At 26.1% G+C, this 57,671-nt stretch carries 49 protein-coding genes, 2 tRNA genes and 1 pseudogene (1 of these 52 running past the window's edge); 18 read left to right on the top strand and 34 right to left on the bottom strand.

Annotation, left to right across the window (positions count from 1 at the left end):
- The 13 genes from GQV94_RS00260 to mapA form a co-directional block, all read right to left on the bottom strand.
- Window positions 1-656 carry the 5' portion of a branched-chain amino acid ABC transporter permease gene (locus GQV94_RS00260; protein WP_200168989.1) on the bottom strand. 241 nt of this gene lie to the left of the window's left edge, so 656 of the gene's 897 nt are visible here — the first part of the coding sequence; the start codon lies at window positions 654-656; its stop codon lies off the left edge, out of view.
- 7 nt (window positions 657-663) lie between these two features.
- Window positions 664-1,773, bottom strand: a complete 1,110-nt coding sequence (locus tag GQV94_RS00255) for an ABC transporter substrate-binding protein (protein WP_200168988.1) — start codon at window positions 1,771-1,773, stop codon at window positions 664-666.
- 18 nt (window positions 1,774-1,791) lie between these two features.
- Window positions 1,792-2,907: an ABC transporter substrate-binding protein gene (locus GQV94_RS00250; protein WP_200168987.1), complete on the bottom strand. Its 1,116-nt coding sequence runs from the start codon at window positions 2,905-2,907 to the stop codon at window positions 1,792-1,794.
- 19 nt (window positions 2,908-2,926) lie between these two features.
- Window positions 2,927-3,355: a c-type cytochrome gene (locus GQV94_RS00245; RefSeq protein ID WP_373563787.1), complete on the bottom strand. Its 429-nt coding sequence runs from the start codon at window positions 3,353-3,355 to the stop codon at window positions 2,927-2,929.
- A 10-nt stretch (window positions 3,356-3,365) separates the two neighbouring features.
- Entirely contained in the window at window positions 3,366-3,554 is a 189-nt protein-coding gene (locus tag GQV94_RS00240) for a mini-MOMP protein (protein ID WP_200168985.1), read from the bottom strand.
- A gap of 53 nt (window positions 3,555-3,607) precedes the next feature.
- The gene (locus tag GQV94_RS00235) at window positions 3,608-4,114 is read right to left on the bottom strand and encodes a YqhA family protein (RefSeq protein ID WP_200168984.1); all 507 of its coding nucleotides are present in this window, start codon (window positions 4,112-4,114) and stop codon (window positions 3,608-3,610) included.
- An 18-nt stretch (window positions 4,115-4,132) separates the two neighbouring features.
- Window positions 4,133-5,161, bottom strand: coding sequence for an aspartate-semialdehyde dehydrogenase (locus GQV94_RS00230; RefSeq protein WP_200168983.1), 1,029 nt, complete (start codon window positions 5,159-5,161; stop codon window positions 4,133-4,135).
- 3 nt (window positions 5,162-5,164) lie between these two features.
- Window positions 5,165-6,463 (bottom strand): sigma-54-dependent transcriptional regulator, encoded by a 1,299-nt coding sequence (locus GQV94_RS00225; RefSeq protein WP_200168982.1) that lies wholly within the window; start codon window positions 6,461-6,463, stop codon window positions 5,165-5,167.
- 158 nt (window positions 6,464-6,621) lie between these two features.
- Window positions 6,622-7,071 carry a hypothetical protein gene (locus GQV94_RS00220; RefSeq protein WP_200168981.1) on the bottom strand — a complete coding sequence of 150 codons (450 nt, stop codon included), beginning with the start codon at window positions 7,069-7,071 and terminating at the stop codon, window positions 6,622-6,624.
- A complete protein-coding gene (gene flgP, locus GQV94_RS00215) occupies window positions 7,047-7,565 on the bottom strand; it encodes a flagellar assembly lipoprotein FlgP (protein ID WP_200168980.1) in 519 nt (172 codons plus the stop codon). Before flgP ends, GQV94_RS00220 begins: the two co-directional genes overlap by 25 nt.
- A 45-nt stretch (window positions 7,566-7,610) precedes the next feature.
- Window positions 7,611-10,181 carry a DNA gyrase subunit A gene (gene gyrA / locus GQV94_RS00210; protein ID WP_200168979.1) on the bottom strand — a complete coding sequence of 857 codons (2,571 nt, stop codon included), beginning with the start codon at window positions 10,179-10,181 and terminating at the stop codon, window positions 7,611-7,613.
- A 39-nt stretch (window positions 10,182-10,220) separates the two neighbouring features.
- Complete coding sequence (locus tag GQV94_RS00205; RefSeq protein WP_200168978.1) at window positions 10,221-10,796, bottom strand: phosphoribosyltransferase family protein; 576 nt, start codon at window positions 10,794-10,796, stop codon at window positions 10,221-10,223.
- Window positions 10,793-11,437, bottom strand: a complete 645-nt coding sequence (gene mapA, locus GQV94_RS00200) for an outer membrane lipoprotein MapA (RefSeq protein ID WP_200168977.1) — start codon at window positions 11,435-11,437, stop codon at window positions 10,793-10,795. The genes GQV94_RS00205 and mapA overlap by 4 nt, the downstream gene beginning before the upstream one ends.
- A 158-nt stretch (window positions 11,438-11,595) precedes the next feature.
- Between mapA and GQV94_RS00195 the strand changes: the two genes are divergently transcribed.
- On the top strand, window positions 11,596-12,063 hold the full coding sequence (locus GQV94_RS00195; RefSeq protein ID WP_200168976.1) for a hypothetical protein: 468 nt from the start codon (window positions 11,596-11,598) through the stop codon (window positions 12,061-12,063).
- 555 nt (window positions 12,064-12,618) lie between these two features.
- Window positions 12,619-14,022, top strand: coding sequence for a hypothetical protein (locus GQV94_RS00190; RefSeq protein WP_200168975.1), 1,404 nt, complete (start codon window positions 12,619-12,621; stop codon window positions 14,020-14,022).
- 38 nt (window positions 14,023-14,060) lie between these two features.
- Here the strand turns inward: GQV94_RS00190 and lepA are convergent, their stop codons facing one another.
- From lepA to GQV94_RS00165, 5 genes are all read right to left on the bottom strand, one after another.
- The gene (gene lepA / locus GQV94_RS00185) at window positions 14,061-15,851 is read right to left on the bottom strand and encodes a translation elongation factor 4 (RefSeq protein ID WP_200168974.1); all 1,791 of its coding nucleotides are present in this window, start codon (window positions 15,849-15,851) and stop codon (window positions 14,061-14,063) included.
- 71 nt (window positions 15,852-15,922) lie between these two features.
- Window positions 15,923-17,497 (bottom strand): ATP-binding cassette domain-containing protein, encoded by a 1,575-nt coding sequence (locus tag GQV94_RS07890; protein ID WP_200168973.1) that lies wholly within the window; start codon window positions 17,495-17,497, stop codon window positions 15,923-15,925.
- A 56-nt stretch (window positions 17,498-17,553) separates the two neighbouring features.
- A complete protein-coding gene (locus GQV94_RS00175) occupies window positions 17,554-19,467 on the bottom strand; it encodes an iron ABC transporter permease (RefSeq protein WP_200168972.1) in 1,914 nt (637 codons plus the stop codon).
- Complete coding sequence (locus tag GQV94_RS00170) at window positions 19,464-20,291, bottom strand: ABC transporter substrate-binding protein (protein WP_200168971.1); 828 nt, start codon at window positions 20,289-20,291, stop codon at window positions 19,464-19,466. The genes GQV94_RS00175 and GQV94_RS00170 overlap by 4 nt, the downstream gene beginning before the upstream one ends.
- Window positions 20,291-21,055, bottom strand: coding sequence for an ABC transporter ATP-binding protein (locus tag GQV94_RS00165; protein ID WP_200168970.1), 765 nt, complete (start codon window positions 21,053-21,055; stop codon window positions 20,291-20,293). Before GQV94_RS00165 ends, GQV94_RS00170 begins: the two co-directional genes overlap by 1 nt.
- A 135-nt stretch (window positions 21,056-21,190) precedes the next feature.
- On the opposite strand from GQV94_RS00165, the gene GQV94_RS00160 reads away from it, so the two are divergent.
- The 4 genes from GQV94_RS00160 to GQV94_RS00145 are packed head-to-tail and all read left to right on the top strand — an operon-like array spanning window position 21,191 to window position 28,255.
- Entirely contained in the window at window positions 21,191-23,212 is a 2,022-nt protein-coding gene (locus tag GQV94_RS00160; protein ID WP_200168969.1) for a TonB-dependent siderophore receptor, read from the top strand.
- Between the two features lie 31 nt (window positions 23,213-23,243).
- A complete protein-coding gene (locus GQV94_RS00155) occupies window positions 23,244-24,500 on the top strand; it encodes a TolC family protein (protein WP_200168968.1) in 1,257 nt (418 codons plus the stop codon).
- On the top strand, window positions 24,501-25,241 hold the full coding sequence (locus GQV94_RS00150; RefSeq protein WP_200168967.1) for an efflux RND transporter periplasmic adaptor subunit: 741 nt from the start codon (window positions 24,501-24,503) through the stop codon (window positions 25,239-25,241).
- Window positions 25,242-25,243: 2 nt separating this feature from the next.
- A complete protein-coding gene (locus GQV94_RS00145) occupies window positions 25,244-28,255 on the top strand; it encodes an efflux RND transporter permease subunit (RefSeq protein ID WP_200168966.1) in 3,012 nt (1,003 codons plus the stop codon).
- Between the two features lie 10 nt (window positions 28,256-28,265).
- On the opposite strand, the gene lpxD is transcribed toward GQV94_RS00145, so the two are convergent.
- Entirely contained in the window at window positions 28,266-29,222 is a 957-nt protein-coding gene (lpxD, locus tag GQV94_RS00140; protein ID WP_200168965.1) for a UDP-3-O-(3-hydroxymyristoyl)glucosamine N-acyltransferase, read from the bottom strand.
- A gap of 18 nt (window positions 29,223-29,240) precedes the next feature.
- Window positions 29,241-30,620 (bottom strand): replicative DNA helicase, encoded by a 1,380-nt coding sequence (locus GQV94_RS00135; RefSeq protein WP_200168964.1) that lies wholly within the window; start codon window positions 30,618-30,620, stop codon window positions 29,241-29,243.
- Between the two features lie 128 nt (window positions 30,621-30,748).
- Here GQV94_RS00135 and GQV94_RS00130 point away from each other — a divergent pair, with 128 nt between their 5' ends.
- On the top strand, window positions 30,749-31,678 hold the full coding sequence (locus tag GQV94_RS00130) for a DUF2860 family protein (protein WP_200168963.1): 930 nt from the start codon (window positions 30,749-30,751) through the stop codon (window positions 31,676-31,678).
- Window positions 31,679-31,705: 27 nt separating this feature from the next.
- Here the strand turns inward: GQV94_RS00130 and purU are convergent, their stop codons facing one another.
- From purU to tgt, 7 genes are all read right to left on the bottom strand, one after another.
- Complete coding sequence (purU, locus tag GQV94_RS00125) at window positions 31,706-32,530, bottom strand: formyltetrahydrofolate deformylase (protein WP_200168962.1); 825 nt, start codon at window positions 32,528-32,530, stop codon at window positions 31,706-31,708.
- Between the two features lie 3 nt (window positions 32,531-32,533).
- The gene (locus GQV94_RS00120; protein ID WP_200168961.1) at window positions 32,534-33,640 is read right to left on the bottom strand and encodes a CCA tRNA nucleotidyltransferase; all 1,107 of its coding nucleotides are present in this window, start codon (window positions 33,638-33,640) and stop codon (window positions 32,534-32,536) included.
- Window positions 33,609-34,142, bottom strand: a complete 534-nt coding sequence (locus GQV94_RS00115; protein ID WP_200168960.1) for a CiaD-like domain-containing protein — start codon at window positions 34,140-34,142, stop codon at window positions 33,609-33,611. Before GQV94_RS00115 ends, GQV94_RS00120 begins: the two co-directional genes overlap by 32 nt.
- Window positions 34,139-34,387 (bottom strand): hypothetical protein, encoded by a 249-nt coding sequence (locus GQV94_RS00110; RefSeq protein WP_200168959.1) that lies wholly within the window; start codon window positions 34,385-34,387, stop codon window positions 34,139-34,141. Before GQV94_RS00110 ends, GQV94_RS00115 begins: the two co-directional genes overlap by 4 nt.
- 83 nt (window positions 34,388-34,470) lie before the next feature.
- Window positions 34,471-34,547: transfer RNA gene (locus GQV94_RS00105), tRNA-Arg, on the bottom strand.
- Window positions 34,548-34,596: 49 nt separating this feature from the next.
- Window positions 34,597-35,355, bottom strand: a complete 759-nt coding sequence (locus GQV94_RS00100) for a magnesium transporter CorA family protein (RefSeq protein ID WP_200168958.1) — start codon at window positions 35,353-35,355, stop codon at window positions 34,597-34,599.
- Window positions 35,349-36,476, bottom strand: a complete 1,128-nt coding sequence (tgt, locus tag GQV94_RS00095; RefSeq protein ID WP_200168957.1) for a tRNA guanosine(34) transglycosylase Tgt — start codon at window positions 36,474-36,476, stop codon at window positions 35,349-35,351. Before tgt ends, GQV94_RS00100 begins: the two co-directional genes overlap by 7 nt.
- A 31-nt stretch (window positions 36,477-36,507) precedes the next feature.
- Here tgt and GQV94_RS00090 point away from each other — a divergent pair, with 31 nt between their 5' ends.
- Genes GQV94_RS00090 through GQV94_RS00070 form a run of 5 tightly spaced genes read left to right on the top strand, consistent with a single transcriptional unit; the run spans window position 36,508 to window position 43,358 of the window.
- Window positions 36,508-37,917 (top strand): COG3400 family protein, encoded by a 1,410-nt coding sequence (locus GQV94_RS00090; protein ID WP_200168956.1) that lies wholly within the window; start codon window positions 36,508-36,510, stop codon window positions 37,915-37,917.
- Between the two features lie 3 nt (window positions 37,918-37,920).
- Complete coding sequence (aroB, locus tag GQV94_RS00085) at window positions 37,921-38,970, top strand: 3-dehydroquinate synthase (protein WP_200168955.1); 1,050 nt, start codon at window positions 37,921-37,923, stop codon at window positions 38,968-38,970.
- The gene (locus GQV94_RS00080; RefSeq protein ID WP_200168954.1) at window positions 38,967-40,511 is read left to right on the top strand and encodes a mechanosensitive ion channel domain-containing protein; all 1,545 of its coding nucleotides are present in this window, start codon (window positions 38,967-38,969) and stop codon (window positions 40,509-40,511) included. The genes aroB and GQV94_RS00080 overlap by 4 nt, the downstream gene beginning before the upstream one ends.
- On the top strand, window positions 40,508-41,773 hold the full coding sequence (mtaB, locus tag GQV94_RS00075; RefSeq protein ID WP_200168953.1) for a tRNA (N(6)-L-threonylcarbamoyladenosine(37)-C(2))-methylthiotransferase MtaB: 1,266 nt from the start codon (window positions 40,508-40,510) through the stop codon (window positions 41,771-41,773). The genes GQV94_RS00080 and mtaB overlap by 4 nt, the downstream gene beginning before the upstream one ends.
- Window positions 41,763-43,358 (top strand): AAA family ATPase, encoded by a 1,596-nt coding sequence (locus GQV94_RS00070; protein WP_200168952.1) that lies wholly within the window; start codon window positions 41,763-41,765, stop codon window positions 43,356-43,358. The genes mtaB and GQV94_RS00070 overlap by 11 nt, the downstream gene beginning before the upstream one ends.
- Here the strand turns inward: GQV94_RS00070 and GQV94_RS00065 are convergent.
- The gene (locus tag GQV94_RS00065) at window positions 43,355-43,714 is read right to left on the bottom strand and encodes a PepSY-like domain-containing protein (RefSeq protein ID WP_200169133.1); all 360 of its coding nucleotides are present in this window, start codon (window positions 43,712-43,714) and stop codon (window positions 43,355-43,357) included. The two genes, GQV94_RS00070 and GQV94_RS00065, sit on opposite strands and share 4 nt — an antisense overlap.
- Before the next feature lie 139 nt (window positions 43,715-43,853).
- Here GQV94_RS00065 and GQV94_RS00060 point away from each other — a divergent pair, with 139 nt between their 5' ends.
- The 3 genes from GQV94_RS00060 to GQV94_RS00050 are packed head-to-tail and all read left to right on the top strand — an operon-like array spanning window position 43,854 to window position 46,266.
- Entirely contained in the window at window positions 43,854-44,393 is a 540-nt protein-coding gene (locus GQV94_RS00060) for a rhomboid family intramembrane serine protease (RefSeq protein ID WP_200168951.1), read from the top strand.
- A 12-nt stretch (window positions 44,394-44,405) separates the two neighbouring features.
- Window positions 44,406-45,077, top strand: coding sequence for a two-component system response regulator DccR (dccR, locus tag GQV94_RS00055; protein ID WP_200168950.1), 672 nt, complete (start codon window positions 44,406-44,408; stop codon window positions 45,075-45,077).
- Entirely contained in the window at window positions 45,064-46,266 is a 1,203-nt protein-coding gene (locus GQV94_RS00050; protein WP_200168949.1) for a sensor histidine kinase, read from the top strand. The genes dccR and GQV94_RS00050 overlap by 14 nt, the downstream gene beginning before the upstream one ends.
- Before the next feature lie 4 nt (window positions 46,267-46,270).
- On the opposite strand, the gene GQV94_RS00045 is transcribed toward GQV94_RS00050, so the two are convergent.
- From GQV94_RS00045 to GQV94_RS00030, 4 genes are read right to left on the bottom strand one after another with little or no spacing between them, the layout of a single operon-like run.
- Complete coding sequence (locus GQV94_RS00045) at window positions 46,271-46,474, bottom strand: hypothetical protein (protein ID WP_200168948.1); 204 nt, start codon at window positions 46,472-46,474, stop codon at window positions 46,271-46,273.
- Entirely contained in the window at window positions 46,467-47,156 is a 690-nt protein-coding gene (locus tag GQV94_RS00040; protein WP_200168947.1) for a polyphenol oxidase family protein, read from the bottom strand. Before GQV94_RS00040 ends, GQV94_RS00045 begins: the two co-directional genes overlap by 8 nt.
- Window positions 47,120-47,728: a riboflavin synthase gene (gene ribE, locus GQV94_RS00035; RefSeq protein ID WP_200168946.1), complete on the bottom strand. Its 609-nt coding sequence runs from the start codon at window positions 47,726-47,728 to the stop codon at window positions 47,120-47,122. Before ribE ends, GQV94_RS00040 begins: the two co-directional genes overlap by 37 nt.
- A gap of 9 nt (window positions 47,729-47,737) precedes the next feature.
- Entirely contained in the window at window positions 47,738-49,750 is a 2,013-nt protein-coding gene (locus tag GQV94_RS00030; RefSeq protein ID WP_200168945.1) for a hypothetical protein, read from the bottom strand.
- A 159-nt stretch (window positions 49,751-49,909) separates the two neighbouring features.
- On the opposite strand from GQV94_RS00030, the gene groES reads away from it, so the two are divergent.
- Both groES and groL read left to right on the top strand, forming a co-directional pair.
- A complete protein-coding gene (gene groES, locus GQV94_RS00025; RefSeq protein WP_200168944.1) occupies window positions 49,910-50,170 on the top strand; it encodes a co-chaperone GroES in 261 nt (86 codons plus the stop codon).
- An 18-nt stretch (window positions 50,171-50,188) separates the two neighbouring features.
- Window positions 50,189-51,826 carry a chaperonin GroEL gene (gene groL, locus GQV94_RS00020; RefSeq protein ID WP_200168943.1) on the top strand — a complete coding sequence of 546 codons (1,638 nt, stop codon included), beginning with the start codon at window positions 50,189-50,191 and terminating at the stop codon, window positions 51,824-51,826.
- Window positions 51,827-51,862: 36 nt separating this feature from the next.
- On the opposite strand, the pseudogene GQV94_RS00015 reads toward groL, so the two are convergent.
- Together GQV94_RS00015 and flgL are read right to left on the bottom strand one after the other, a co-directional pair.
- Window positions 51,863-54,124: pseudogene (locus tag GQV94_RS00015) on the bottom strand (DNA translocase FtsK); the annotation flags it as partial.
- A 674-nt stretch (window positions 54,125-54,798) separates the two neighbouring features.
- Window positions 54,799-57,057: a flagellar hook-associated protein FlgL gene (gene flgL / locus GQV94_RS00010; RefSeq protein WP_200168941.1), complete on the bottom strand. Its 2,259-nt coding sequence runs from the start codon at window positions 57,055-57,057 to the stop codon at window positions 54,799-54,801.
- Window positions 57,058-57,344: 287 nt separating this feature from the next.
- Between flgL and GQV94_RS00005 the strand changes: the two genes are divergently transcribed.
- Window positions 57,345-57,431: transfer RNA gene (locus GQV94_RS00005), tRNA-Leu, on the top strand.
- Window positions 57,432-57,671: the final 240 nt, after the last annotated feature.

The following is a 57,671-nucleotide window of genomic DNA, read 5'->3' as shown; positions in this document are numbered from 1 at the left end:
GGTTCAATTGAATAATATGTTGTAGCCCAAAATACTCCTCCAACAGCTGCTAAAGAAGAACCTAATGCAAAAACAATTGCAATAATACGATTTGCATTAATTCCCATTAAATTTACGGTTTGAATATCAAAAGCTAAAGCTCTTATAGCAATACCATATTTACTTTTGTGTAAAATAAAAAGAAGAATAAGTAAAATAACAAATGTTATTATAGGGACAAGTAAGCTTCCAAAAGTAATGCTAATATTAAAAAAAACAATATTTTCTTCAAAAATACTCGGGACTGGAAATGCTTTTGGAGTTGAAGTAAAGAACATATTAAAAAGATTTTGCAAAAGAAAGCTTATACCAATTGCTGTTATAAGTAATGAAATCTTTGGAGCATTTCTTAAAGGCTTATAAGCTACCTTATCAGTTGCAATACCTACACACGCAGCAAAAATCATTGCTAAAAATAAAGCCCCTAAAAAAGGAATTTGAAAATTTAATATACTAAAAAGTGCTATATAAGCACCTACCATCATAATATCCCCGTGGGCAAAATTAATAAGTCGTAAAACACCATAAACCATTGTATAGCCTACTGCAATAAGCGCATACATACTTCCTAAACTTAAACCATTAATAAGTTGTTGCAAAAATAAAGTTAAATCCATAATATTCCTAAGGGTTAATAATATCTTTATAAATTTGTTTTTGATTTTTGATTTCTTTGATTACTACAGAACGAATTGCATTTCCACTTTCATCAATGCTAATTATCCCGCTAACACCTTGAAAATTTTTAGTTTGATGAATTTTATTATTAATACATTCTGTATTAAGATTAGCAATGCATTCATTCATAGCATTTACCATTACAAAATAAGCATCAGCACCCATAGCTGAAAATGCAGGAACTTCTTTAGTTCCTTTTTCTTTTTCATAAGCTGATATAAATTTTTTTCCAAGCTCTGTTGTGGGATTATTAAAATCAAAGCTATCGGTAAAAATGTAGCCATTGCTAGCTTCTAAAGCTAAATTAATAAAGGTTTGATTTGCTACTCCATCTCCAGAACCCATTGGGGTGTTAAGATTTAAATTTCTAGCTTGTCTTGCAAATAAAGATGCTTCTGTATAATAAATAGGTAAAAATATAAATTCAGGATTGATGCTTTTGATCTGAGTAACAATAGCTTTAAAATCCTTATTTCCAGAATTAATTCTAATTGTTTTTAAAATTTTACCATTATTTGAACTAAATTCTTTTTCAAAGGCTTTAGCAAGACCTAAAGAATAATCATTGCTTTGATCAACTATAATTACAGCATTTTTATAACCTAAGGTATTATAAACATACTTGGCCATAGATGAGCCTTGGAAATTATCACTAAAACACACCCTACTTGAATATTTTTTCTTATCTAGCAATCTATCTCCAGTAGCAGCAGGTGCAATAAGTGGAATTTTATTATCTTCAGCTATTTTCATAACTTGTAAAGTATTAGCTGTAACCATTTCTCCAATAAGTCCTAAAACTTTATCTTGAGAAATAACACGATTGGTTCCACTTGAGGATTCTATTTTATCTCCCTTTGTATCAATAACAATCAAATTTACTTTATCACCATTTTTTAGTGTATTTTCTAAAGCATTAGCAAGTTTAATACCCTCTAGAGCACTTTGCCCATAAGCAGCAGTTAAACCGCTTAATGGGAGTATAATTCCTAAATTTATTTCTTTCGCATTTAAGGATAAAGTCAAAAAACTTATTAAAATTAGAAATTTTTTCATTATTTTACCTTTTAATATTTATGGGTTTATACTTGTTTTATAAACTTGTTTTTGATTTTTGATTTCTTTGATTACTACAGAACGAATTGCATTTCCACTTTCATCAATGCTAATTATCCCGCTAACACCTTGAAAATTTTTAGTTTGATGAATTTTATTATTAATACATTCTGTATTAAGATTAGCAATGCATTCATTCATAGCATTTACCATTACAAAATAAGCATCAGCACCCATAGCTGAAAATGCAGGAACTTCTTTAGTTCCTTTTTCTTTTTCATAAGCTGATATAAATTTTTTTCCAAGCTCTGTTGTGGGATTATTAAAATCAAAGCTATCGGTAAAAATCACTCCATCCACAGAATTTCCCCCAAGTTTTATAAAAGTTTGATTTGCTACTCCATCTCCAGCGGCTAAAATTTTATCAAATCCAATTTGTTTAGCTTGCCTTGCAATTAAAGCTGCTTCTGGGTGATAAATAGGCATATAAACAAAATCAGGATTTAAGCTTTTTAACTGAGAAGCTATAGCTCTAAAATCTTTATCTCCAGAATTAATAATTAATTTTTTGATTATTTTTCCACCATTTTCTTCAAAGGCCTTTTCGAAAGCTTTAGCAAGACCTAAGGAATAAATATTACCTTGATCTATGATAATTACAACATTTTTTAAATTAAGCTCTTTAGCAATATAAGAGGCAAATTTTTCTCCTTGAAAACTATCTTTAAAACATACCCTACTTGCATATTGTTTTTTGTTTAAAAGTTTATCACCAGAAGCCACTGGTGCAATAATAGGAACTTTTTTATCCTCAGCAATTGAAATAGCTTGAATAGTATTTGGAGTTGTTGCTTCTCCAATAAGTCCTAAAACTTTATCTTGAGAAATAAGACGATTAAGACCATTTGATGTTTCAAGCTTATCCCCTTTAGTATCAATAAGAATAACCTTTACTTCATCTCCATTTGAAAGCTTAGAATTTAATTTACTTGCAACTTCTATTCCAGATAAAATATCTTGCCCATAGGCAGCAACAGAACCCGTAAGAGGTAGTGCAACTCCTAGACGTACTTCTTTTGCATTAATATAATTACCAAGAAGTAAAATACATAATATAAAAACATTTTTTTTCATTAATATTTTCCTTAAAATATTATTTTATAAAAGTTCCGTGTTCAGTTTTTTTAGGAGGTTCTTCTTCTAACAACTCTTTTTCTTGAATTTTAAAAGCAAAATCCCCACCTTTGAGATAAGCAATGATATTGTCTATATCATTATGACTTAATTCTCTTGCATATAAAGCCATTTGAGTATTTGTTTTAGATGGCTCAAGAGTATAAGCTATTAAAGAAGCTTTTATCTGTTCTGGAGTCATATCTTTTAATCTTTTAGAGTTAGAAAATTTTTTTTCTCCTTGATTGCCGTGACAAACATTACATTTTTTTTGAAAATAAATTTCTTCTCCTCTTTGAGAATCATATTCTTTATTCGTATTAAAAGTATAATCAAAAATAGACTTCAAATTGATACCAAAAAGCAGACTTTTAAAAACTAATATAAGCAATATCAATCTAAACATAATTACAAAACCTTTATTTTATAGAAAATTCAATATTTGTTTTATTGTGATATTTTTGTTGTTTTTGATTAAAACCATTTATCTTATGATATTCATATCTGTAGCGTATAACTCCAGAAACATTAATATCTTTAAAAATTTCATCCAAAGGAGTACTAAAACAAAAAGATAATAAACTTATCAAGACAAATATTATTTTCATCAATATCACTTTAAAAATAACTTTTGATTATAGCAAAAAAAAATAACCACTGATTAATGACCGCCTTTATGTAAAAAATAAAGTCCTATACATAAAGCTAAAATAGATGCTGCAAGATAGCTCATATCAAGTGGAGAGCTAAATTTCATTTGCAACACTCTTTGAAAAAAATTAACCACTAAAACCATAATAATAACTTTGGCAAGTTTATCTTTAAGTTGATCTAAGCTATGAACTTCTAAAACTTTACTTTGTTTTGTTTGTTTAAATTCTTCTATTTCGCTAATAAAAAGCTCATATACTCCAAAAGAAAAAATAAATAAAACAAGCGCCATTAAATATAAATCAACAGCACCAATAATAAGACCTATAACATCATCGTGTAAATCTATTTGAGAATTGCTAATAAAAAAATACTGGTAGGTAAAAAGAATAACTTTTAAAATATCATAACTTGCAATAATAAATAAAACAAAAGAACCAATAAGTCCAAAAATAACAGGTAAAATCGTAACAATACGACTTCTAATTAGTAAAGATTCAAAAAATTTTTCTAACATTGCACTCCTTTTAAAATTTTACTTAATCAATTCTAAATATTTTTGAGCAATTCTTACTGCATTTGTTGCTGCTCCTACACGAATCTGATCAGCTACACACCAAAGATGCAATATATTTTTATGATTAATATCTTCTCTGATACGTCCAACATAAGTTTCATTTGTATCACTTGTGAAAAGAGGCATAGGATATTTTTTATTTTTTATATCATCCATTAAAACAACACTTGGTGCATTTTTTAAAATTTCTTTTGCCTTATTTACATTAACTTCTTTTTTAAAATGTAAAGTTAAAGATTCGCTATGACTTCGAAGAACCGGAACTCTAACGCAAGTTGCTGAAATATCAATTTTTTTATGTAGAATTTTTTGAGTCTCATTGATCATTTTTAATTCTTCTTTTGTGTAACCATTTTCCATAAATTCATCAATTTGTGGTATCAAATTTAGGGCTAAGGTATATGGGAAAGTTTTGCTTTGAAATTCATCTAATTTAAAAGCAAAAAAACTTTGCATTGCTTCAACAAGCTCTTTCATTCCCTCTTTTCCTGCACCACTTGCGGCCTGATAAGTGCTTACATCAACCCTTTGTAAATCAAAAACATCATCTAAGGGTTTTAAAATATGTACCATTTGAATAGTGGAGCAATTAGGATTTGCTATAATTCCGGTTTTTTTATAAAGCTTAATATCCTCGCTATTGCATTCAGGAACAACTAAAGGAATATCCTTATCCATCCTAAAATAACTTGTATTATCTATCACAAGAGCTTTATTTTCTGCTGCTATTTTGGCATATTTTTTAGAAATTTCACCTCCAGCACTAAAAAAAGCTATGTCAATTTTATTATTTTTAAAAACTTCTTCGTTAAGTTCTTGAACTTTATAATATTTATTTTGAAATTCAACTTCACTCCCAGCACTTTTGGCACTAGCTAAAGGCAATATACTTTCTACTGGAAATTTTAATTCATCTAAAACATTTAAAATTTCTTCACCAACGGCACCTGTAGCTCCAACTATGGCAATTTTTTGCTTTTTTGGCATTTTTTATCCTTTAATATTATATTTTTGAATTTTTTCTTCTAGAATATGAATTTGCATTCCTAAAATATCACTAGCCTCTTTTATATTAAAATTAACACTTTGAAGAACTTCAATAATTAAATCTTTTTCAAGATTTTTAATCTCTTTTTTTGTTTTTCTTGCTTCTAAAAAAAGATCTTGAGTCAAAATTTCATCACTATCACTTAAAATACAAGCTCTTTGAACAATTGAAATTAACTCTCTAATATTCCCTGGATAATCATAATCAAGTAGCGCTTCTTTTGCTTCTTTGGAAAATTTTTTATTTTTAAAGTCGTATTCTTTACAGGTATCTTCTAAAATTTTCTTAGCAATATCAAGTATTTCTTCTTTTCTTTCTCTTAAAGGCGGAATATTAATAGGAATAGTATTTAAACGATAATATAAATCAGATCTAAATTCTTCTTTTTGAATTTTTTCTTCTAAATTAGCATTGGTTGCACAAATTAATCTAATATCAATTTTAATACTCTTAGTTGATCCCAATCTTGTAATTTCTTTCTCTTGTAATGCTCTTAAAAGTTTTGCCTGAATTTCATAAGGCATTTCCCCAATTTCATCTAAAAAAAGCGTTCCGCCGTTAGCTGATTCAAAAAGTCCCATTTTTGATGAATTAGCATCAGTAAATGCTCCTTTTTCAAAGCCAAATAATTCACTTTCAATCAAATTTGAAGGAATAGCAGCCATATTAATAGCTACAAAAGGCATATTTGATCTTTTGCTATTTTTGTGTATATATCTTGAAAAAACTTCTTTTCCAACTCCACTTTCTCCAAAAAGCATTATAGAAGCATCAGTTTTTGCCGCTTTTAAGCTTAAATCTAAAATTTTTTCTAATTTTTCAGAAGAGGCAAAAAAATCTTTAGTGTTATTATCTAAATTTTCTTTTTTTCTTGGATTTTTTTTTGTTTTTTCTTGAATAATTTTAGCTCTTTTTATAGCCTGAATTAATGTTTCAATATCAAAAGGTTTAGTTAAAAAGTCTTTTACGCCAAGTCTTACTGATTCAATAGCACGATTTAATGTAGCATTACCTGTCATTATTATAAAATCATATTTATTTTGACAAGCTTTTATAAATTCAAGCCCATCCATACCAGGCATATTAATATCTGTAATAATTAAATCTACATTATCATCAAGTTTTTTTAAGGCTTCTGTAGCAGACTTATAAGATTTGATTGTAAATTCTTTATATTCAGCCAAAGCAATTTCAAGAGATTTGCGCATATTGATATCATCTTCGACTATAACCAAATTCATAAATCAACCTTTAACTTTTTCTTAGATATTAGCAAAATAGAACTTTAAAAAAGGTAAAATTAAGTATTTGTTAATTTTTAAATTATTTTTATATATAAAATTTTCATCTGTTGATTACAAGATAATTAAAAATTAATTTTATTTAAAATAATTTATATTTATTTTTTTCTAAGATAGTAAATCAGTGCACTATTTAAACCAAAATCAACACTAAAACGAAGGGGTAAAATTTTTATATAAATTTCATTTTGAGCTTTTAAAAGATTTGTTTGGGTAAAACTTTTTATTTGAATTTTAGCTCCTATAAAGCATTCATTTAATTCATCTTTGTGTGCATTTAAAAAATCTAATTTAATCTTTTTTGGCATATTTTCATCAATAAATCCTAAAGAATTTTTAGGAAATTTAAGATAGTCTTTTTGAGTATAGGGGAGTTCGCATACAAAATCACTAAGAAAATTATCACTTTTTGTCATTGCTAAGGATATATTTTGACTTTGATGAAAAAGAATTAAATTTTTACTAGAAAGTTCAGCCCAAAATATAAATTCATCTTGGGCAAATAGTTTTAAATTTAATAAAATTAATAAGCAAATAATTCTTTCCACTTGTCTGCATCTATTTTAAGTTCTACATTAACTCTATAAAGTCCTTGATTAAAACTTTCATCAATTATACTTGCATTTTTTATAAGTCCATTAACTTGAGCAGTAATTGTTGAACTTCTTAGCATAGCATCTTTTACCGTATCTTTACCATTTACTTTCACTCCATAAAGTTTGCTTGCAAGTTGTCTATAAGCATCAGTTATTGCAGCTCTTTTAGCAAGCGCTAAAGCTTGAGCGGAAGATACGGTATTTAAAGGAGCTATTCCTTCTCCAACAGCTGTAAAGCTAAGTTCTGTTTCGCTAACATCAGGAGCTAACATTTTTTCTTCTTTGATGATATTTCTTACATCATCTTTATCAACTTTTTGAACAATAATATCTGGATTGTTATTTGCAACTGTATTATTTGCAGTTGTATTGTTCATTTTTGTTGTATTAGGAACACATCCACCAAAAACCATTGCTATAATAAGCATAAAAAATAATTTTTTCATATATACACCTTCAATATATTGTAATTCCAAGTTAAAAAGCAAAAACTATTCCAAATTTAAATTTACTTCTTCCTCCTCCTCTTCATTTTCTTCTTTTGGACATTTAGCTATGCTAACTACTTCATCGTTTTCTACATTTACAACGATAACTCCACTTGTGTTTCTTCCAGCCTTTCTTATACTTTGCATATCTACGCGTATCATTTTACCGCTACTTGTTAATGCCATTAAATCCATGCTCTCATCTACAATAACAACACTAATTAAATCTTTAGTTTTATCTGTAAGCTTCATACAAATAACACCTTTTCCACCTCTACTTTGAAGTCTATATTCTCCAGCAGTAGTTCTTTTGCCTATACCTTTAGCACTTATGCTTAAGATTTCTTGTTCGTTATTTTCTATGACAACAGCCCCAACTAATTCGTCATTTTTTTCTTTAAATTTAATAGCGGTTACTCCTCGACTTACGCGACCAATCTCTCTAACTTTGGCAAGAGGAAACTTGATACACATACCTTTTTTAGTAACAGCAAAAAGCATTTTTCCTTGAATATTATCGTTTAAGTCTGCATTTTCTTCTAAAACATTTACTTCTTCTTGTATATTTTCTTCATCATTTTTATCAAAAATTTCATTCTCATCTCTTTGAACGATGATGGCGGTAACAAGCTCATCATTTTCATCAAGATTGATAGCTTTTACTCCAACACTTCTAATATTTTGGTATTCACTTAAATTTGTTCTTTTTACTATACCATTTTTAGTAAAGAAGCATAAAGATTTACTCTCATCAAAATCTGTAGTAGGAATAATAGCCATAATTTTTTCATCAGCTTGAAGATTGATAAGATTTACAACAGCCTTTCCTTTTGCTGTGCGACTTCCTTCAGGTATTTTATAAACTTTAAGCCAATAAAGTTGGCCGCGATCAGTTACAAACATTAAAGTATCATGAGTATTGGCAGTAAAAAAGCTTTCAATAAAATCATCATCATAGGTAGTAACTGCGAGTTTTCCTTTACCTCCTCGCTTTTGTTTTTCATATTGCTTACTTGGCACACGTTTGATGTAACCACGATGAGTTATGGTAACAACCATATTTTCATTTGGTATCAAATCTTCAATATCAATATCATCATAATCATCTTCAATCTGGGTAATCCTTGGAACATCAAATTTAGTTCTTATTTCTTTAAGCTCTTCTTTTATTAAATTTTCTAATAAAACTTCACTTTTTAAGATTTTTTCTAGTCTATCAATTTCTAAAATAAGTTCTTTTAACTCATTTTCAATTTTTTCTCTTTCAAGTCCGGTAAGACGTCCAAGCTTCATATCTAAAATAGCGCTTGCTTGAATTTCGCTTAAATTAAATTTTATAACTAATTCTTCTTTAGCTTTTGTATTATCAGGGCTATTTTTAATTAAAGCTATGATTTCATCGATATTATCTAGTGCAATTTTTAATCCTTCTAAAATATGCATTCTAGCCCTTGCCTTTTGAAGATCAAAAATCGTTCTTCTAATGATAATTGTTTTTCTGTGAGTTAAAAATAAATTTAAAAGGTCTATTAAAGAAAATATCTTTGGCTCTTTGTTATAAATAGCTAACATAATTACACCAAAAGTACTTTCCATTGTTGTTGATTTAAAAAGATTATTCAAAACAATCTCACTCATTGCTTCACGTTTAAGTTCTATAACAACACGTATTCCTTCCCTATCGCTTTCATCTCTAACTTCTGAAATTCCTTCAATTTGTTTTTCTTTTACTAAATCAGCAATTTGTTCTATAAGTCTTGCTTTATTGGTTTGATAGGGAAGCTCATCAATAACTATAATGTCTTTATTTACTTTTTTTTCTATATGTGTTTTAGCACGAATTTTAATACGCCCTCTTCCTGTTTTATAGGCTTCTATAATCCCCTTTTTTCCATAAATAATACCTCCTGTTGGAAAATCAGGCCCTTTAATAAATTGCATTAATTCTTCTAAGCTTGCTTCTTTATGATCAATTAAATATAAAATTGCATCTATTAATTCATTTAAACTATGCGGTGGAATATTTGTTGCCATACCCACTGCAATACCGCTTGATCCGTTAAGCAATAGATTTGGAACCCTAGAAGGTAATATATCTGGCTCTGTAGTTGTTCCATCGTAATTTGGAATAAAATCAACTGTATCTTTATCAATATCTTTTAAAAGCTCTTCTGCTAAAATTGTCATTTTAGCTTCAGTATAACGCATAGCAGCAGCACTATCTCCATCAATAGATCCAAAATTTCCTTGTCCATCTATAGTTGGATAACGCATAGAAAAATCTTGAGCCATTCTTACAAGAGCATCATAAACAGCACTATCTCCATGAGGATGATACTTACCTATTACATCCCCCACAATACGTGCTGATTTTTTATGCTTACTTTTGCTGCCTACTCCAAGATCATTCATTGCATACAAAATTCTTCTATGAACTGGCTTTAAACCATCTCTTGCATCAGGTAGAGCACGTCCTATAATAACACTCATAGAATAATCAAGATAACTACTTTTAATAGAATTTTCTATATCAATAAGATCAATATCAGTATCTTTGTTAAAAATATTTTCCATAAAAATCCTTAAAGCCTAAAAAATGATTATTGTATCAAATTATTCTTTTGCATCAGCTAAAACAAGAGCAAAAAGAACAAAAATTTTATTTTTTTCTAAAAGTTCTTTAGCTTCCAATAAACTAGAACCAGAAGTTACAACATCATCAACTAAGATTACAGGATGATTTATTTTTTTTAAAAGCTTATAATTTCTTTTATTTTGCTGACGAAATTGCATATTTTGACCTGAATATTTTGCATTAGATTGAGCATGAAGTGCTCCATAAACTGGTTTAATATTTTTGCTTTTTAAATATCTAAGTAAAATTGCTGAATGAGAATAAAGCAAATTTTCAACCTTATCATCTAAAGCTATAGCATTAATTTTTATATCTGGATTAAAAAAATGTTTAAACTTTTTAAAACTTAATTTTGCAAGCATATTAAAAACAAAATATCCATAAAAATGGTGTTTAGAATAAAGAAGATGCTTGATTTGTTCATATTTATAAAAAGAATAAACTTTAAAATTTTTATCAAGCATTCTTATGCTTAAGGAAAGCTCTTTTAAATTTTCCTTGCATTTATCACAGAATCCTAAAAGAGCAAATTCCTCACAATTAAAACATTTCAAAGTGAGGCAATGATACTTGCTGCTTTATTAGCCATTTGTTTAATCAAAAGATGAGTATAGAAAGTGATTTCTTTTAGGTTATCAAAACCTTGTACATCTTGTTTTGTGCGTATGGTAAATTTTCTATTTTTATTTACATCATAAAGAGATAAAACTCCAACCAGTCTAGAATGAAGCCCTGTAGAATCTTTTTTAGAATTATAGTCAATAAAAGCTAGATCAACTTTAGTTACATAAGGAGAATTGTCATTATTGTTTTCCAATACTACAATCCCTCTTGACTCAAGCTCTTGTTTTAAATAAACATAAAAAACAGCATTAAATTGAGTATCAACAAAATATTTTTGATTATTAGTAAATAAAGTTTTTTTATCTTCACTTAAATCATAAAATCTATGTAAATAAACTTTTTTTAAAGCTACACCAGTATCAAGAGTTCTTTTATTAGCACAACATTCAATACCTACATCACTAATATACAAAAGTCCTTTTATTTTTGCTTCAAAACCACTTGGACTTTCACAAGAGGTGCATCCTGAATTTTTAGAAACTTGATTTACTTGAGCAAAAGTATCTTGACGATTTGCACAAGCACTTAAAATAAAAATACTTGCTATAAAAATCACAAGTCTGATAAACATCACATCTCCTTAACTTTCTATATTTTTAATTGTATTTAAAAATCAAGCAAATTTCAAGCCAAATTTAAAATATGTATTTTATAAACTCATTGGATTTAATCAATTTTTTATGTTTTTTTTTTTTTATAATACATTCAATTTATAAAAAAAGGAGCAAAATGAAAATTTTAAAAATAATCTGTTTAACAATGCTAGAGCTTTTAATATATATTAATCCGTTCAAATTTGATTTTTTAAAAGATGGGTTATTTATTGTTATTGTTATACTAGGTTTTGCAAATTTACATATCGATACACTTGCGAAAAAAATAAAAAAACAATGGCAGATTCAAACTCAAACCAAAAAAACTTTTTTAAAAACTTATACTTTTTTAAATATATGTATATGTTTATCCCCTTTTATATATTCATTCCTTATCAAAATCAAAAATTATGATTATTTGCTTAGTGTAATATTTTTTATACCTTTTATTTATTTTTTTGTAGAATTAAGAAAATTAACCGATTTAATCTTAGCAATTGATATAAAATTAAAAAATATTAATGATAATGTTTTATCTTTTGTCAGGGAAAGTGAAATTTTATACTCTTTTTCAAAAGAAAAAGAAGACAACAAAAAAGAATAAAAATTAATTTTACAAACAAATGAAGATGTTATAATTTCTTCTATAGATATATACGATGATGTTACAAGAATAAAATTAGGACAAGAATATTTTATTTTTAATGAAAATTTCTTACAAAATTTATTTTTTATTTTAGATGATATAACAAAAAATGTTGATAGAATTACCAAAAAAGACTTTTTTAAAACATTTAATAAAAATACTTTAACAAATAAAAAACAAGAGCCTTTTTTCAATGAAGAAGAATTTGATGATTTAATTACAAATCAAGAAAAAATTGGAAAATACTTTTTTAATACAGATGAATATTATATAAACGATATCAATAAATATAAATTTAAATTTTGTGAAAGTTGTTTAGCGGCAAAATATAAAAATAAAACTGATGATGACACTGAAGAATACTTTTGTTCTCCTATTTGCGAAGAAACAGAAAAAATATGCGAAAAATTAAGCGAAGAAATAAATCCTATATTAAATGAAAATGAAAGTCTTCAAGAATATAGTCAAAGAATAGCTAAATCGATTTCTAATGCTTCCACAACAATTACTACTATGCTTGGAGTATCTAAAAATTGGATTAACAATTTCGCAATTTTTCAAAATAAACAAACAGGACACGGTTTAGCGGCTGAACTTATGAATCATCAAAATGAAAAAATTATTGATCAAATAACAAAAAATGCCAAGATTGTTGGAGGAGATAATGCAAAAAATGGAGCTGATAGGATTGTAAATGGTGTAGAAATACAAACTAAATATTACAAAACTCCTCAAAAAACAATAAACTCTGCTTTTGACAATCAAGGAAATGGAAATTATCGTTATTATACAAAGGATAATAAACCTATGACCTTGGAAGTTCCAAAAGATCAATATGATTATGCTGTAAAAAATATGGAAGAGAAAATAGCACAGGGTAAAGTCCCAGGAATAAGTGATCCAAGTGAAGCTAAAAATATTATAAAAAAAGGTAGCGTAACATATCAAGAAGCTAAAAATTATTCTAAATTTTGCTCCAAGGAAAGCTTAAAATTTGATGCAAAAAATGGAGCTGTAGTTGCAAGCACAGCTTTTGGCATAAGTTTTGTTATTAATACATATGTTTTATATTATCAAAATCAAAATATAAAAGAAGCTATAAGACAATCTGCAATTTTAGCATTTAAATCAGGAGGGCAAGCTTTTACTGTTTATATGATTGCAACTCAAGTGCAAAGAATTGAACTTGTTAATAAATTTTTACAGCAAGTAATAAATTTTAATTTTAAAGGAGCATTAGGTCAAAGAATAGCTCAAGGTTTAGCTTTATCTTCCGGAAAAGAAGCCATAAAAACTACTACTGCTATGCAAAATGCAGCTAATAATGCCTTAAGAGGGCAAGTAGTTGTTGCAGCAACTATGATGGCAATTACTTCTGGTATAGAAATTCATCAGATGATGAGAGGAAAGATATCATCTATGCAATGTGTGAAAAATATAATAGTTAATTCTAGTTCAATTGCTGGTGGAGTGGCTGGTGCTATTATAACAGGTGCAGCATTAGGTTCTGTTGTTCCTGGCGTTGGAAATTTGGTTGGAGGATTTGTCGGAGGTATGATAGGTGGAATCGGTGTTTCTAAAATTACAAAAAATATATTAGATAATTATATAGAGGATGATTTAACTAAAAAACAAAGAATATTTTTCAATCATATTATAACTTTAAGCACTCTATTTAAACTTTCAAATGCAGAAGCTTCAGAATTTAGTATGATTGTAGATAAAATGATTCAAGAAGATAAAAATTTCTTCAAAGACAAATTAAATGCTTCTATGATATTAGCTTCTTCAAATAAAATTCTAAAACCTATAGTTGTGTTAATTGTATCCAATAGAACCAAACTTCCTTTGCATACTTTTAATAAAGAAATAATTGCAGAAGTCATTGATGAGGAGATTGAAGAAATGATAAATTAAAATATAAAAAGAATTATCTAAAATTTTTAGATAATTCTTTAATCGATTTTTAAAACACTTAAAAATGCTTCTTGTGGTAAATGCACTTTTCCAATGGCTTTCATTCTTTTTTTACCTTCTTTTTGTTTTTCAAGTAGTTTTCTTTTTCTTGTAATGTCTCCACCATAACATTTTGCGGTAACATTTTTCCCCATAGATTTTACGTTTTCTCTTGCTATGATTTTATTGCCAATGCTTGCTTGGATAGCCACTTCAAAAAGTTGTCTTGGAACTATCTCTTTCATAGCTTTTACAAGCTCTCTTCCCTTTGAAAGTGCTTTTTCATTTGGAACTATAATACTTAGTGCATCAACATTTTCTCCTGCTACTTTAATATCAAGCTTAACAAGATCTCCTACTCTAAATTCAATAGGCTCATAATCAAAACTTGCATAACCTTTAGTAAGGCTTTTTAATTTGTCATAAAAATCCATTACTATTTCATTTAAAGGTATATCATATTCAAGTAAAACCCTTTGAGTGGTAATATAATCCATCTTAACTTGCACCCCTCTTTTGCGGTTTAAAAGAGTGATTAAATTTCCTAAAAATTCACTAGGTGTTATAATTGTAGCTTTAACATAAGGCTCTTTGATAAAATCAATTTTATTAACTGGTGGAAGTTCGCTTGGATTTTGAATTTTTAATATCACTCCATCTGTTTGATGAATTTCATAAGTTACAGTTGGCGCAGTGGCAATCAAATCAAGATTAAATTCTCTTTCAAGCCTTTCTTTGATCACTTCCATATGCAAAAGTCCTAAAAATCCTACCCTAAAGCCAAAACCTAGAGCTAAAGAAGTTTCTGGCTCATAAGTAATAGAACTATCATTAAGCTTTAATTTATCAAGAGCATCTCTTAAATCTTCAAATTTATCTGTTTCTATGGGATAAAGTCCTGCAAAAACAAAAGCTTTTGCTTTTTCAAAGCCAGAAATAGGCTCTTTAGCTTTATTTTTTACAAGAGTTATTGTATCACCAACTTGAACATCGCTTACATTTTTTAAACCTAAGACTACAACCCCTACTTCACCTGAATTTAAAGTCTTTGTTTTTATAGGGTTTAAAGGATGAGGATAAAAAAGATCTTGAACCAAATGTTTTTTATCTGTGCTCATAATTAATATTTCATCATTTTTAGCAATTTGTCCTTCATAAATTCTTGCTAAAGCTAAAGCACCTAAATAATTATCAAACCAAGAATCATAAATTAAAGCTTTTGTGGGAGCTTCATTATTAATTTTTGGAGCTGGCACTTTGGTAATAATTGCTTCTATAAGCTCTTTTATACCTTGACCTGTTTTTGCACTTACGCAAATTGCCTCTTTACAATCTATACCTATAATATGTTCTATTTCGTGTTTTACTTTTTCTACATTAGCTGAGGGAAGATCAATTTTATTGATCACTGGAATAATTTCAAGATTATTTTCTAAAGCTATATATACATTAGCTATAGTTTGTGCTTCAACACCCTGAGTAGCATCAACAACAAGCAAAGCTCCTTCACAACTTGCTAATGATCTACTAACCTCATAAGAAAAATCAACGTGACCTGGGGTGTCTATTAAATTTAAAATATATTCTTGATTATTAAAAGTGTATTCTAAACGCACAGACTGTGCTTTAATAGTAATACCCCTTTCTTTTTCTATATCCATAGTATCCATAACTTGATTACTCATTAATCTATCGCTAATAGCACCACACTCACTAATAATTCTATCCGCTAATGTGCTTTTTCCGTGATCAATATGAGCTATAATTGAAAAATTTCTAATATTTTGCATTAATTTTTCATACCTTAAACAATTTTTATAAAATTTAATTTTATCAAAAGAACAATTTAAAAACAATAATTTCAAATTTGATCAAAAATATTGCTATTTAACTCTTTTATTTCTTTTTGGTTTAATTCTTTTAAATTTCCTTCTTTCATTAAAATTACTCTATCTGCTAAGTAAAAATATTTATCATCGTGAGTAATAGCAAAGATAGTATAATTTTGTTTTTGAAGTAAAGGAAGAAGTTTAGTATAGAAAAAATTTCTATATAAAGGATCTTGATCTGCACCAAATTCATCTAAAATTAAAAATTTTTTATCCTCCATCAATGTTAAAAATAAAGCAAGACGCTTTTTCTGCCCTTGAGATAATGAAGTGGTTGAAAGCGTAAAATTTTGCACTTTAACTTTGTGATTTAAATCTAAAATTTCCAACCAACAAGATAGATTATTTTTTTCTTTTTCCTCGCAAATAACTTTATCAAAAAGAAAAAATTCAGAGAAAACAACACCAATTTCTTTTCTATAAATATGAATATTTTCTTCGTTTAATAAAATATTATCTAATTTCATTTCCCCTTGATAAGCTCTTAAAATTCCTGATAATATTAAAGATAGAGTTGATTTACCACTGCCATTTTTTCCAATACAAAAAACAAGTTCTCCACGATTTATTTTAAAATTTATATTTTTTAATGCAAAAGAAGAATTTGGATAATTAAAACTAATATTTTTTAATTCTATGCTTTTCCAAGAAGAAAAATCTTCTTTTATTTCTTTAAAATCTTTCTCATAGGAAGCAAGATTTAATTTATTGATTTTATCAAAAGAAAGTTTTGCACTTAAGATCATAGGAAGAGCACCTATGGCAGAAATTAAAGGTGTTCTTATAAATAAAATAATAAAAACTACCATAGTAGCTTCATTAAGTTTTATCCAAGAAAATGATAAAGATAAATAAATAATTAAACCAGCCAAAGCTAAGATCATAGCATTTAAAAGATTATTAGCCAAATTGTGTAAAGTATCAGCCTTAATAGCATTAATACATTTTAATTTTGCATGAGTTTTAAATTCTTTTTCATAAAACAATTGACTTCTTTTTATGCTTAAATTTAACTCTTTATGACCTTCTATGACCATTTGATAATCTTTTTGTAAGATATCTTCATTGTCTCTAACTAAATTAAGATAATGATAAACATATTTAACTATAAAATGACTGATTAAAAAAGCAAAAAATAACCATAAAAAAACAATAAGAAAAATCAAAGAATGCAAAGAGAAAATATAAATACTTGCACAAAAAGCAAATAAAAATCCTTGTAACATTTCTGGCAAACGCATAATTCCAAAAGAAATATTTTTAATATCATTATTTAGACTGGCTAAAATTTTAGCCTTTCCAAGTTCTAAAATTTTTAAATTTTCAGTATCTAAAATTCTTTTAAGGAAATATTCTTGCAATCTTAAAACAAAATGATGGCCAAAACGAGTTAAAAGAAATTGTGCAATTATAGAGCTTAATAAAAAAATTATCACCAAAAGAAAAAAAGTTAAAAGTACTAAATAATCATTATAGAAATTAAGAACTTTAGAATTAATATAAGCTAAAACAAAAATTCCCATAATAGAACTAAAAATATTTAGCACAAAAAGTAGAAAAAAGTAAAATTTATGTTTTTGAAATAAAAATAAAAAAGTATTCATTAATTTTTTCTCACCATAAAAATAAAATATACACTTCCTAATAAAGTTGCAATAATACCCAAAGGAATTTCATAAGGAAAGATTAAAAGTTTTGATAAAAATTCAGCCAAAAGCATAAACAATGCTCCAATTAATGTTGTTAAAAATAGTTTCATTTTCATATTTTGAATAAAAAATAAGTTAGCAAGATGAGGAGCTAATAAACTTATAAAACTAAATGGACCGGTATTTAAAACAACCAAAACACTTATTAAAGCACAAAAAATAAGTAAAATAATCCTTACTTTAAAAAGATCAAGGCCAATGTTTATTGCACAAACTTCTCCTAAACGCAAAGCATTGAGCCAACGTGTAAAAAATGGCATAATCAAAAAAGAAATAATCGTAAAAATCAATATAATTAAAGCATTATTAAAACTAGCATTTAAGATTCCAGCTTGAGTAAAAGCTAAAAAACTATAAACTCTTATATCTGCACTTAATAAAACTATTTTAAAAAAAGCGTCAGTTAAAAACATAATGCAAACGCCAAGTAAAATAATCTTTTGCATGCTTATTTTTTGTACAAAATAGAAAAAAACTAATAAAAATAAAATAGCTAAAGCTCCAATTAATGCTAAAGGCCATACAAGAAATGGCATAAACCATAAAGCAAAAAGTACTCCTAAGCTAGCTCCTGAATTAATACCTAAAAATTCACTTGAGGCCATAGCATTAAAACTTAAACGTTGCAAAATAAAACCTGCAATTGCCATTAAAATCCCACTACATGCCAAAATGATAAGTTTACAAATTCTTAAATCAAAAATTTCTTTTGGAGTGGAAAAATCTATCTTTAAATTTAAAAAATCAAAATATAAATTCATTATAAAAAATAAAATTAGTAAAATAAAAACTATACTAAATAAAATATATTTAGAAATAAAAAAATGATTTTCATCTAAAAAATAACAATCATTAGAATAATCTTTTATTTTTTTAAAAATAACATAAATTAATAAAGGTATTCCTAAAAAAGGGACCATGCTTCCTGTTGGTAGATTGATATTTCCTAAAAGTTGTAAAAGCTGCAAAATTAAATCAATATTTGAAAGTAAAAAACCTCCCACCAAAGAACAAAATAAAAACTCTTTTTTTATATCATCAAATTTAAATTGATGGATTAAAATACTTGCAAATAAACCTAAAAAAGCTACTGAGCCTACAAAAGAAACAACTAAAGCTACTAAATAAGCACTTAATATCAAAGTGATTGCTTTACTTAATATTATATTTGCCCCAAGAGATTTTGCAATAATATCTCCTAGTGTTAAAATTTTAAAAGAAGAAGAAGAAAAATAAAGAAAAATAAAACCTATACTAGAATAAAAAATAATTTGAAAAAAATCTTTTAAACCATTTTGCGTAAAATATCCACTATTGTAAAATAAAAAAGCCTTGCTTTCTTCTGGATATAAAAGTATAAATAATGAAGTTAAAGCACTAAAAAATAAAGAGCTTATTAAACCTAGCAAAATAATACTTACATTATTAAATCTTTTTTTATATCCTAAAACAAAAATGGGTATTAAAATGATAATAGCCCCGAAAAAAGCTATCAAAATTTTAAAATTTTCATAAATAAAAGGAAAAAATAAACTACTTAATAATAAAAAAAATCCAGAAGCTGAAGAAACCCCTAAAGTTGTATCACTAACTAAAATATTATGTAAAATTTTTCGTAAAAGCAAAGAAGCTAAAGAAAGCAATACTCCACAAATAAAACAGACTCCTATTCTACTTAAAACATAATTTTTCAAAATAAAAATAAATAAATCACTATTATTATTTTTTAAATTCAAAAATTCAAAGTAAAATACCAAGAATAATAAAATTAAAAACAATAATATCAATGAAAAAATTAACTTTTTCATTTTAAATTATCCTTTAAATATTTTGCAAAACGTTCTATACTTAGCAAGCTTCCTGCACTCCAAATAGGATCTAATTCTATATAATCTTTAAATAAAAGTGTTTTTTGATAAAAAGGATTATTTTTAATTTCTTTTTTTATATTAAAAGGATGTGGTTTTATAATAATTATTCTAGTATTTTCGGGGAGATCTAAAAGATCTAAAAATGAAATATTATCAACGCCCCAAACATTTTTTACTTCTTTTTTATAAGCATTTTCTAAACCAAGTTCTTTTAAAACAACTCCAAATATACTATGATTTGTATAGATTCTTAAATGCTTTGGATCAATAAATTGCACAATAGCTAAAGGTCTATTTTTAGATTTTATTTCAAGACTAATCTCTTTTAATGTATTTTTTGTATTTTCTATAAGTGTTTTTGCTTCTTTTTCCTTTGAAAGTATTACCCCAAGTTCTAAAACAGCATTATTAATGCTTTCATAAAGATCTCCTTCTTTATAAAAATCTATATTATAAACTTTGGTATATTTTTGTAAAGAATGATTATTTAATGAAAATAAAGAAGAAGAAATTAAAATATCAGGTTTTAATCTTATAACCTGTTCCAAATTTGGCTTAACTCTTAATCCTAAATCTAAAGTATAATTTTGCAAAGAAGGTTCTTTAACCCAAGTATTATAACTTTTTTTATCTCCTACTGCTTGAATATGATATCCTAACAACATCATAGTTTCAGCTGCAGTCCAATCAAGAGCAATTACCTTTAACTCTTTGGAAAAAAGATTAAGGCTTAATAAAAATATTAAAAAAATTTTTAACATTAGAAAATAGCTACTAAAGAATTTTTTTTAGGATGTTTTAAGATTGTATTGTCTATTCTAAAAATCTTTTTAATATTTTCTTCTTTCATAAATTTTAAATTGCTATTATGAAAAATAATTTTACCCTCCTCTAAAGCAATAATTTCATCACAATAAGAAGCTGCTAGATTAATATCGTGCAAAATAATAATTACTCCTATATTAAGTTCTTTGCTTATTTTAGAAATAAGTTTCATAATATCAAATTTATAAGCAATATCTAAAGCAGCTAAAGGCTCATCAAGAAGTAAAAATTTGCTTTTTTGTGCCAAAAGCATTGCTAAAAAAGCTCTTGTTTTCTCTCCACCTGATAAAAATTGTAAATCTTTATTTTCCATATAATCAACATCAGTTAATTTCATAGCTTCATAAATAATATTTTCGTCATTTTGTTTTCTAATAAAATTCTCATAAGAAAAACGCCCCATTTTCACAAGCTCTTTTACGCTGATATGATATAAATGTGGTAAATGTTGGGGTAAATAAGCTATTTTTTTAGCAAATTCTTTAGATGAAAAATACTTTATATCTTTTTCATCAAGCAAAATCTGCCCTTTTTGAAATTTAAGTTGTTTTGCTAAAATTTTTAATAAAGTTGATTTTCCCGATCCATTATGCCCCATTAGAGCATAAATTTTCCCGCTTTCAAAAGAAAGAGAACAAGGATGAATAATATATTTTTTTTCTTTACTAAATTCTAAATTAATTACTTTAAGTAATGCCATAAATACTTTCTTGAAAAAATAAAATTTTAATTGTAACAAAAACTTAGATAAGTTTTGTTTAAAAAATAAAATTATACAATAATTTTTTTAATAATGAGATTAACTCTCATAATTATATTTTTTATAAGGAGAACAATGAAAATTTCAAAATTAGCAATATTATCTTTAAGTGCGAGTTTAGCCTTAGCACAAGAAATTGGTAATTTAGATGAAGTTAGCATAGTAGGAAGTATAGAAAAAAGCAAGGAAGTTGATTATTTTAATCCAAGAAATATAACTGTTATTGATTCAGAAACCATTGAAAAAATGGGTTTTACTCAATTAGATGAAATTATGCGCTATGAAAGCGGATTTTTATCTCAACCCTATGGTTCTGATCTTGATACCACAGATTGGCTTAAATTAAGAGGCTTTGATGCAACCTTAACTTTAGATGGAACAGCCATCTATAAAGGCGGATATTTTGGCTTCTCTCCTGATATTTATGGTTTAGAAAAAATTGAAATTATAAAAGGAGCCGATTCAATTAGCTATGGATCATCTCAAAGTGGAGGAATTATTAATCTTATCAGTAAAAGACCTCAAAAAAAATCTTTTGCCGAAGTAGGTGTAAAGGTTGGAAATTTGCAACAAAATGGAATATTTTTTGATGTAAATGATCAATTTTTAAAAGATAATACTTATTTTAGATTAGTAGGTAATTATCAAAGAGAAAATGGACAAGTTGATAAAACATGGCAAGAACATTATTATATAGCTCCAAGCTTAAATATAGACATTAATGAAAAAACATCTTTAACTATTTTATCAAGTTTTCAATATGATCAAGGAGTTCCAACAACAGCTTTTTTTCCAGCTTATGGCACACTTATAAATACCCCAAATGGCTATATAGATCCAAGTACAAATCTAGGTTCGCCTTTTAGCGATTATCTAAAAAGAAGTCAAGTTTCTTTAGGTTATGAATTTATTCATTATCTAAATGATGATTTATATTTTACTCAAAATTATAAATTCAATATGGAAAATAAAGATCAATTTTCTGTTAGTTTTTCTTATCTTGATGCTTCTAATCAAAATACTGCACATAGATCTTCTGTAATTGTAGATGGTATAGCAAGAACACATACTATAGATAATAGGCTTAATTACACTAAAAATTTTGGAAAAATAAAAAATGAATTTATCACAGGTATTGATTATCAATATGCTTATGTAAGAGGTAAATATGGTTATGGAACAGCAAGTGATGTCAATATTTTTTATCCAGATTATACTCCACAAACCAAAAGCGATGTTCCAACCTATCTTGTTAAACAATCTCAACTTGGTTTGTACCTAAAAGATAAAGTAAAAATTGATAATTTTATTTTTAATGCGGGATTACGTTTTGATAAAGCAAAAAGTGATTCAAAAAGTTTTGGAGCAAAAAGTGATTATAATGTAAATCATACCTCTTTACAAACTGGAGTAATGTATATTTTTGATAATTTAGGATTAATGCCTTTTATTAATTATTCGCAATCTTTTAGACCTATAGCTGGAAATGATGGCAATGGAAACAATTACAAACCTTACGAAGGAAGACAATATGAAACAGGTATAAAATATCTTCCTTATTTTATGGATGCTGAATTTTATCTTACTTATTTTGATTTAAAAGAGAAAAATGCTCTTATAAATGCACCTAGTGGAAGTTTTGCCTCTATTCAAAGCGGAAAACAAATTTCAAAAGGAATAGAATTTAATTCAAATATCCACCTTAACGATATATTTAATTGGTTATTAGCTTATACTTATTATATTAAAACAGATACAGACTTAAATACCATAGAAACAATTAGAACTCCACAAATGCCTAAAAATACATTATCTTCTTATTTAATTTATACTTTTGCACTTAATAACAAAAGTTCTATTCAAACTATATTTGGAGTAAGATATGTAGGATCTAGTACAGATGAAGCAGGAAATAAAGGACTTAAAATTCCTTCATACACTCTTTATGATACAGGATTGGTGTTTAATTATGATAAATGGCAAACAAAACTTAATATAGATAATATTTTTAATAAAAAATATGTTAGTTCTTGTTATTATAGTTGTTATTATGGAGAAGGAATTAGAGCGAGTTTAAGTTTATCTTATAAATGGTAAAATAAATATTATTTTAACCGATTTAATAACAATGAGATATTTTATTATTTTTTTACCATTATTTTTATTTGCATCTAATTTAAAAGAATTAATTGAACTAAGCTTAAAAAATGAGCAATATCAAATTAAAATAATGCAAAATATGCAAAGTTCTTTTGAAATTCAAAGTTTAACTTCATCCTATATGCCAAATTTAAATTTGGATATAGGATATGTAGGTCTTAATAAGGATCGTCTTATCATAGATCCACAAGAAAGTTTTTACACAAAATTAAGTCTTAATTTTCTTTTGTATGATGGAGGCAAAAGAGAAGCTTTAATTAACTCTTTAAAATTTAAGAAAAATATTACAGAATTAAATAAAGAACAAAGTAAAAATTACCTAGCTCTTAAAGCTTCAACTTTATATTTTAATTATCAAAGTCTTCAAACTATCATTAAAGCTAGCGAACAAAAAGAATTATTTTTAGAAAATACCTTACAAAGACTAAAAAAATTCTATAAAGTGGGTCTTAGTGCACAAAATGAACTTGAAAGCATAAATGCAAAATACCATTTAGCTAAACTTGAACTTTCTAAAAATTTATTAAAATTAGAAGAAATTAAAAAAGATATAAAAATTTTAACTGCACAAGATTTTACTCCAGAAAAATTAAATTTTTTAGAAAACCCTAGCAAAGATTTTAAAAACAATAATAATTTAGAATTTTTAATAGCCAAAGAACAAATTAATCAAGCTAACGAAAAATTAAAAATTGCAAAATCAAGTTATTTGCCTAAAATATTTTTACAAAATAATTTTATATTTTATAAAAACAATTATAATCCAAAAATTCCTTCTATTTATCAAAATTTAGCCAATGATTTTTTTAAAAAACACGCTCAAAGCAATCAGTTCATCATTGGGATGCAATGGAAAATTTTTGACTTTAATCAAAGAAGCAAAGAAGTAGAAAAAGAAAGATTGGAAGTTCAAATTGCAAATGCTAAAGCTAATTTAATTAAAAGAGAAAATGAGCAAAATTTAGAATATTTACAAAAAAATTTAGATATTCTAAAAGAACAAATCAATGCTTTAACTTATGCTTTAAAAGCAAGTGAAATAGCCTTTAAAGTAGTTAATGAAAAATACTCTGCAGGACTTTGCTCTTATATAGAGTATTTAGAAGCTTTAGAAGAAAAATTTAAAGCCTTTAGCAATTTAGAATTAGCTAAAAATGAGCTTGAAATTACTAAAGCAAACTATTATTTTTTAGCAGGAATTGATATAAAAGATAAGGTTTTATAAATGAAAATTATCATATGTTTAATCATAAGTTTTTATACACTTATGGCTAAAGAACTTTATGCAAGCTTCAATGTTGAAGCATTAAATCAAAGCAAATTAAGCCTAGAAAGCATAGGTATAGTTAAAGAAATTAAAGTAAAAATTTCAGATTATGTAAAAAAAGGTGATGTTTTATTAAGTCTTGATACAAGCAAAGAAGAAATTGCTTTAAAAAATGCACAAAATGATTATAAATTAGCTCTAGCTAAATTTAATAATATAAAATCAAAAATGGATAAATTTAACCAAGTGCAAAATTTTATTGATAAACAAAGTTATGAAGATATTAAAACTGAATTTAATATAGCCAATCTAGAGCTTCAAAAAGCAAAAATCAATATAGCTTATTATGAAAATTTAATAGATAAAAAAATTCTCAAAGCCCCTTATGATGGTGTCATTTTTGATAAAACTATTCAAGTTGGAGAAGGAGTAGCTGGAGTTAATCAAGTTTTATTTAAAATTTTTTCTTATCCAAAAGTTAAGCTTGTACTTAGTTTTGATGAAAAATATAAAGATGAAGTAAAATTAAATCAAGAATTTATCTATAAAATAGAAGGAAAAGAACAAACATTAAAAGGGAAAATTTCACTTATTTATCCAAGTATAGACATAAAAACAAGAAAAATTTATGCAGAAGTTCAAGCAGAAAATTTAACACCAGGACTTTTTGGCGAAGGTAAAATCATCATTAAAGATTAAAAATGTATAAACTTGCTATAAACCGACCTATTACTATTTTAATGTTTTTCTTAGCTCTTATAATATTTGGTTTATTTTCTGCTTTTACTATGAATGTAAATTTATTTCCAAATGTAAATATCCCACTTATTAAGATAAGTGCAAAAGCAAACGGGGATCTAAGTTATATGGAAAGCAAGATCACAAAAGAGCTTGAAAATGCTATAAGTGAAATTGATGGACTTAAAACTTTATCTTCTGCAAGCTATGATAATTTTAGCGTTATTTTTGCAGAATTTAAGCTTGATAAAAATTTAGAAGTTGCTGCTAATGATGTAAGAGATAAACTAGGAACTTTAAGCCTTAATGCTAAAATTGAAATAGAAAAAATCTCTTCTGATTCGGGGGCAAATATAAGCTTATTTTTTAAATCTAATAACCCTTTAGAACTTATGCAAACTATAGAAGATAAAGTTAAGCCTTTTTTACAAAGAATTGATGGAGTGGGAAAAATCAATACCATAGGGTTTTTAAAACCTCAAATTCGCATACAGCTTGATATAAATAAATTGCAAAAATACAATCTTAACGCTTTAGAAGTTGCAAATATTATTAAAAATCAAAATTTTAAACAAGGTTTAGGAGAACTTGAAAACAAAGAAAATAATTTTATACTTAAAGGCTATTTTGAAGCAAAAACAATTGATGAGTTAAAAAATTTAAGAATTTATTCAGGGGTTTTTTTAAGCGATATTGCAAAAATTGAAAATTTATATGAAAATCAAAAACAAATTGCCTTCTTTCAGAGCAATGGAGTTTTATTGGAAATAAATAAAATAAGCAATTATAATGCTTTAAAGATGATTAGAAATGTTAAACAAGCTTTAGAAAATCTAAAAAATGAACTACCTAAAAATATAGAGTTTGATATACTTTATGATAAAAGTGCAAACATAACAAAACATTTAAATCAAGTAATTTTTGATATGATTTTCGGAGTTTTTTTAACTTTAATTATTGTATTTTTATTTTTAAGAAATTTAAGTGCTACTATTATAGCTTTTCTTGCTATTCCTACTTCTATTATAGCAACTTTTTTTATTATAGATATTCTAGGATATGATTTAAATCGTCTTACTTTTATAGCACTTACTTTAAGTATGGGAATTTTTATTGATGATGCTATAGTTGTAATTGAAAATATTACAAAAAAACTTAAAGATTATCCTGCTTTAGAAGCTTCTTATTTGGGTGTTAAGGAAATTGGTTTTAGCGTGCTAAGTATTAGTGTTGTTTTGCTTTGTGTTTTTATACCTATTTCTTATATGAACTCTATTTCAGGGCTTTTTTTTAACGCTTTGGGTATTAGTGTAGCTTCAGGGGTCATTGTAAGTTTTTTAGTTTCTATACTTCTAATACCAAGCCTAAGTGCTAGATTTTTAAATTCTAAAGAAAGTCATTTTTATCAAAAAAGTGAAATTTTTTTCATAAAAATAGAAGACTTTTATAAAAATTTACTTTATAAAATATTAAAGTATAAAATTCGTTTTATTATTGTTACTTTAATTTTTCTCTTTTCTTGTTTTGCTTTAGCTTTTAAAATAGGACTTGATTTTTTACCTATGGAAGATGATAGTGAATTTCAAGTTTTCATTGAAAGTAAACAAGATCTTAGTTTAGAAGCTATGAAGGATAAGTCTTTAAAAATCTTAAATCAAATTAAAAAAGATAAAAGAGTTGATTATACTTATTTATTAGTAGGTTATAATGATGCTAAAGAAGCATCAAAGGCAAAAATTTATATCAAATTAAAACCTTTAGAAGAAAGAAAAGAAAGACAAAAAACTATCATTAGTCAATATAGGGCGTTATTAAAAGATAATGATCTTAATATTAAAGTTTTGGAAATTCCAAAAATAGATGGAGCAGGTATTGATGATCCTGTGCAATTTTTAGTTTTAGGAGATGATTTAAATAAAATCAAAGAAGCCACCTTAAGAGTAAAACAAGTTTTATTACAAAATAAAGCTATAGTAGATATAGATGATGATTCTAATGCTAAAAAAGCAGAAGTCGCACTTTTCATCAATCAAGAAAAAGCTAAACTTTTAAATGTAAATCCTTATTATATTGCTGAAATTCTAAAATATTCTTTTAATAATCTAATTATAGGCAGTATGGATAGAGCCAATTCAAAAGATGATATTGTCATAAGTTTAGATCCAAAATTTAAACAAGATATAGATTCTTTAAAAAAAATACACATTAAAAACAATAAAGGTGTAGATCTTGATCTTTCTAGTGTGGTAGATTTTTTATATAAAGAAGATATTAAATCAATTCATCATTACAATAAAAATCGCAGTATTAAAACTACAGCAGGAGTTAATAATATTTCATTAGGAGAAGTTCAAAATTTAATTCTTAAAAATATAGATTTTATTTTAGGAAAAAACAATTTAAACTATGCATTTTCTGGCTTTATTAATCTTTTAGGAGAAACAATTGATGGCTTTATTTTTGCTATTACTTTAGGTTTTATATTAATTTATCTTGTATTAGCAGCACTTTATGAAAGTTTAATTTTACCTTTAATTATTATGATTACTATGCCTTTAGCCTTTGGTGGAGCTTGTCTTGGACTTTTTATCACTGGACATAATTTTTCTCTTTTTGTTTTAATTGCTATTATTTTACTTTTTGGTATGGTAGGAAAAAATGCTATTTTACTTGTGGATTTAGCCAATAAAAAATGTCACGAAGGGTTAGATCCTGATGAAGCTTTAATTTTTGCTGGAAAATCAAGACTTAGAGCAATTTTAATGACAACTTTTGCTATGATTTTTGCAATGTTACCTCTTGCTCTTTTTAAAGGCTCAGGTTATGAAGCAAACTCTCCTATGGCAATTAGTGTTATTTTTGGACTTATAAGCTCAACTCTTTTAACTTTGCTTGTTGTTCCTGTATTTTTTAAAACTTGCTTTAATTTAGATTTAAAAATAAGAAAAATTTATGAAAGAAAAAAACTGCTTTAAAGCTAAAGCATTATTTTTCTTTAAATTTTAAAGCAATTTTTGCTTGAAGTTTAAGCCAGTCTTTTTGAAGCATTATAGGAAAACCTCCATAAACTTTTCCTCCTTCAAGGTTTTTACTAACTCCTCCTCTTGCTGCAATAGTAGCAAAATTTCCTATTTTTAAATGCCCACTTGTTGCACTTTGTCCGCCCATTATAACATTACGCCCAAGCTCACTAGAACCAGAAATTCCACTTTGTGCTACTATAATGCAGTTTTCACCTATATGGCAATTATGACCCACTTGAACTAAATTATCTATTTTTGTTCCTTTTTTAATAATTGTGCTATCAAAAACTGCACGATCTATAGTTGTACAAGCACCAATTTCTACATAATCTTCTAAAATTACATTACCATTGTGATAAATTTTAAAATGTTCTCCATTTTTATTATGTGCATAACCAAATCCATCGCTTCCTATAACACAATTTGCAAGCAAATGGCATTTTTTACCTATTTTAGTATCATTATAAATTACAACATTAGGATGGATGATAGTGTCATCTTTTATCTCTACATTATCTCCTATGTATGCTCCTGCCATAATAATAACATTTTCTCCTATAAAAATATTATTTCCAAGATATACATTTGGCATAATCTTAGCACTTTTTGCAATTTGTTGTTTTTTTTCTTTAACATCTGAAATTAAATTATTAGCAAAAAGTTTGCTTAAAAAAGCAAAATGAAGATGCGCATTAGGACTTATTAAAACTTTTGTATGCTTAGGAACTAAATGCTCATATTCTTTTGCTATTAAAATAGCACCAGCACCTGTATTTGCAATATCTTTAATATTTTTTTCCCCATCGCAATAAGTAAGCTCCATAAAATTAGCTCTTAATAATGAATTTAAAGATTTAATCTCTAAATCCTCACCTTTATAATCCAAACTTAAAAAATTAGCAATTTCGCTTAATTTCATTTTAACCCCTTTTTATAATCAACCATTAAATTCAACACTTTCAAATCTTGGCTTTTCAGCAAATGAAGATTTATCTTTTAAAAAAAGAACTTCACACATTCCTACTGGTCCATTTCTATTTTTTCCTACAATAATTTCAGCATTTTCTTGTAAAGGATTTGGCATAAAATTTCTTTGATAAGTTTTTCCTTCGGCTTTAGCTTTATTTTCTCTTTCTTTTTCTTCTTGTTCTCTATAAACTTCATCTCTATATACAAATAAAATTGTATCAGCATCTTGTTCTATCGCCCCACTCTCTCTTAAATCACTTAACATTGGACGTTTATTGGATCTATTTTCTAATGAACGATTTAATTGAGATAAAGCGATAATTGGAATATCAAGTTCTCTTGCTAAAAGTTTTAAACCTCTTGAAATTTCACTTACTTGCAAATGTCTGTCATTAAAATTAGAATTACTCATCATAAGTCCTATATAATCTATCACACAAAGCTTTATTCCTTCTTCTTGTGATTTAAGGCGTCTTAAAATGGCTCTTACATCTGTAATTGTTATATAACCGCTATCATAAATATAAAACTTTTTTTCTATATAATCATTGCAAGCATCGCCTATACGATCCCATTCATTATCATTTAAATCTGCAGTAATAATTTTTTGCAAAGGAATAGAAGTTTTTGCAGACAACATTCTTTGCATAATTTGAACTGCTGGCATTTCAAGTGAAAACATTACCACTCCATTGTTTTGTCTTAAAGTTTTTTCTATAAAATTTAAGCACAAGGTTGTTTTACCCATACCGGGTCTTGCTGCGACAATAACAAGCTCTCCACCTTTAAAACCTTTAGTCATAGAATTAAGCTCATCAAATCCTGTATCAAGTCCTATTAATCCTTTATTTTCTAAACTTTTTTGCTTTTTAAATTCTTCTAAAAGCTCGCTCACAACAATCTCTGAGCTTTTAATATCATTAGAATTAATCCTATTTGTCAAATTAAAAATTTCTTTACCGATTTCATCAGAAATTTCGCTAACAGGACGCTCTTCGTTAATACGACTTGGTAAAAGATAGGCAAAATTTAAAAGTTGTCTTTTAATTGATTTTTCTTTAAGTTCATTTACATAAGCCACTAAATCGATCATAGTTGGCGTTGCTATAATTTCATTTAAAACATTCTCATCGATATTTTTATTGTATTTTTTAATAAAACTTACACTAATAGGGCTATTGGCATTTACACAAGCAATAATAGCTTTAAAAATATCTTGATGGGCTTTTAAACTAAAGTCTTTTATCTCAATATCTCCGGCTATACTAGCATAAGCATCTTCGCTATATAAACAAGTACTTAAAATAGCTCTTTCTAAATCTAAATCAAAATATTCTTGATTTTTCATAAATTTTTAACCTCTAAAAATAACTTTGTATTAAAATTTTAACAAATTAAAAATAAATTTATACGAAATTAATACAAATTTAATTAACATTATCCCTTTTTATTTTCAAAATTAAAAGGAGAAAAAATTTGAAAAAAATATTATTATCTTTCTGCTTCATCCCGTTGTTTTTAAGTGCAGCAGATTTTAACCAAGGTTTTAGTGGAAATATTTCATTTGGGTTTGGCATTAGAGATATCAAAAGCAATCTTTCGCCTTTAGCTAATCGTGATTATATAAGTAGTCTTAATGAAAATCCTCATTCTAGCGCCGAAGCAAGTTTGCTTTTAGGATTTGAACTTTATTATGGTGGTTTAATTGACAACGATAGACTTTTTCTAAAAAACTATAATGGAAGAGATATTAGTGGAATTTCTTTAGGTTATGAAAGATCATATTTGGAAAAATTTACCTCTTCTTTAGCATTTGTTAGCTCATTAAGAGAAAAAGCTTACGCTAATCCTTATCTTACAAAACAAAATAGAGAAGAAACTGATGTTAGTAAATTTGGTATTAAACTAGGAACAAGTTATGAAATTGATGCTTTACAAAATATAAATTTAAGCTATCTTTTTGCAAAAAATAAAATTGATCAAGAACTCATTACGCTTAATTCTTTAAAACGTGATGGATATTTTCATCAAATTGAACTAAAATATAATTATTCTTTCTTTAATGCAGGGATAAATTATGACTACAATGATGCAGATGGTAAAGCACAAAGCTTCTCAAGATACGGAATAAGCGCTGGATTGAATCATCCTTTTATGCAAGATTATATTTTATCTCCTGAAATAGCCTATAATAAAATAGAAGCTAAAAAAATTAATCCACTTTTTAATCAAAAAGCTTCTGGAAATGAGATAAAATTTAATTTAAAGGTTGTTAAAAATAATTTCTTAGACAAAAAAAATCTTTATTCATATGCTACTTATATTCTTAAAAAAGAAAATAACGATATTAGTTTTTATGATGAAACCTATCAGATATTTTTAGCCGGAATTGGTTATCGCTTTTAAAAAATAAGCTTGAATGAATTTCAAGCTTTAAAATACAATAGTTTTATTATTATAAATAAAAACTCTATCTTCAAAAACCAAATCAAGAGCTTTAGACAATACATTTTTTTCTATAACTCTACCTATTTTTTGCATTTCTTGCCAAGTATATTCATGATTAACAGGTAAAACATCTTGAGTAATAATAGGCCCCTCATCAAGACAATCATTTACAAAATGAGCTGTGGCTCCAATAATTTTTACCCCTCTTTCATAAGCTTGCTTATAAGGATTTGCTCCGATAAATGCAGGTAAAAAAGAATGATGAATATTAATAATTTTTTCCTCATAACATTTAACAAAATAAGGTGATAAAATTCTCATATATTTTGCTAAAACCAAATAATCAAAATTATAATTTTTTAAACAAGATAAAATTTCTTTTTCTTGTTCATCTTTGCTTTTATCAGTTGTAGAAAATGTATGATAAGGAATATTAAATTTTTCTACCAATGGTTTAAGAATATCATAATTTGAAATCACAGCTTTAATATTGGCTTCAAGTTCATTGCTAAAATGTTTTATAAGCAAATCTCCTAAACAATGACTTTCCTTTGTTACAAAAATAATAATATCTTTTTTTCTTTTTTCATAAAGTTCGATAAAAGAATCACAAGGCATTATTAATTTTAAATTATTAAGCAATTTTTCCTTATCAAACTCTCCCTCTAAAAGTCCTCTAAAAAAGAACATTTCCTCATTTACAAATTCGTCATTTTTAATAATATTAATATTATTTTCAAAAAGAATTTGAGAAATTTTATAAACCAAACCTTTTTGATCTTTGGTGCTAATTTTTAAAATATATTTCATAATCTAATCCTTTTGTAGATATTTTAAAAGTTCTTTTTCTTTTTCTTTTTGTATTAATTCTCCTAAATCCTTTCCATTTAAATTGCTTTTAAAAATTTTATCCATATCAATATTGATTGCAATTTTTTTATCATATACTTTTAATTTTTTTGCTCTTTTTATTCTTTCTTTATCCCAAAGACCAAGCCAAGAATTTAAGGGTTTTTTTAAGGCAATTTTTAAAAGCTCAAAATCACTTATTTCACCTTCAAAATACTCTTCTTTTACCTTTGATAATAATTCTTTTTTTAACTTACTTTTTTTAAAAAACTCATTAAAATCAATTTTAAAATAATTTAAGTAAAGATATAAAAATAAAGCCTCATCTTTAATAAATTCTCTAGTATTTTTAAGTAATTTTTCAAATTGACTATCATTAAAATTATGAAAAAAAATTTTTTCTTCTAAGTTTAAATCTTGTATATATTTATAACCCAATGCCAAATTTTCTGTTTTAAAAAATTTATAAAGTTCTGTATTAATACGCTCCAAATTAAGATCGCTTATATCCATCTCTCTCATCAATTCTAAGCTTTCGTTAGCAATGATAAAATTAAATCTTGCTGCAAAAACAATAGCTCTTAAAATTCTTAAACTATCTTCTTTAAAGCTTTTAGCATCTATGTGTCTTATGGTCTTATTTTTAAGATCTTCATATCCACCATAAAAATCTAAAAATTCACCATTAAAAATATTAATCATTAGAGCATTAAAAGTAAAATCTCTTCTTCTTGCCCCATCTTTTTCTATTTGACAAATTTTAACATCAAAGCCTCTATAACCTTTTGAAATTTTATTTTCATATCTTGCTAAAGCCAAATCATAGTTTTTATATTTATAAACAAAAAAACTTTTACCAAAACCATTGGCTCCTAGTTTTTGCATTATTTCATCAAATTGATGACAAGTAAGATCATAAAGTTCTATATCATAATCATTTAATGGAAGATTTAATAATAAATTTCTTACACTTCCACCTACTAAATATGCTCTTTTGGTATAAGGTTTTAAAAAATTTACTATAAAATTAATATCAGGATTATTTTTTAAGTTTATCTTCAATTTTTGCAAGTAAAAACTCTAAAAAATTTATCGTTAATGTTAATTTTTGCTCTACTTTATCTTTTTTTACACTATTTAAACCCTCAAATAAAACTAAAATTCTTTCTCGTAAATTTTTTAAAAAAATATCATCTTGATAATTTAAATTTTCTTTTTTTTCTAGTACATTTTCTTCTATTTCTTGTATATAAGAATAAGCTTCATCAATTTGTGGAATATTTTCTAAAAAATTATTATTTTCTTGACTTATTTGTAGTTTTTTTTCATTTTGAAATTCTTTGGTTTGTTCTTTTAAAATATCATTTTCAATTTCATTATCTTGTTCTTGTATAGAAATTTCTTCAACGCTAGGAAATTCTTCTTTAGATTCTTTAGTATGAATTTCATTTAATTTATTTTGAATATTTAGTTCTTTTTGCTGTTCTTCTAAAATACTTTTTTGTCTTTCTTTTTCTTTAATTTCTATACTAATTTCATCAATTGTTTTTTTAGCTAAATCTTCAATATTCATATTTTTATTAACCACCTTTTAAATTCATTAATTTCTTCTTCACTTTGCATCATAATAAAAAAATCAAGCATTTGGGTATTTAAATCTGTATGTTTTGATCTTAATCCACTAAGTCTGCGTATAGCATCAATAGCATTTTGATTTTCTGGATCACTTTTTAATATATTTTTATAAATTTCTAAAGCCTCATTTTTAAGACCTTGTGCTTCATAAATAGAAGCTTCGGTAACGGTATTTTTTTTCATAGATCATCTTTTGATATTGTTTTTTTAATTTAAATATTTTAGCAAAAAGAGTTATTACAATCAAGCAGATCAAACAGAAAGTATGGCGCGCTCGAGAGGATTCGAACCTCTGGCCTTTTGAACCGCAATCAAATGCTCTATCCAGCTGAGCTACGAACGCAAAATAAAAATGAAAATTATATATAAAAAATCTTAAAAATAGCAAAAATTTATTTCTTTTTTTTTAAATAATCATCAAATTCAAGCTCTTTAACTTTCTTGCTTTTGTAGTATAACAAGCCAAAAATTAAAATAAAACAAATGCTAAAAAATATATATAAGGTTCCATAAGGATTATTTTCTAAAAAAAGATTTTTTGTATTCATTCCAAAAAAACCTACTATAAGATTTAAAGGAAGAAAAATCACAGAAAGCACACTTAAGAGATAAATATTTTTATTCATTGTTTCATTTTTAATAGAGCTTGATAAAATATAAAGTGCATCAAGATGCGAAAGATTATCTTTAATGCTATTTATAAGAATATCAACATTTAATAATAATAATTTTAAAGTTTTTTTCAAAAAAAGATGATCGTTTAAAAGCATTTTTAAAGAATCTTTTAAAAGTATCAAAAATTTTAAATTTTTATTAATTTTTTGCTTTAAAACGAAAGATTTCTTTAAAAAATTCTTAATAGAATTCCCTTTTAAAATCATATTTTCTTTATATTCAATGATATTTTGAAATTGAGTATTTTGCTTTTTTATATTTTCTAAAATTTCTTTAAATAAAGAAGTAAAATCTTCTATTTTAAAAGGTATAAATTCTTCATTATTTTTTAAAAAAAGAATATTTTTATCCTCAAACGAAAAAACTTTTAATTTCTGATCAAAATGTAAAATAAAAATTTTTTGCTCTCCAAAATCAGTATAAAGTGTTTCTAAATTTTTATTTTGCAAAATTTTCTTTAAATTTTCGTTTAGCACTGCACACCTCTTAAAGAATAAAATTCTTTTTTAAATTTAGAAAAAGAATTTGAAAGAATTGCTTTTTGAGCATCTTTAACAAGCGTTAAATAATAATGCAAATTATGCAAGCTTGCTAAACGAAAAAAAGTTAATTCTTTTGATTTAAAAAGATGATTTAAGTATCCTCTTGAATAATTTTTACAAGTATAGCAAGAACATTTTTCATCAATAGGACTATGATCATTTATAAATTCCATTTTTTTAATATTAAATTTCCCAAAAGTAGTAAAAAAAGTTCCATTTCTTGCATTTCTTGTTGGCATTACACAATCAAACATATCAACCCCTCTTTCAATGTTTTCAACCAAGTCTTCTGGAGTCCCAACTCCCATTAAATATCTTGGACGTTTTTCATCCATAAAAGTTGTAACATTTTCAACTGTTTCATACATAAGTTTATTTTCTTCACCTACACTTAAACCTCCAATAGCCAAACCATCAAATTCCATTTCATTTAAAGCTAAAGCACAACGCTTTCTTTCACTATAATCTGTTCCACCTTGCACTATACCAAAAATATTTTGCCCAATCCCTATTCCATTTTCTTGTTGTAATTTATGATATTTTATAGATTCTTTTGCCCATTTTATTGTTCTATCTACTGAAAGTTGTATTCTTTTAAGATCGGCTGGTAAAGCTACTAAATCATCTAGTATCATCATAATATCTGAATTAAAATCATATTGAGTATCAAGCACACTTTTTGGAGTAAAAAAATGTTTGCTTCCATCAATATGACTTTTAAACTCTATCCCCTCTTCACAATGTTTTGAATTTTTACTTAAAGAAAATGCTTGAAATCCACCACTATCTGTTAAAAAGCTTTTAGTAAAACCGCTAAAATGATGTAATCCTCCAAAATTTTTAATCACACTGCTTGTAGGACGCAAATATAAATGATAAGTATTTGCTAAAATAATTTTAGCATCAAGTAAATCTAAAAGATCCTTAGCATCAAGACTTTTTACAGCCCCAAGTGTCCCAACTGGCATAAAAATAGGCGTTAAAAAAGAACTATGGGTAGTTTTAATCTCACAAACTCTTGCATTTTGATCTTTATGTTTTAATTTAAATTCCATTTGCTATAATTTCCTTTTTTGGAGTGAAACAATGAATCATATTTTAATAATTATTGATGGTATTTTAGCAAAGCATTTCTTAGAAAGGCTTTGTTTTGAAAAAGGATTAAACTTTTTTTTTACCATTGTTTATCAAAATGATACAAATATTGATTTAAATATAAATAATGAATATTTAGAATTTCATAAATTTGATCCTACTAGCACAGCTAGACTTGAGCTTATTATGACAAAAGATTATAAACAAGCTTTAATCTATATGGATAATGAATTTGATACTAAAAAAACTTATGAAAGCTTAAGATCTTTAAATTCGCAATTAGAAATTAATATTATGGATTTTTGGGGACTTGTTATCAACGATGAACAATGTAAGATCGTTGATGCAAGAAGTGCTTTAAGCAGAAGATTTTTAGATTTTTTACCTGATGTTGCTCTTACAGCTCAATATATAGGACTTGGACTTGGTGAGATTATGGAGATTAAAATCCCAGTAGGTTCTATTTTTGCCTATAGACACATAGGTTTTATCCAGCAAAAAAGATGGCGCATTGTTTTAGTTTATAGGAATTCAAAAATACATTTTGTAAAACCAAGTTTTATACTCTATCCAAATGATAGTATTTTGATAGTAGGAGATCCTGTAGTACTTCAAAGTGTTTTTCATAATATACGCGGAAATTTAGGTCAATTTCCAGCACCTTTTGGAAACAATATTTATTGCATTATTGATATGAAAAATATGAGTTTATTAACACAAGAAAGACTTATAGATACGCTCATTACCTTTAGTCAAAAAACCAATAGTCGTAAATTTTTCTTAAGAGTTATTAATCCAACTATTAACAGCATTTATGAAAAAATAAAAAAACTTATAGATACATCAAGTAAGAATGAAGAAATATTTTTTGATTATAAGAATACAGATTTTAAAAATCTTAATTCTTTTTTAGAAAATAATGATGTTGGAATGTTTATTACTGATCATAAATATTTTGAAAAAGAAAAAAAGAATTTTTTTGAACTAAAAATTCCTATTTTAAAAATTGGAGATACAGATTTTAATAATTTAAAAGAATGCGTGATTTTAAGCTCTGATGAAAATGAATTAGAAAATCAAGCTAATGTTATAGTAGATTTAAGCAAATTGCTTAATTTTAATGTGAGTTTTTATTATTATAATCCTATACAAGAAAATGTAAATTCTATGGAAGAGTATTTTGAGAGTCTTTCAAAACTCTATGATAAAAATATTTTAATTATCAATAAAAAAGACGAAAATCCTATTTTAAGCTTGCAATATAGAAATGATTTATTGCAATTTATTAGTTTTGATCCCGAGTTATTAAAAAATAGTTTATCAAGAAATTTAAGTACTAATTTTAATAAACACTATAAAAAGATGAGTAGAAATTATCAACTTTTTATTCCTATAAGTTAAAAAATGCAAATAGATATCAAATTAAAACAAAATTCTTATAAAGTTTTTATTAATGAATTAGAAAAACTTAATCTTGATACTAAAGTTGTTTTACTAAGCAATGCTAGAATTTTAAATCTTCATCTTAAAACTCTAAAAAGCAAAATAAAATGTAAAGAACTCTTTATCATCAGTATAGAAGAAGGCGAAGAATATAAAAATTTAAAAACAGTAGAAAAAATTTTAAATCAAATGTTTGTGCACCGTATTGATAGAAAAAGCGTTTTGATTAGTTTTGGTGGAGGAGTTATTTCTGATATTGGAGGTTTTGTTGCGAGTATATATCAAAGAGGAATTGAATTTATCAATATTCCAACCACTCTTTTAGCCTGTGTGGACGCTTCTGTTGGAGGTAAAACAGGGATTAATAATCAATTTGGAAAAAACCTCATAGGTAGTTTTTATCAACCAAAAGCTGTTTATTGCCAAAGTGAATTTTTAAAAACTTTAAATGATAAAGAATTGAGTTCTGCTATGGCAGAAGTTATAAAAATGGCTTTGAGTTTTGATATTTATTTTTTTAGATTCATCCAAAATATCGATAAAAAGCTTTTTTTATCAAGAGATGATGAGTTGCTTTCAAATATCATTCAAAAAAGCGTAGAAATTAAAGCCAAAATTGTTTCAAAAGATGAAAAAGAAAATCATTTAAGAATGATGCTTAATTATGGTCATACTTTTGCACATATAATAGAAAATCAAACTTTTTATAAAAAATATTTACACGCAGAAGCTGTAAGCATTGGAATTCATATGGCAAATATTTTAGCTTATCATTTAAATTTTCTAAAAAAAACACAAATTCAAGAAATAAATCAAACTTTACAAAAATTTGATTTGCCTATATTTTATAAAATACCTAATATAAATACCTTTTATCAAAGCTTTTTTCTTGATAAAAAAACCAAACAAGAAAAAATAAATTTTATTTTATTAAAAAAGATAGGAAAAGCTATTATTAAAGATGATATAGATAAAAATATCATTTTAAAAAGCTTAGAAAGTTTTATATGAAAAAAATACTTTATTTATTAATTTTAGTTTGTTCTTTTGTTTATAGTCAAAATGCTACAATTAATACTATCAATAAACAAATTGAAGAACTTAATTCTTTAATCAATAAAAATGTATGGAATATTCATTATGAAAATTTTAATAAATATCAAGAAATTAATAATGAACTTATAGTTTTAGATTCTTTATTAAAAAAGGATGATTTAAAATTAGAACAAAAAGAAGAAATTAAAAAAAAGATTGTTTCGTTAAAAGAGCAACTAAATCTTTTAAAAGATTATAAAGATTTTAATTTTGCTAAAATTTTGCTTGTTCCTCAAAATATAGAAATATTACCAAAACTTACCAATCCTTTAGAGATTATTAATGCCTTTTCTCATATAAAAAAATTAAAAAACGAAAAAGAAGAATATATTTTTAAATTTAATAATTTTAAAAATTTAATTGATACCATCAAAGAAAAAAATACAGATCTAAAAGAGCTTGTAAAATTTAACAATAGTAAAGAAAATATAAAAGAATTAGAAAAATCTAACAAAAAATTAGAAGAATTTGAACAAGCTTTGCAATTTGTTTCTGTTTCATTTTTAGTTTATGAAAAAAAAATCGATGAAGAAATTTTTCGTGTTCAATCTGAGATAAAAGAACAAAGCTTAAAAGCTTTAAATCTTATTATTGCTATTATCATAGTAATTGTTATATCGTTTTTGTTAAAAATGATTGTTAAAAAATATATTAAAGATAATGAACGCTATTATACTGCAACTAAGATTATTAATGTTATTAATGTCAATATTATATTATTTATTTTACTTTTTGTTTATATAGAAAATATTTCTTATTTAATTACTATTTTAGGTTTTGCCTCTGCTGGATTAGCTATTGCAATGAAAGATATGTTTATGTCTATGCTTGGATGGTGTGTAATTATATTTGGTGGAAGTTTTCGTGTAGGCGATCGTATAAGAGTAACATACAATAATGAAATTTATGTTGGAGATATTATAGATATTTCTCTTTTAAAAATTACACTTTATGAAGATATCACTCTTGTAACTTACACAGATAATAGACGTGCTGGAAGAATTATTTTTATACCTAATAACTATGTTTTTACAGAGCTTATATCAAACTATACGCATCATGGTATGAAAACCATTTTTGATGGTATTGATATTACTCTTAGTTTTGATTCTAATCTTGAAAAAGCTCAAAAAATTATTGAAGAAATCGTAATTAAACATTCTAAACCTTATACAAATTTAGCTAAAAAAACTTTAACTAAACTTCAAAATACCTATAGCATTAAAAATCCTCAAGTAGGACCTAAATTTTTTACTTTTTTTGAAAACTATGGCATGAGAATTTCTGCGTGGTATATGACAAATTCCTATGCAGCTTTAACACTTAGAAGTACATTATGCAAAGAAATTGTTAAAGAATTTAATAAACATAAAGATATAAAATTTACTTATCCAACTCAAAATATTTATTTTCCTTCTAAAGAGGATATTTTAAAACATTCTAAGGAGAATTTTTGAAGGAAAAAGTTTTTATTAAAACATTTGGTTGTCGTACCAATATTTATGATAGCGAACTTTTAAAAAAATATATTAAAGATTATGAAATTACCTATAAGGAAGATGAGGCTAAGATTATTATTATTAATTCTTGCACAGTTACAAATGGAGCTGATAGCGGGATTAAAAACTATATTCATAATCTACAAAGAAAAGGAATAAAAATCATTTTAACAGGATGCGGTGCTTTTAGCAAAGGCAAAGAACTCTTTGACAAAAAACAAATTTTTGGAGTTTTAGGAGCATCTGAAAAAAATAAAATTAATGATTTATTAAATACTAAAAAAAATTTTTATGAAATAGGAAATTTAAATTTTATAGATAAAGACATAGTAAGCAAATATGAACATCATACAAAAGCTTTTATAAAAATCCAAGAAGGATGTGATTTTAATTGTAGTTATTGCATTATTCCAAGCGTTAGAGGAAAATCAAGAAGTGTTAAAGAAGATATTTTATTAGAACAAGCTAAAATACTAGCCCAAAATGGCTATAATGAACTTGTATTAACAGGAACTAATATAGGAAGTTATGGTTTAAAAGATCAAACAAGCCTTGGAAAACTCTTGCAAAAATTAGGAAAAATATCAGGGATTAAACGTATTAGACTAGGTAGCCTTGAACCTGCTCAACTTGATGAAAGTTTTTTTGAAATTTTAGATGAAAATTTTATTGAAAGACATTTGCATATAGCCTTACAACACACAAGTGAAACCATGCTTAGAATTATGAGACGCAGATCTCATACAAAAAATGATCTTGCTTTATTTCAAAAACTTTCCTCTAAAGGTTTTGCTCTAGGAACTGATTTTATAGTAGGTCATCCTGGAGAAAGCGAAGAAATTTGGCAAGAAGCTTTAGCTAATTTTAAAGAATTTAATCTTACTCATATTCATGCTTTTGTTTTTAGTCCAAGAAATAACACTCATTCGGCAACTTTAAAAAATACTATAAATGGTCAAATTGCAAAAGAAAGATTAAATATTTTAAAAAATATAGTTAAAGAAAATAATTATAATTTTAGAAAAAATTATAAAAATACAAAACTTGAAATTTTAGTAGAAAATAAAAAAGACAATATCTTTGAAGGCTATGATCAATTTTTTAATAAAGTAAAAATTCATTCTTTTAAAGATATTTCAAAAGAATGGTTAAGTGTTAAAAATTATAATATTAAAGAAGAATATAATGAAGTTATTTTAAGGCATGATTATGAAAAATAAAAAAATTATTTTTATATCTTTGGCTATTTTGTGTTTATTATTTGTTATTTTATATTTAAAAAATGAAGTAAAATTTATAGATAAAGAGTTATATCAAAGCTTTCTTGATCAAAATTTAATACAAAAAGCTATTATTGATGAAAATGAAATTTTTTTAAAAGTTAAAGGAGAAAATTACGCCATCATAAAAGATGGTGTGGATATAAAAGAACTTTTAAATAAAGTTCCAATAGAAGTTAAAAAAGAAAATTATTTTTTGCTTATTTTAATTCTAATTTTAATTTTTGCTCTTTTATTTTTCATCTTGCTCTCTAGCAAAAAACAAAACTTTAAAATACAAAATCATCAAGAACAAAATAGAAATTTAAATACAAACTCTTGGGATATTAATATCAAACCCGTTATTTCAAATATAACTTTTAACGATGTAGCAGGTGTTAATGAAGTAAAAACAGAGCTAAGTGAATTAGTTGATTTTTTAAAAAATCCCAAAAAATATAAAGAATTTGGAGTAAAAATGCCTAAAGGGGTTTTAATGGTAGGACCCCCTGGTGTTGGTAAAACTCTGATTGCAAAAGCTGTGGCAGGAGAAGCTGGGGTTCCTTTTTTTTATCAAAGCGGATCTAGCTTTGTTGAAATTTATGTTGGAATGGGAGCAAAGCGTGTAAGAGAGCTTTTTTCTAGAGCTAAAATGATGGCGCCAAGTATTATATTTATTGATGAAATTGATGCAGTTGGAAAAACAAGAGGAGAAATGTCTAATGTAGAAAGAGATAGTACATTAAATCAACTTTTAACCCAAATGGATGGTTTTGAAGATAATAGTGGCGTTATCGTAATTGGTGCTACAAATAAAATAGAGCTTATGGATAGTGCTCTTCTACGCTCAGGACGCTTTGATAGAAGAATTTTTTTATCTTTGCCTGATTTTAATGATAGGCTTAAAATTTTAGAAATTTATATGAAAGATAAAAAAAATGAAGCAAATTTACAAAAAATTGCTAAAGCAACCGTAGGATTTAGTGGAGCTGGACTTGAAACTTTGGTAAATGAAGCTGCTATTAACGCATTAAGAAGAAATTCAAATCAAGTAAGTGAAAATGATTTTTTTGCTGTATTAAATAAAGTCCTTTTAGGAAAAAAGAAAATATTAAGTTTTAATGAAAAAGAAAAGAAAATTCAAGCTACCTATCAAGCTGCAAAAGCTTTGAGCGCATATTACTTTGATATAAAATTTGAAAAAATTACCCTTATTGAAGATAGATTTAAAGAGTATGAAAATAATATAAAATCAAAATCAGAACTTTTTAATAAAATAAAAGTTTATTTAGCAGGCTCGTGTGCAATGGAGCTTATTTACAATGAAAACTATACAAATTCACAAAATGACTTTTTAAAAATTAAAGAAATTCTTGATTTCATGATAAGTTTTGATATGATAGAAGACAGCTCTTTAAAAAAACAAAAAGAAGAAATGTATGAATTTTTAACCCCTATGAAAGAAAAAATTTCAAAGCTTTCATCCATTTTACTCGAAAAAGAAAAACTAGAATATGATGATATTAAAGAAATTATAATGATTTAATCATCATATTCTTTATGTAAAATAGTTCCATTAAAATCTATTAAAACTTTTATATTATTAACAAGTTTAATTTTATAATAATTAATTTTTTTTTCTATTTCTTTTGCTTTTATATTTTTAAATTCATTTTTGACAATACTAGCTATATTTACAGGCAAAATATCTAAATCCAAAGGAGTAATTTTAGCTTCTATCTCTCTCCAAGAACCATCACTAGAAAATTCAAGCTCTGTTCCATCGCTTAAATAAACTTCATAGGAATTTTTATCTTGCTGAACTATACCCACCGGAGCTTTAAAATATTTTTTTATAAATTCCTTTGAATTAGGAGGCAAAGAATCAAAGGAAATAATCATATCAGCTGATAAATAGCTAAATAAAATTAATGATATAATAATACTTTTAGTTTTCAAATTATAAACCCTAAATTCAAAATTTCTAAAGTATATTTTTTATTTGTGAATTTTTTGTGAATTTTTACAATAAGGAGTCTTTTTGTTTGTATTTATTTTAATATTTATAAATATTTTATTTTTTATTTTAATTCCTTATTCTAGTTATGATATATTTGGACTTAATATTTTATTTTTTAAAGAAGACTTTTATTGGCAAATTTTAAGCTCGATGTTTTTACACGCTGATTTAACACATTTAATTTTAAATATGATTGTTTTATTTCAATTTGGACTTATTTTAGAAAAACAAATCAAAGCTTTAAATTTTATTTTATTGTATTTTATAGGAGGTATGGCAACTTCCATCTTAAGCCTTTTTTATATTTATTTTGCGTATATTTATTTTAATCAAACAATCAATCTTATAGGTGCAAGTGGAGCAATTTGCGTATTAATGGGTTATTTTGCTTTTTTAAATAAAAATAGCACAAAAGGACTTATTGTAGCTCTTTTGCTTATGAGTTTTGTTCCTTTGCTTATGGGTATTAATATAGCTTGGTATGGGCATATTTTTGGATTTGTTTGTGGATATATTTTTGCAAAATTAAAAAATAATTTTAAAATATTTAAAAAATATTAAAAAAGAGAAAAAATGGCAACGAAAATTTTACTTTTAGAAGATGATTTATCCTTAAGCGAAATTATAAAAGAATTTTTAGAAGATGAAGGCTATGAAGTTATACTTTGTAATAATGCAAATGAAGCTTTAAATTTAGCATATGAAAAAAATTTTGATCTTTGGATTTTGGATGTAAAAATTCCTCTAGGAGACGGCTTTTCCTTGCTTAAGGAACTAAGAAATTGCGGAAAAAAAACTCCGGCTATTTTTATGACTTCTTTAAACACCTTAGCTGATTTAAAACAAGGTTATGATTCAGGATGTGATGATTACATACGCAAACCTTTTGAGCTTGCTGAACTTAGCATCCGCATAGAAGCATTACTTAAAAGAGCTTTTTCTCATAAAAAAGAAGATTTTGAAGAATTGGGAAATGGTTTTAAATTTGCATTAAAATCACAAATTTTATATCAAGATGAAAAACCTTTATCTTTGCCTAATAAAGAAATAAAACTTTTAGCCTTTTTATTAAAAAATAAAAATCATTTTATAAAAACCGAAACTATTTTTGAAGAAATTTGGGGATATGATGAAGAACCAAGTGAATTAAGTCTTAGAGTATATATTAAAAATTTAAGAAAGCTTTTAGGAAAAGAAAAGATTATAAATCAAAGGGGTAGAGGTTATAGTTATGTCGGAGAATAAATCAAGTAAAAAAGTGATTTATCAAATCTTATTTATCTATCTTACAACAACAGGAATTTTTTTAGCATTCTTCTTTACTCTTTGGTATCAAAAACTTTATGAAGAATTGATAATTTTACAAGGAAACAATCTTAAAGAAATTCATAGAAATATTGTTATTAATATTATAAATTCTAAATTTATTCCTGTCGAACAAAGCTCTAAAAATATAGCTGATTCATCAAAACTTAAATTTGCTATTTTTGATAAAAATCAAATTTTTTTCGATAATTTAGATTTTAATTTATCAAAAGCCAAAGCTAAATTTAAAGGAAGGGGAATTGAAAATGGAAAAGTATTTTTCGAAGCAAAAATGAATTCAAATAATTATTATTTAATTAATAAAAATAACGAAATTGACAATGAAGAAAATGCTCTTAAAATCATCATACAAGGAAATGATATAAATCAAGAATTATTATGGATTAGAATTAAAGTATTAATTTGTGCCATTTTTGCTTTTTTACTTCTTGCTATTATTGCCTATTTTTTAGTAAAAATAGCTCTAAAACCATTAGATGAAAAAATTAAATTTTTAAATCGCTTTATTAAAGATTCTACTCACGAAATCAACACTCCATTAAGCGTTATTTTAATGAGTATAGAACAACTCCAAAAACAAAATATAGAAAATAAGAAATTTGAACGCATTAAACTTGCAGCTAAAACCTTAAATCAGGTATATTCTGATTTAGTCTATTATAACTTTGAACACACCCTCTCCAAAGAAAAAGAAGAGCTTGATTTAAAAAAACTCATTTGTGAGCGTTTAGAATATTTTAAACCTTTTTTAGAGCAAAAAAAAATAACACTTATAAGTAAATTAGAAAAAAGTTTTATTTTTGCTAATAAAGCTCAATTTGTAAAACTTTTTGATAATCTTTTAAGCAATGCTATAAAATATAATAAAAAAAATGGAAATATCAATATTTGTCTTAAAGAAAATTTTTTAAGTATTAATGATAGTGGTATTGGCATAGCTAAAGAAAATTTAAAAAATATTTTTGATCGCTACGCAAGATTTAATCAAGATCAAGGTGGTTTTGGCATAGGACTTTCTTTGGTAAAAAAAATTTGCAAAGAAAATAATATATCAATTTCTTGTACTTCAGATGAAAATATAGGAACTACTTTTACTTTAAAATGGTAAAGTTTTATTTGCTTAAATGAGCTTTTTCTTTTATTTCTACTATGGAATTAAGTATTTTAATAAATTCTTTCTTATCATTTTGACTTAAATTATTCATTTTTGAATTTATAAGAATTTCAACAAGATTTTCATTTAATAAATCATTATCACCAAATTCTCTTGCTTTTTGTATGATCTTTAAAACTCTTAAATCTTTTCTGTTATACATTTAAATCCTTTAAAACAATAACGCTAACAAATCTTTTATTTGTTTGTTCGCGTCTATAAGAAAAAAATCTTTTATCATCAAAAGTGCAAATATTACAATCTTTTATATTATTTATTCTTAAATCCTTTGCTTGTTTTTTAACAATTGCTTTTAAATCAAGTCTAGAATTTTTAATAAAATCTTTAAAATACTTTTGCGAAAAAGATAAAAGTTCATCTTTAATTTCATAATTTTTTTGACAAATACTAGGTGCTATAAATAAATTGATTTCTTCATTTTTAATACTTGGATTTAAAAGATGAAATTTATCAATACTCTCTTTTAAAATATTTTCAAAAGTCCCCTTTCTTCCAGAATGAAGCCCAGCTATAATCCCGCTTTTATGCCATAAAAGCAAAGGTAAACAATCCGCGCTTAAAACACAAAGTGCGGTATTTTTACAAGTGCTAATAATTCCATCGCAAGAAAAATTTGTAAAACTTTTTGTAAAAATTTCAACTTTATTAGAGTGAATTTGATTCATAAACACACATTGTTTTATATTTTTAAAACCCAAATCAGAAAATAAATTCTCATTTAATATTTTAGCCTTAAAAGGGCTATAATCTTTATCATAGGCACAAAAAATACTAACTTGCTCATTATCTAATAAAGATAAGAAATTTTCTCCACTTCTTCCCATGTAAGACCTTTATTTTGATTTGTTTGCGCATAAAGATAACGCGCTAAAAGATCACTTTCTATATTAATTCTTCTTCCTATTTTATAATCCTTAAAAAGTGTTTCTTTAAAAGTGATTGGTATAATTGTAAGACGTATTTTATCTCTAAAAACTTCATTGATTGTTAAGCTTACCCCATCAATACCTATACTTCCTTTATTTGCCATAAATTTCATAATCTTTTGAGGTAAAGCTATAAAAAAATCTATCCCATTTTCATTTTTTTGAATCTTTATAAGCTCTCCTATAGCATCAATATGTCCTTGCATTAAATGACCATCAATTCTATCTCCATATCTTAAAGCAGGTTCTATATGCACTTTATCTTTTAAATTTTCTATAGCAATATTAGTGCGACTTTCATAAGAAAGCTCAAGATCAAAACCATCTTGATATAATTTAATAACACTTAAACAAGCTCCATTAACCGCTATACTATCTCCTATCTTTGGACGATAAGCAGTTTTTAGACTTAATATATGCCCACGAAAAGATTTTACTTTTGCAATTTCTCTTATGAGACCATTAAACATTTTTTAACCTTAAAATATTTTATTAAAAAGCTTATCAATTTTCTCCCCTACTTTATTAGTTTGATCTTTAGCTTTTTCTCCTATAACATTTTTAATTGAATTTGCGATACTTCCTACGTCTAATTTGATTTTGGGATTTTCACTTGTTCCTGTAATTGAGCCTTTAAAATTTGCCTTATTAATACTAGCTTCAAAAGGAAGATTTATAGCTTGAGTTTTTAAATTTATTGTTGCTTTATTTATATTAATATTGCTATATTTTGCTTGCATATCAAGATTAAAATCAATTAAATCCTTATTAATATTTGCTTTAGCGCTAGAAGTATGGAAAACTTCTGTAGTAATATCTTTTAATGTTAAAATTTTAACAGCTGTTGTAATAGCATTTGATTTTAATTTTCCTTCTTTAATATCAAGCTTAGCGTCTCCTTTTTCATTATTAATATCATAATTAGCACTTATGTCCGCTCTACCTTGATAAATATCAATAAAATCAAGACTTTTTGCCAACTCAGAAAGCTCAACATCATTTAAATTTGCATTCAATATATTGTTTTTAAAAATTGCTTCTAATTTTCCATTAAATAAATTTTTACTTATTAGTTCAATATCAAAATTTTTATCAAAATTTACTTTAGTATTAAATTCTGCTTTACCACTTAATTTTCTATCAGCTAAAAAACTTAATTTTGAAAAATCATCTAAAATAAGATCAAATTTAGAATTTAATATAACTTTCTTAATGTCAAAACTCCCTGTTAAATTAGGTATTTTTAAAAGATCTGAAATTAAACTAGCATTAAAATTTGCTATATTATTTTTTGCTATAGAGTTAGCCTTTAAATCAAAATTGATATTATTTGAAACTTGTTTATTTAAAATATTACCCAAAGCTTTAGCATTTAAGATACCCTTTATATCGAAATTTGCATTTGCATTTAATTTGTTAAAATTCAAATCTAAATTTTCTATATTTGCATTTATATAACCATTACTTAAAGATTCATAACCTAAAATTTTTAAGATTTTTTCAATTTTTGCATTCTTTAAAATAATTTTTATTTTATTATTTTGAAGATTAGCCCCAACCTCTTCACCTATATCATTAACATTCACATTCACATTTGAAAGAATATTTTGATCAAGCTCTAAAATTCCTGCTATAGATAATGGACCATTTAGCTTTATTTGAGTTAAATTCTGTAATTTTGATAAATCTGAAATTTTTAATTCAAAATCTGAGTTTAATTTATTTTTAGTTATATCATATAAAGTTTTTTGAGTTTTTAAATTTAAGTAATTTGTATTTATATTGCTAATAGCAAAAATTTTATCCTCTTTAATTAAAGCATTTATAGTAGAATTTATATTTGATTTAGGTAATAAAACTCCAAAATCTTTTTGAATTCTTTCATAGTTTATATAACTTGTATCAAGTTTTATATTAGCACTACCATTAGGTTTTAAATTTTTTGCTTGTATTTGTGTTATTATATCTATATTACCTTTAGCATAAGCAGGCATAGAAATAAAACTTAAAATATCTTCAATCTTTAAAGATTTTGCATCTAAATTTAAAACAATAGGATTAAAATCATAAATTCTAGAATCTAAATTTACATTAGAGCCTAGAAAATAACCTTTACCGTTAACTAAAAAATCGCTTATTTTTCCATAAGCTTTTCCATTAAATTCCAGATTTTTATTTAAATTTAGACCTAAACTTTTAGCATAATCTTTTTGTAAAGCGATATTATAATTAAGATCAAAAGATAATTTAAAAAGACTTAAATTTCCATCGATATTAAAATGTGCAATATTAGCTAAATCAGTTTTTAACTCCAAAGAAGAAGGTCTTAATTTAAAATAAGTAATATTTAAATCAAAGCCTAAATTTTGTTTTACTTTATTTTGAACAACATTTGAAACAATACTATTTCCAAATGATGTAAAAAGTATTACATAACATATAATAAAAACTATAGCAATAAAGGCTAATATACCATAAAAAATTTTTCTCATTATTTATCCTTAATATTTAATTTATAAATAAACTTTACTATAACTGACTAAAGTTATATAAATATTTTTATTTAAAGTATTGACAAATTTCATTTTTTATAATAATATTTTATCACTCAAAATAAAAGAGTGCTAAAAAAATTATTAAGGATGGACAAAATGAATTTTCAACCTTTAGGAAAACGTGTTTTAGTTAAACGAGTAGAAGAAACTAAAACAACTGCTTCAGGAATTATTATACCAGATAATGCTAAAGAAAAGCCTTTAATGGGTGAAGTAGTTGCAGTAAGCAAAGAAGTAAATGATATATCAAATGGTGATAAAATTATATTCGCAAAATACGGCGGAACAGAAATTAAGCTTGATGCAAATGAGTATCTTGTTTTAAATTTAGATGATGTTTTAGGAATTTTAAAATAATTAAAAAAAGGATAAACAATGGCAAAAGAAATTATTTTTTCAGATGAAGCAAGAAATAAACTTTATGAAGGTGTTAAAAAATTAAACGATGCTGTAAAAGTAACAATGGGGCCAAGAGGTCGTAATGTTTTAATTCAAAAAAGTTTTGGAGCACCAAGTATTACAAAAGATGGAGTAAGTGTTGCTAAAGAAGTTGAGTTAAAAGATAGTCTTGAGAATATGGGAGCTTCTCTTGTAAGAGAAGTTGCTAGCAAAACTGCAGATCAAGCTGGAGATGGAACTACAACTGCGACTGTTCTTGCACACGCTATTTTCAAAGAAGGTTTAAGAAATATTACAGCAGGTGCTAATCCTATTGAAGTAAAAAGAGGAATGGATAAAGCTTGCGAAGCTATCGTAGAAGAGCTTAAAAAACTTTCACGTGAAGTAAAAGATAAAAAAGAAATTGCTCAAGTTGCTACTATTTCTGCAAATTCTGATGAAAAAATCGGAAATTTGATTGCAGATGCTATGGAAAAAGTAGGAAAAGATGGAGTTATCACCGTTGAAGAAGCAAAATCAATTAATGATGAGTTAAATGTAGTTGAGGGTATGCAATTTGATAGAGGATATTTAAGTCCTTATTTTATTACTAATGCTGATAAAATGTTAGTAGAATTATCAAATCCTTATATTTTATTATATGATAAAAAAATATCAAGTTTAAAAGACTTATTGCCAATTTTAGAACAAATTCAAAAAACAGGAAAACCTCTTTTAATCGTAGCTGAAGATATTGAAGGTGAAGCTCTTGCAACTTTAGTTGTTAATAAATTAAGAGGTGTTTTAAATATTTCTGCAGTAAAAGCTCCTGGTTTTGGTGATAGAAGAAAAGCTATGCTTGAAGATATTGCTATTTTAACAGGTGGCGAAGTTATTTCTGAAGAATTAGGAAGAACTTTAGAAAGCGCAAGTATAGAAGATTTAGGACAAGCTTCAAGTGTTATTATAGATAAAGACAATACTACTATAGTTAATGGTAGTGGAGAAAAAGCAAATATTGATGCAAGAATCAATCAAATCAAAGCACAAATTGCTGAAACAACTTCAGATTACGATAAAGAAAAATTACAAGAAAGACTTGCAAAATTAAGCGGTGGTGTTGCACTTATTAAAGTTGGTGCTGCAACTGAAACAGAAATGAAAGAGAAAAAAGATCGCGTAGATGATGCATTGAGTGCTACTAAAGCAGCAGTTGAAGAAGGTATCGTTATAGGTGGCGGTGCAGCTTTAATCAAAGCAAAATCAAAAATTAAACTTGATTTAAAAGGTGATGAAGCAATTGGAGCTGCTATTGTTGAGAGAGCTTTAAGAGCACCTTTAAAACAAATTGCTGAAAATGCAGGTTTTGATGCAGGTGTTGTTGTAAATAGCGTTGAAAATAATAAAGATGAAAATGCAGGTTTTGATGCCGCCAAAGGTGAATATGTAGATATGTTTGCTGCAGGTATTATCGATCCTGTTAAAGTTGAAAGAGTGGCATTACTTAATGCGGTTTCTGTAGCAAGTATGCTTTTAACAACTGAAGCAACAATTAGCGATATAAAAGAAGATAAACCTGCTATGCCTGATATGAGTGCAATGGGAGGTATGGGAGGAATGGGTGGTATGATGTAATCAACCACTCAAAAAAGAGTCTATTTTTAGACTCTTTTAAATAATAATCTCTCTTTGTCCTTTAGAATCTGGCTCACTTAAAATCCCTGCTTTACTTAGTTGTTCAATGATATTAGCAGCTCTGTTATAACCTATTTTAAGACGTCTTTGAAGATAAGAAATACTTGTTTTGCGATCTTCTAAAATTACTCTTTTAGCATCTTCAAATAATTCATCAAATTCATCGTTATTATCAAAATCTTGAGCATTATTATTTGCTCCTTGAGAATCTTTTAAAAAATTCTCATCATATATAACGCTTTCTTGCTCTTTTAGAAAATCTACAACCTTTTCAATCTCACTTTCACTTGCAAAAGGAGCATGTAAACGCACAATAGAGCTTGTTCCTGGAGGAGTGAAAAGACAATCTCCACGTCCTAATAAACTTTCAGCACCCATGGCATCTAAAATTACCTTAGAATCGATCTTTTGCCCTACTTTATAAGAAATTCTGCTTGGCAAATTAGCTTTGATAAGCCCAGTTACAACATCCACAGAAGGACGCTGGGTTGCAACGATTAAATGTATTCCACTAGCTCTTGCCATTTGTGCAAGACGCCCTATATAAAATTCAACATCTTTTCCAGCAGTCATCATCAAATCTGCTAATTCATCAATAATCACTACAATGAAAGGTAGAGTTTCTAAACCATTTTCTTTCATTTTTTCATTATAATTTTCTATATTTTTTGTTTTAGCATCAGCCATCAATCTGTAGCGACGCTCCATTTCAGCTACCATATTTGAAAGTGCAATAATAGCTTTTTTAGGATCTGTAATTACTGGGGTTAATAAATGTGGAATTTCATTATAAATACTAAATTCAAGCATTTTTGGATCTATCATTAAAAGTCTTAAAGTTTTAGGAGAATTTCTATAAAGCAAACTCAAAAGCATAGAATTTATACCCACACTTTTTCCACTTCCTGTAGTTCCTGCGATCAAAAGATGCGGAAGCTTTTTAAGATCTGTTATAAAAGCATTACCTGCTATATCCTTACCTAGAGCAATCGCTAAAGAACTTTTTGCGTTTTGAAATACATCACTTTCTAAAATTTCTCTTAAATAAATTGTTTGGATTTGTTCATTTGGAACTTCTATACCTACTACATCTTTACCTGGAATTGGGGCTTGAATACGTATAGATTTTGCTTTTAAAGCCATAGCTAAATCATCTTGCAAATTTAAAATACGGCTTACCTTAACATCTGCGCTTGGTCTAAATTCAAAAGTGGTTACCACAGGTCCAACAGAAGTGCTAATGACATCTCCACCTATTTTAAAACGTCTTAACTTTTCTAATAAGTCATAAATTTTTTTATCTATTTCATTTTCATCCATATCTTGTTTAAGATGAATAGGATTAGCCAAAAATTCAAAAGAAGGAAGTTTAAAATCACTTGGTTTTTGAATTTCTCCTTGCCCTATATCTTTTAAAAGTTGCTGGTTTAGCTCTATTTCTTTGATTAAAACACTTTTAGAAAATTCATTTCTCTCAGTGTTATTTAAATTCACCTCTTCTATATCATTGTTTTGATTTAGATTTACTTGATCTAAATTTTCTTCTAATTCTTGTTCAATCTTGTTTTCAAAAATTCTTTGTTGAGGCAAAAAAGACTCTTCTTTAATTTCGCTTATTTTTACAATAGGAGTTTGTGGAATATATGGGGTATTTAATTCTTCTACCATAGGAATAACATCTTGTTTTTCTTCTTTTATTGGCACAACTTCTTTATTTTCATATTGATCGTTGATAGTATATTTATTTCCTTGAAGTATGTTTAAATTTTCTTCTTTTTCAAGAATTTCAATTTCTTCTTTAACGCGATTTTCTAAAATTTGATTTTGATAAATTTTATATTCTTCTTCAAGTTTAGCCTTTTGTAAAAGTTGTTCTCTAAGTTCAAGCTCTTTTTCAAAAATCTTAGGTTTATTGGTATTTTTTTGTAAAGAAATTTCTATATTTTTACGCTTATAACTTGGCTCATCAAGATTACTTTTCTCATCAATTTGATCTTTAAAATCTTCAATTTTTTTAGGTTTTAAAAAACGTTCAGGAATCATATCTGCCTCTTCTTGTAAAATAAAATTTAATTCTTCGTCTAAACTAATACTACTTCTACTTGCTTTTTTAGCAAAATTTTCAATTTCTTTTGAGGTTTCATATATAAAACTTTTCGATTCATTTATGATTTCAATATTCTCATTTATATTTTCCTCTTTTTTAATTTTATCAACCTCTTCTTTTTTTGTAGGTATATTTTCTATTAAATTTTTGCTTTCTTGAGCTTGCTTTGCCATGGAATTATCTTTTGCTTTTTCAGAAGACTCTAAAGTATTTTGAGAACTAAATTTAAAAATAGGAGTTTTAGAATTTTTACTCTCTACCTCTTCTTTTTCTCCTCCAAAAACATCCATAAACAAAGCTTTTATTTTAGATTCAAAATAAAGAAATTTGCTAAAATCTAATTCGAGATTAAAAACTTCTTTAGTAAAACTTGGAAAAAGTAAAATAATAGATAAAAGCAAAAAGAATAAAGCGATCAATCCGCTTAATATATGTCCAAAAAAGAATGAAAAAAGCTTATATAATAATTTTAAAACATAGCCTTCATTAGGATAAAAAATAGCAAATAAAAGCATTATAGAAAAAAATACAAAACAAAATCCAAAAATTTCACTTCTTTTAGAATTTTCTAATTTATAATGCCTTTTGTAGTATATATAGTTAATAACCATTAAAAAAAATGGATAAAAATAGCTAAATTTTCCAAACAATAAAATATTAAATTTATATAAAAAAATACCCATAGAGGGTATAAACATACACAAACAAAGATAAAAAATAACAAAAGTTGAGCTTAAAAAAATGACTTCTTTTTTAATTTTATATCCTTAAATTAAATTTAGAAGTCATTATAACATAAAAGATTTTATAGATAATTTAACAAGCTTATTTGAGAAATCGTAGAAGTTGCTTTCAATGAAGCCTGATAAGCAAGTTGAGTTTGCATAAGATTCATTATAGCCTCACCATAATCAATATCAATAACATTTGACTTAATGCTTTCTACATTTACGCTTAAAAAAGTTACTCTAGTATTAGTATCTTCTATAGTATTATGATAAGCCCCCATAACAGTATTTAGCTTACTTACATGATCTGCTAAATGATCAAGTCTTTCTAATGCTCCTTGCATACCTGTATTTCTTGGATCACTTGAATCAGCATCTGCTCTCATATTGCCACTTAATACAGCATCAATCATCATATCAAGATCTTTAATCAAATCCACATTAGGCTCATCTATAACTAAAGAATTATTAGCACTAAAAGAAAAATTCGGACCCGAAGTTATAGTTGATGTATGAGTAAAAGGAGGTTGTGGAAATGTTCCACTAGCAGAATCACTTAAAGAAATCGCTATATTTGTTCCTGAAGAAAGCTTATCTGTTACACTAATGCGTCCTTTATAGTCCATTTTAACATCAACTAAAGATTTTGAATCACTTAAATTTTGCTGAAAACTATTGTAATCATTTGCACTAATTTTTCCATTATCCACGTTAATGCTTTGAGTTGGAGCTTTATCCGAAGCAAAAAGTGCTATAACATCATTTAACTGCTTATAAGTTATATCATTTGAAGGAGTTACCACTCCACTATTTCCCGTAGCAGGATCTGTATGCATTATAGGGAAAGTGATAGTTTGATCAGGGTTTTTAGGATCTGGATAACTTACTCTTGAATTTGCTAAATCAATTGTTACATCATAAGTATTTCCACCCTTAGAACTTACTTTTAAATTTAAAGTCGTATTAAGACTATCTCCTGCCATTACCTCGCTAAGCTTTGTGGAATCCGTAGCGTAAGCATTGCTTCCTTTGATGATTTGAGAAACATTACCAAAAACAGTATTACCATCTTTTTCAAAATACACATTATCATAATCAGCACCATTTGCTTGATTTCCATCAGAATCTGTCATATTGCTTCTTATAAAATCTGTTTGAGCTAGACTAAATGTAAATTCTTTTTCTTCGCCGTCTTGTCCTGTTAAAGTAATTGTTACAGGTGTTTGTAAATTTGTTATATCTCCACCATTTTCTAATGCTTGTTGCATTACAGCATTGGTTACACTATCCATGCTAATATTATTCTCTTTAGCAAATTTTTCCATTTGTCTAAAACTTTCAGTTGTTTCCATTTGTGGAGTGTAAGCAACTGCATGAAAATCTAGTTTATTATTCCCTTGTTTTAAATCAGTGATTTGAATTTGACCGCTATCATTTATAGTTACATCAACTACTTTATTGTCTGCACTATTTCCATAAAGTGCTCCTATACTTTCCATCACATCATCTAAACTATCTTCTGGATTTACAAGCACAGCACTTTTAAAGCTTGTTCCATCCGGTCTTGTTCCTTGAACATAAAGAGTAGTTGGTGGAAAATCAAGTTTTAAATCTTTTTCATCAAAATCTCTATCTGGATCTAATTTTCCATCTTGAACATATCCTTGTCCGATCAAATGACTCCATTTTGAATCACCATCAAGGTATTTTGTTTTACTAGGATCTTCTTTTAAATTATAACGATTGTCAGTAAAACTTACATTTGTTGTAATTTGTTTTTTATAATCATTGTCTGCTTTAAAAAACAAATCCCAACCAGGGATATTATAAGGAGTTTCTGTTCCTGAGCCTGTTACGACATTGATATTATTTTTATCTCCATAATAATTACCATTTGAATCAAAAGGTTTATTATTTACTTGAGAACCTGAAAAAAGATATTGACCATTTATACTTGTATTTGCAAGCTGTAAAATACTTTCTTTGATTCTTTTTAGCTCGTTTGCTATAGCTTCCCTTGAGGTTTGAGAGTTACTATCACTTGCAGCTTGAGTTACCTTAACCTTAAAATCTTCCAAAAGTTTTACCATATCTTGTAAAGCTTTCATACTATTTTGAGTCATTTCTTGAGCAGATTGTGTTGCTTCTTTAACTTGCTGTAAAGTTTTAAGCTCATATTCAAGCCTAGTACTATCAATATAAGCACTCGCATCTTCATAAGAATCTTGTATCTTAAGACCTGAAGAAATTTGTTGAGATATTTTATACAAAGCATTTTGACCATTCATAGAGTTAGAAATCGAATTTGTAAAATTTAATTTATTGGTAACTCTCATTTATAATTCCTTGATAAATTGATAATTATCTTTTCAAATATTGCTAAAAACCAAATAAGCAATAAATATTCCAAAAAAATAATTTATCGATAGTTTTATAGAAATTTCATTTTTTATTATTTAATATCTTTATAAAAATTTTATTAGCAAACTTTATAACTATCGACTTTTAAGTGTATTTATTTACATTTAAACAAATATTTAATCATAGAATTTTATTAATAAAAAATCATTTTTACCTTTTTAAAGCATTTTTTAACCTAAAAAAAGTATAATTTCCAATTTTAGCCCAAGTGGTGAAACTGGTAGACGCGCTAGACTCAAAATCTAGTAAGGGCAACCTTGTGTCGGTTCGAGTCCGACCTTGGGCACCATTACTTCTTATCTCAATTAATCTCTTTTAATATTTTGAAAAATATATGCAAAAAATATTTTTTAAAAATTTGCACATACTTTATAAGGATAAAAATGGATAGATAATTAAAAGATTTTTACACAACTAAATACCCTAGTAAAAAGCTTAAATAGATTTTAAAACCTATAAATTTATATTTCTATCTAAAATAAAAATCTTAAAATGTCTATCTTATTTCAAGAAAATGATAATTCTTTTA

This window comes from Campylobacter sp. TTU_617, assembly GCF_016599045.1.
Lineage (GTDB): Bacteria > Campylobacterota > Campylobacteria > Campylobacterales > Campylobacteraceae > Campylobacter_D.
The sequence above is the reverse complement of the archived record's forward strand: the minus strand, read 5'-3'. Positions and strand labels throughout refer to the sequence as shown.

Excerpts from the sequence above, each read along its gene's own strand:
- GQV94_RS00255 (WP_200168988.1), bottom strand. The coding sequence starts at position 1,773 with ATGAAAAAATTTCTAATTTTAATAAGTTTTTTGACTTTATCCTTAAAT.
- GQV94_RS00250 (WP_200168987.1), bottom strand. The coding sequence starts at position 2,907 with ATGAAAAAAAATGTTTTTATATTATGTATTTTACTTCTTGGTAATTAT.
- GQV94_RS00240 (WP_200168985.1), bottom strand. The coding sequence starts at position 3,554 with ATGAAAATAATATTTGTCTTGATAAGTTTATTATCTTTTTGTTTTAGT.
- GQV94_RS00235 (WP_200168984.1), bottom strand. The coding sequence starts at position 4,114 with ATGTTAGAAAAATTTTTTGAATCTTTACTAATTAGAAGTCGTATTGTT.
- GQV94_RS00230 (WP_200168983.1), bottom strand. The coding sequence starts at position 5,161 with ATGCCAAAAAAGCAAAAAATTGCCATAGTTGGAGCTACAGGTGCCGTT.
- GQV94_RS00225 (WP_200168982.1), bottom strand. The coding sequence starts at position 6,463 with ATGAATTTGGTTATAGTCGAAGATGATATCAATATGCGCAAATCTCTT.
- flgP (WP_200168980.1), bottom strand. The coding sequence starts at position 7,565 with ATGAAAAAATTATTTTTTATGCTTATTATAGCAATGGTTTTTGGTGGA.
- gyrA (WP_200168979.1), bottom strand. The coding sequence starts at position 10,181 with ATGGAAAATATTTTTAACAAAGATACTGATATTGATCTTATTGATATA.
- mapA (WP_200168977.1), bottom strand. The coding sequence starts at position 11,437 with ATGTTTATCAGACTTGTGATTTTTATAGCAAGTATTTTTATTTTAAGT.
- GQV94_RS00195 (WP_200168976.1), top strand. The coding sequence starts at position 11,596 with ATGAAAATTTTAAAAATAATCTGTTTAACAATGCTAGAGCTTTTAATA.
- GQV94_RS00190 (WP_200168975.1), top strand. The coding sequence starts at position 12,619 with ATGCTTGGAGTATCTAAAAATTGGATTAACAATTTCGCAATTTTTCAA.
- lepA (WP_200168974.1), bottom strand. The coding sequence starts at position 15,851 with ATGCAAAATATTAGAAATTTTTCAATTATAGCTCATATTGATCACGGA.
- GQV94_RS00175 (WP_200168972.1), bottom strand. The coding sequence starts at position 19,467 with ATGAAAAAGTTAATTTTTTCATTGATATTATTGTTTTTAATTTTATTA.
- GQV94_RS00170 (WP_200168971.1), bottom strand. The coding sequence starts at position 20,291 with ATGTTAAAAATTTTTTTAATATTTTTATTAAGCCTTAATCTTTTTTCC.
- GQV94_RS00165 (WP_200168970.1), bottom strand. The coding sequence starts at position 21,055 with ATGGCATTACTTAAAGTAATTAATTTAGAATTTAGTAAAGAAAAAAAA.
- GQV94_RS00160 (WP_200168969.1), top strand. The coding sequence starts at position 21,191 with ATGAAAATTTCAAAATTAGCAATATTATCTTTAAGTGCGAGTTTAGCC.
- GQV94_RS00155 (WP_200168968.1), top strand. The coding sequence starts at position 23,244 with ATGAGATATTTTATTATTTTTTTACCATTATTTTTATTTGCATCTAAT.
- GQV94_RS00150 (WP_200168967.1), top strand. The coding sequence starts at position 24,501 with ATGAAAATTATCATATGTTTAATCATAAGTTTTTATACACTTATGGCT.
- GQV94_RS00145 (WP_200168966.1), top strand. The coding sequence starts at position 25,244 with ATGTATAAACTTGCTATAAACCGACCTATTACTATTTTAATGTTTTTC.
- lpxD (WP_200168965.1), bottom strand. The coding sequence starts at position 29,222 with ATGAAATTAAGCGAAATTGCTAATTTTTTAAGTTTGGATTATAAAGGT.
- GQV94_RS00135 (WP_200168964.1), bottom strand. The coding sequence starts at position 30,620 with ATGAAAAATCAAGAATATTTTGATTTAGATTTAGAAAGAGCTATTTTA.
- purU (WP_200168962.1), bottom strand. The coding sequence starts at position 32,530 with ATGAAATATATTTTAAAAATTAGCACCAAAGATCAAAAAGGTTTGGTT.
- GQV94_RS00115 (WP_200168960.1), bottom strand. The coding sequence starts at position 34,142 with ATGAATATTGAAGATTTAGCTAAAAAAACAATTGATGAAATTAGTATA.
- GQV94_RS00110 (WP_200168959.1), bottom strand. The coding sequence starts at position 34,387 with ATGAAAAAAAATACCGTTACCGAAGCTTCTATTTATGAAGCACAAGGT.
- tgt (WP_200168957.1), bottom strand. The coding sequence starts at position 36,476 with ATGGAATTTAAATTAAAACATAAAGATCAAAATGCAAGAGTTTGTGAG.
- GQV94_RS00090 (WP_200168956.1), top strand. The coding sequence starts at position 36,508 with ATGAATCATATTTTAATAATTATTGATGGTATTTTAGCAAAGCATTTC.
- aroB (WP_200168955.1), top strand. The coding sequence starts at position 37,921 with ATGCAAATAGATATCAAATTAAAACAAAATTCTTATAAAGTTTTTATT.
- GQV94_RS00080 (WP_200168954.1), top strand. The coding sequence starts at position 38,967 with ATGAAAAAAATACTTTATTTATTAATTTTAGTTTGTTCTTTTGTTTAT.
- GQV94_RS00070 (WP_200168952.1), top strand. The coding sequence starts at position 41,763 with ATGAAAAATAAAAAAATTATTTTTATATCTTTGGCTATTTTGTGTTTA.
- GQV94_RS00065 (WP_200169133.1), bottom strand. The coding sequence starts at position 43,714 with ATGATTATTTCCTTTGATTCTTTGCCTCCTAATTCAAAGGAATTTATA.
- dccR (WP_200168950.1), top strand. The coding sequence starts at position 44,406 with ATGGCAACGAAAATTTTACTTTTAGAAGATGATTTATCCTTAAGCGAA.
- GQV94_RS00050 (WP_200168949.1), top strand. The coding sequence starts at position 45,064 with ATGTCGGAGAATAAATCAAGTAAAAAAGTGATTTATCAAATCTTATTT.
- GQV94_RS00045 (WP_200168948.1), bottom strand. The coding sequence starts at position 46,474 with ATGTATAACAGAAAAGATTTAAGAGTTTTAAAGATCATACAAAAAGCA.
- GQV94_RS00040 (WP_200168947.1), bottom strand. The coding sequence starts at position 47,156 with ATGGGAAGAAGTGGAGAAAATTTCTTATCTTTATTAGATAATGAGCAA.
- ribE (WP_200168946.1), bottom strand. The coding sequence starts at position 47,728 with ATGTTTAATGGTCTCATAAGAGAAATTGCAAAAGTAAAATCTTTTCGT.
- GQV94_RS00030 (WP_200168945.1), bottom strand. The coding sequence starts at position 49,750 with ATGAGAAAAATTTTTTATGGTATATTAGCCTTTATTGCTATAGTTTTT.
- groES (WP_200168944.1), top strand. The coding sequence starts at position 49,910 with ATGAATTTTCAACCTTTAGGAAAACGTGTTTTAGTTAAACGAGTAGAA.
- groL (WP_200168943.1), top strand. The coding sequence starts at position 50,189 with ATGGCAAAAGAAATTATTTTTTCAGATGAAGCAAGAAATAAACTTTAT.
- flgL (WP_200168941.1), bottom strand. The coding sequence starts at position 57,057 with ATGAGAGTTACCAATAAATTAAATTTTACAAATTCGATTTCTAACTCT.